The 57,671-nt window shown below is 36.0% G+C and carries 40 protein-coding genes (2 of these 40 running past the window's edge); 5 read left to right on the top strand and 35 right to left on the bottom strand.

The features are described from left to right. The 3 genes in view from rhaD to rhaB are tightly spaced (at most 2 nt apart) and all read right to left on the bottom strand, a layout consistent with a single transcriptional unit that may run on beyond the window. Positions 1-272, bottom strand: the start of a protein-coding gene (gene rhaD / locus BQ5341_RS02570; RefSeq protein WP_071130511.1) for a rhamnulose-1-phosphate aldolase. The gene continues 559 nt to the left of window position 1, outside the view; the window shows 272 of its 831 coding nt (coding positions 1-272); the start codon lies at positions 270-272; its stop codon lies beyond the left edge, outside the window. 2 nt (positions 273-274) lie between these two features. Then, on the bottom strand, positions 275-1,531 hold the full coding sequence (gene rhaA, locus BQ5341_RS02565) for an L-rhamnose isomerase (RefSeq protein WP_071130510.1): 1,257 nt from the start codon (positions 1,529-1,531) through the stop codon (positions 275-277). Then, positions 1,528-2,934, bottom strand: coding sequence for a rhamnulokinase (rhaB, locus tag BQ5341_RS02560; protein WP_071130844.1), 1,407 nt, complete (start codon positions 2,932-2,934; stop codon positions 1,528-1,530). Before rhaB ends, rhaA begins: the two co-directional genes overlap by 4 nt. A 238-nt stretch (positions 2,935-3,172) precedes the next feature. On the opposite strand from rhaB, the gene BQ5341_RS02555 reads away from it, so the two are divergent. Next, positions 3,173-4,045, top strand: coding sequence for an AraC family transcriptional regulator (locus tag BQ5341_RS02555; protein ID WP_071130843.1), 873 nt, complete (start codon positions 3,173-3,175; stop codon positions 4,043-4,045). A 70-nt stretch (positions 4,046-4,115) separates the two neighbouring features. Here BQ5341_RS02555 and BQ5341_RS02550 read toward each other — a convergent pair whose 3' ends face one another. The 27 genes from BQ5341_RS02550 to BQ5341_RS02425 form a co-directional block, all read right to left on the bottom strand. Next, positions 4,116-7,382, bottom strand: a complete 3,267-nt coding sequence (locus BQ5341_RS02550) for a glycoside hydrolase family 2 (protein WP_071130509.1) — start codon at positions 7,380-7,382, stop codon at positions 4,116-4,118. 11 nt (positions 7,383-7,393) lie between these two features. Further along, positions 7,394-8,230 (bottom strand): polysaccharide deacetylase family protein, encoded by an 837-nt coding sequence (locus tag BQ5341_RS02545; protein ID WP_235836360.1) that lies wholly within the window; start codon positions 8,228-8,230, stop codon positions 7,394-7,396. A gap of 66 nt (positions 8,231-8,296) precedes the next feature. Continuing rightward, entirely contained in the window at positions 8,297-9,181 is an 885-nt protein-coding gene (locus BQ5341_RS02540; RefSeq protein WP_071130507.1) for a carbohydrate ABC transporter permease, read from the bottom strand. Between the two features lie 11 nt (positions 9,182-9,192). Next, positions 9,193-10,176 carry an ABC transporter permease gene (locus tag BQ5341_RS02535; protein WP_106396161.1) on the bottom strand — a complete coding sequence of 328 codons (984 nt, stop codon included), beginning with the start codon at positions 10,174-10,176 and terminating at the stop codon, positions 9,193-9,195. 70 nt (positions 10,177-10,246) lie between these two features. Continuing rightward, entirely contained in the window at positions 10,247-11,782 is a 1,536-nt protein-coding gene (locus BQ5341_RS02530; RefSeq protein ID WP_071130506.1) for an extracellular solute-binding protein, read from the bottom strand. Continuing rightward, on the bottom strand, positions 11,779-14,310 hold the full coding sequence (locus BQ5341_RS02525; RefSeq protein ID WP_071130505.1) for an exo-rhamnogalacturonan lyase family protein: 2,532 nt from the start codon (positions 14,308-14,310) through the stop codon (positions 11,779-11,781). The genes BQ5341_RS02530 and BQ5341_RS02525 overlap by 4 nt, the downstream gene beginning before the upstream one ends. Beyond that, positions 14,273-14,944 carry a YesL family protein gene (locus BQ5341_RS02520; RefSeq protein WP_071130504.1) on the bottom strand — a complete coding sequence of 224 codons (672 nt, stop codon included), beginning with the start codon at positions 14,942-14,944 and terminating at the stop codon, positions 14,273-14,275. The genes BQ5341_RS02525 and BQ5341_RS02520 overlap by 38 nt, the downstream gene beginning before the upstream one ends. 4 nt (positions 14,945-14,948) lie before the next feature. After that, positions 14,949-15,614: a DUF1961 family protein gene (locus BQ5341_RS02515; RefSeq protein WP_071130503.1), complete on the bottom strand. Its 666-nt coding sequence runs from the start codon at positions 15,612-15,614 to the stop codon at positions 14,949-14,951. A gap of 160 nt (positions 15,615-15,774) precedes the next feature. Next, complete coding sequence (locus BQ5341_RS02510; protein WP_071130502.1) at positions 15,775-17,985, bottom strand: AraC family transcriptional regulator; 2,211 nt, start codon at positions 17,983-17,985, stop codon at positions 15,775-15,777. A 118-nt stretch (positions 17,986-18,103) separates the two neighbouring features. Beyond that, complete coding sequence (locus tag BQ5341_RS02505; protein WP_071130501.1) at positions 18,104-19,312, bottom strand: rhamnogalacturonan acetylesterase; 1,209 nt, start codon at positions 19,310-19,312, stop codon at positions 18,104-18,106. Between the two features lie 9 nt (positions 19,313-19,321). Next, positions 19,322-20,335 carry a glycoside hydrolase family 88/105 protein gene (locus BQ5341_RS02500; RefSeq protein WP_083378567.1) on the bottom strand — a complete coding sequence of 338 codons (1,014 nt, stop codon included), beginning with the start codon at positions 20,333-20,335 and terminating at the stop codon, positions 19,322-19,324. A gap of 76 nt (positions 20,336-20,411) precedes the next feature. Continuing rightward, on the bottom strand, positions 20,412-20,666 hold the full coding sequence (locus BQ5341_RS02495) for a DUF6171 family protein (protein WP_071130499.1): 255 nt from the start codon (positions 20,664-20,666) through the stop codon (positions 20,412-20,414). Positions 20,667-20,672: 6 nt separating this feature from the next. After that, on the bottom strand, positions 20,673-22,115 hold the full coding sequence (locus BQ5341_RS02490) for an alpha-N-arabinofuranosidase (RefSeq protein ID WP_071130498.1): 1,443 nt from the start codon (positions 22,113-22,115) through the stop codon (positions 20,673-20,675). Between the two features lie 12 nt (positions 22,116-22,127). Further along, positions 22,128-23,540 (bottom strand): L-arabinose isomerase, encoded by a 1,413-nt coding sequence (gene araA / locus BQ5341_RS02485; RefSeq protein ID WP_071130497.1) that lies wholly within the window; start codon positions 23,538-23,540, stop codon positions 22,128-22,130. Between the two features lie 21 nt (positions 23,541-23,561). After that, positions 23,562-24,257 carry an L-ribulose-5-phosphate 4-epimerase gene (locus BQ5341_RS02480; RefSeq protein WP_071130496.1) on the bottom strand — a complete coding sequence of 232 codons (696 nt, stop codon included), beginning with the start codon at positions 24,255-24,257 and terminating at the stop codon, positions 23,562-23,564. Positions 24,258-24,272: 15 nt separating this feature from the next. After that, on the bottom strand, positions 24,273-25,859 hold the full coding sequence (locus tag BQ5341_RS02475) for a xylulokinase (RefSeq protein ID WP_071130495.1): 1,587 nt from the start codon (positions 25,857-25,859) through the stop codon (positions 24,273-24,275). A gap of 130 nt (positions 25,860-25,989) precedes the next feature. Further along, complete coding sequence (locus BQ5341_RS02470) at positions 25,990-29,577, bottom strand: glycosyl hydrolase 115 family protein (RefSeq protein WP_071130494.1); 3,588 nt, start codon at positions 29,575-29,577, stop codon at positions 25,990-25,992. A gap of 103 nt (positions 29,578-29,680) precedes the next feature. Next, the gene (locus tag BQ5341_RS02465; RefSeq protein ID WP_083378566.1) at positions 29,681-32,326 is read right to left on the bottom strand and encodes a glycosyl hydrolase; all 2,646 of its coding nucleotides are present in this window, start codon (positions 32,324-32,326) and stop codon (positions 29,681-29,683) included. A gap of 6 nt (positions 32,327-32,332) precedes the next feature. After that, the gene (locus BQ5341_RS10280) at positions 32,333-32,869 is read right to left on the bottom strand and encodes a hypothetical protein (protein ID WP_083378565.1); all 537 of its coding nucleotides are present in this window, start codon (positions 32,867-32,869) and stop codon (positions 32,333-32,335) included. Positions 32,870-32,968: 99 nt separating this feature from the next. Continuing rightward, the gene (locus BQ5341_RS02460) at positions 32,969-36,046 is read right to left on the bottom strand and encodes a rhamnogalacturonan lyase family protein (RefSeq protein ID WP_071130493.1); all 3,078 of its coding nucleotides are present in this window, start codon (positions 36,044-36,046) and stop codon (positions 32,969-32,971) included. Positions 36,047-36,065: 19 nt separating this feature from the next. Then, positions 36,066-38,699: a beta-galactosidase gene (locus BQ5341_RS02455; RefSeq protein ID WP_071130492.1), complete on the bottom strand. Its 2,634-nt coding sequence runs from the start codon at positions 38,697-38,699 to the stop codon at positions 36,066-36,068. Positions 38,700-38,711: 12 nt separating this feature from the next. Beyond that, entirely contained in the window at positions 38,712-39,824 is a 1,113-nt protein-coding gene (gene bglB, locus BQ5341_RS02450) for a beta-galactosidase BglB (RefSeq protein ID WP_071130491.1), read from the bottom strand. Positions 39,825-39,953: 129 nt separating this feature from the next. After that, positions 39,954-41,528 carry a glycosyl hydrolase family 28 protein gene (locus BQ5341_RS02445; protein WP_071130490.1) on the bottom strand — a complete coding sequence of 525 codons (1,575 nt, stop codon included), beginning with the start codon at positions 41,526-41,528 and terminating at the stop codon, positions 39,954-39,956. A gap of 9 nt (positions 41,529-41,537) precedes the next feature. After that, on the bottom strand, positions 41,538-42,797 hold the full coding sequence (locus BQ5341_RS02440; protein WP_071130489.1) for a family 43 glycosylhydrolase: 1,260 nt from the start codon (positions 42,795-42,797) through the stop codon (positions 41,538-41,540). A 295-nt stretch (positions 42,798-43,092) separates the two neighbouring features. Next, entirely contained in the window at positions 43,093-43,932 is an 840-nt protein-coding gene (locus BQ5341_RS02435; protein ID WP_071130488.1) for a carbohydrate ABC transporter permease, read from the bottom strand. Between the two features lie 2 nt (positions 43,933-43,934). Next, positions 43,935-44,723, bottom strand: coding sequence for a carbohydrate ABC transporter permease (locus tag BQ5341_RS02430; protein ID WP_235836359.1), 789 nt, complete (start codon positions 44,721-44,723; stop codon positions 43,935-43,937). 142 nt (positions 44,724-44,865) lie between these two features. Next, entirely contained in the window at positions 44,866-46,182 is a 1,317-nt protein-coding gene (locus BQ5341_RS02425) for an ABC transporter substrate-binding protein (RefSeq protein ID WP_071130486.1), read from the bottom strand. Positions 46,183-46,367: 185 nt separating this feature from the next. Between BQ5341_RS02425 and BQ5341_RS02420 the strand changes: the two genes are divergently transcribed. Genes BQ5341_RS02420 through BQ5341_RS02410 form a run of 3 tightly spaced genes read left to right on the top strand, consistent with a single transcriptional unit; the run spans position 46,368 to position 50,213 of the window. After that, positions 46,368-46,988 carry a DUF624 domain-containing protein gene (locus tag BQ5341_RS02420; protein ID WP_071130485.1) on the top strand — a complete coding sequence of 207 codons (621 nt, stop codon included), beginning with the start codon at positions 46,368-46,370 and terminating at the stop codon, positions 46,986-46,988. Between the two features lie 5 nt (positions 46,989-46,993). Then, a complete protein-coding gene (locus BQ5341_RS02415) occupies positions 46,994-48,772 on the top strand; it encodes a sensor histidine kinase (RefSeq protein WP_071130484.1) in 1,779 nt (592 codons plus the stop codon). Continuing rightward, the gene (locus BQ5341_RS02410; RefSeq protein ID WP_071130483.1) at positions 48,765-50,213 is read left to right on the top strand and encodes a response regulator transcription factor; all 1,449 of its coding nucleotides are present in this window, start codon (positions 48,765-48,767) and stop codon (positions 50,211-50,213) included. The genes BQ5341_RS02415 and BQ5341_RS02410 overlap by 8 nt, the downstream gene beginning before the upstream one ends. A 47-nt stretch (positions 50,214-50,260) precedes the next feature. On the opposite strand, the gene BQ5341_RS02405 is transcribed toward BQ5341_RS02410, so the two are convergent. The 4 genes from BQ5341_RS02405 to BQ5341_RS02390 form a co-directional block, all read right to left on the bottom strand. Then, positions 50,261-51,103, bottom strand: a complete 843-nt coding sequence (locus tag BQ5341_RS02405; protein WP_071130482.1) for a sugar phosphate isomerase/epimerase family protein — start codon at positions 51,101-51,103, stop codon at positions 50,261-50,263. 112 nt (positions 51,104-51,215) lie between these two features. Further along, a complete protein-coding gene (locus BQ5341_RS02400) occupies positions 51,216-53,456 on the bottom strand; it encodes a hypothetical protein (protein WP_071130481.1) in 2,241 nt (746 codons plus the stop codon). A 37-nt stretch (positions 53,457-53,493) separates the two neighbouring features. Continuing rightward, positions 53,494-54,753, bottom strand: a complete 1,260-nt coding sequence (locus tag BQ5341_RS02395; RefSeq protein ID WP_071130480.1) for a glycoside hydrolase family 28 protein — start codon at positions 54,751-54,753, stop codon at positions 53,494-53,496. Next, on the bottom strand, positions 54,743-56,032 hold the full coding sequence (locus BQ5341_RS02390) for a Gfo/Idh/MocA family oxidoreductase (protein ID WP_071130479.1): 1,290 nt from the start codon (positions 56,030-56,032) through the stop codon (positions 54,743-54,745). The genes BQ5341_RS02395 and BQ5341_RS02390 overlap by 11 nt, the downstream gene beginning before the upstream one ends. Before the next feature lie 73 nt (positions 56,033-56,105). Here BQ5341_RS02390 and BQ5341_RS02385 point away from each other — a divergent pair, with 73 nt between their 5' ends. Beyond that, entirely contained in the window at positions 56,106-56,933 is an 828-nt protein-coding gene (locus BQ5341_RS02385; RefSeq protein WP_071130478.1) for an AraC family transcriptional regulator, read from the top strand. Positions 56,934-57,048: 115 nt separating this feature from the next. Here the strand turns inward: BQ5341_RS02385 and BQ5341_RS02380 are convergent, their stop codons facing one another. After that, positions 57,049-57,671, bottom strand: the 3' portion of a protein-coding gene (locus BQ5341_RS02380; protein WP_083378564.1) for an aminoglycoside 6-adenylyltransferase. It continues 256 nt past the right edge of the window; 623 of the gene's 879 nt are visible here — the last part of the coding sequence; the start codon falls outside the window, past its right edge; its stop codon occupies positions 57,049-57,051.

Below are 57,671 nucleotides of genomic sequence, written 5' to 3'. Positions count from 1 at the left end.
ATATTTTCACTTGGTGCTTTTTGAACATTTTTAAAATATTTCCCTGAACCAGTGACAATAAAGTAACGACCTTTAAGACCACTAGCATCAAAAATCATCGGAATTTTCCGTTGAACATCATTTAAATCTAAAAATGGCTCAACTTCTTTTTCATCTAATAAATAAGAAACATTCCCGCCATTCCGTTCATCCCAACCAAGACGATATAAATTGCTAGTCACTTCAATCATTTCTTCTACATATGGTGCACTTAATATATCTAATTTTTTCAAAATTATTCTCCTCTTTTTGCTAAAACTTCTTTTTCATAAGTTAAAACTTCTTGATACCAATCTAGGCCAACTGGTACGTTATGTTGTTGGCAATAATAATTCCAAACATCTGCGAATGGAAAATCTTTTAACTCTTCAGTCCAAACTAAGCGCGCGGTAAAATCGCCGGCCAATTCTTTTTCTTTTAAAAAGTCAGTTGGTTCTAATAATGCTTTTAGCAACGCTTTTTGCGTATTGCGCGTTCCTACTACCCAAGCGGCCACCCGATTAATTGTGGCATCAAAAAAGTCTAAGCCGATATGAGCTTGATCTAATAACTGATTACGAACCAATTCTTTGGCAATTTCTTGCAATTCATCGTCCATAATTACTACATGATCACTGTCCCAACGCACGGGGCGCGAAACGTGTAAGAACACACCTTTACTAAATAAAGCTAGTGAAGATAATTTATTAGAAATAACTTCTGTTGGATGAAAATGTCCAGCATCTAAACAAATTAATTTATCTCGCGTTAAGCCATAGCCCATGTAAAATTCATGAGATCCTACTGTATAAGCTTCCGCACCTAATCCGAATAATTTACTTTCCACTGCATCTAACGTGTAATTTTCGTCTAGTTTTTCAGCAAAAATTTCATCGAGGGATTCAGCTAAACGTTTCCGTGGAGTTAAGCGATCAATGGGATTGTCTTTATAACCATCTGGCACCCAAAAATTATTAACACAAACTTCGCCCAATTCCCGACCAAAATATTCGGCAATTTTCCGTGAACGTTTACCATGTTCAATCCAGAAATCTCGTACCTCTTTATCAGGAGAGGCTAAAGTAAAACCATCTTTAAACATTGGATGAGAAAAGAAAGTCGGATTGAAATCTAAACCTAAACCTTCTTTTTTGGCCCAATCAACCCATGAAGCAAAGTGGCGAGGTTCAATTTCATTTAAATCTACTTTTTCATCAGTATCTAAATAAATAGCATGTAGATTTAATTTATGATGCCCTGGAATAAGAGAGTAAGCTTCATGTAAATCTTGACGGAGTTGTTCCGGGTTGGTGGCTTTACCAGGATAGTTCCCCGTAACTGAGATCCCTCCAGATAATGCTTCGTCACTTAAAAACCCTTGAACGTCATCCCCTTGCCAAACGTGCATGGAAATTTTAATTTGATCAAGAGCTTGTAGGACTGCTTCGGTATCGACACCAATTTTAGCGTATTTTTCTTGGGCCAGTTGGTAGGCTTTTGTAATATCGGTCATTTGATCTGCTCCTTTAAAAAATTTTTATATTGAACAAGTGGCACTTTCGTTTCACTTGGAGTGAACACTTTGCTTGGAAAAGATTGTTGAATAATATTTCGTGCTTCTTGTAAATTTTTAAATATTTTTTTGGCTAACATTTGCATCACAACATTGCCAATTGCTGTGGCTTCAATCGGTCCAGCTGAAATTTTAATTTGACTACAATCAGCCGTTAATTGATTTAAAAATTCATTTTGGCTGCCGCCACCAACAATATACAAAATATCTATCGGCATATTAGTTAAATGCTGAAGTTGCTCTAATTCATGGGCATAACATAGCGCCAAATTATCATAGATGGCCCGAGCCAATTGACCGGGTGTTGCGGGAATTTTTTGTTGAGTCATTACAGTATAGTTTTTCAAGGCCTCTATCATATTATCCGGATGTAAAAATACTAAGTCATTGACATCGATAAATTGGGCAAAGGCCGGCTCTTGTTGTGCTAAAGTCACAAACTCTGCAAAAGAATATTGCTGGTTGAAGTTGCGGGCCACTTCTTGAATTAACCACATGCCCATAATGTTTTTTAAAAAGCGCGTTGTATCATTAATTCCCGCTTCATTCGTATAATTTTGGGCAAAGGCTTGGGGACTTGCTAGCGGATTTGACTTTTCTAATCCTAATAGCGACCAAGTTCCACTAGATAAATAGGCCCAGTTTTCTGTTGATTTCCCCGGAGTTGCTAAAACCGCTGAAGCCGTATCATGACTAGCAACAGCTACTACTTCTACTTCTGGCAAATCAAAATCAGAAAATTTTTCTATCTGTATCGATCCGACTGAAGTTCCCGGTTCAATTAAGGGGGCAAAAATATCTTTTGTTAGACCAAGAATCTGTAAAATTTCTTCATCCCAAGTTTTCGTTTCTAGATTAAGGAGCTGGGAGGTGGAGGCAATCGTTCGTTCGGTAAATTTCTGGCCGGTCAAACAATAATTTAAGTAATCCGGCATAAATAATAAAGTTGCTGCTTGGTCTACACGTTCAGGCTCTTCCACCAATAATTGAAAAATTGTATTAAAAGGTTGAATTTGAATCCCTGTTTTGGCATAAAGTTTTGTTAAAGGCATTTTTGTAGCAAAAAGTGCAGGTGCTTGTTCTGTCCGCGAGTCACGATAAGCAATGGCATCCCCTACTCTTTGTCCTTCTTGATTTAAAAAACAATAATCTACACCCCATGTATCAATACCTAATGAACATTTAGTAATTCCGGCGCGCTTTGCTTTTTGCAAACCAATTAGAATTTCTGCTAATAGTTGATCCACATCCCAACAGTAATATTTTCCTTGTTTCGTGGCGCCATTTTTAAACCGATGAATTTCATTTAATGTAATTTTTTCATTAATCAATGTGCTAGCCATGATGCGTCCGCTGGAAGCACCAATGTCGACGGCCAAATAATGCAAAATCTTCACCTCTTTTATTGAATCCGCTTAATGTATTGAGTATAAACTTAAAAAAACACTTTTACCGTCAACAATTTTGCGGTATAATTGCACTATCTTGGTAATGATTTTGGAAAGAACTTTAGCCTTCCATTTTTTTGCCGAATCAAACGATATTTACTTAGCCAAAATCACCTCGAAAGAAGGATTTCTGATGAATTATTTTGAAAATGCCGATTATTCTTGGTCAAAAGATTCAACTCGTTTTATTCATACTCCTAGCCAAAAAACACAAAAATTATTTTACTTCGTCCAAGAAATTGGCCACTTTAAAGCTAGCCGTCCTTACTTCACGGAGCGCGCCGGTCTGCCTAGTTTTTTAATGAAATTTACGTTAGGTGGCACCGGTGAATTGCGTTATCAAGACGAAACTTTTTCCTTAAACAATGGTTCAGTTTTTTTTATTGACTGCAAAAATTATCAATATTACAAAACCGTCAGTCAAAATGAACCTTGGGAAATGGACTGGCTTCATTTTTATGGCGCCAATAGTGCTGCTTTTTATGAAGAATTTATGCGTTCGGGCAAAAATGTTTTTCAAACGTTAGGCGCTCCATTGGAAAATCCAATTCATCTCATGATGAAACAATTATTAAAACTCCAAGAACAACCCAATGCCAAATCCGATTACCAAGCCTCAGTCCTCATTCACCAACTATTAAACGAACTTTTATTACAAAAATTTCAACAAGATTTTAAAGAAGAAGATATTCCCCATTATGTTTTAGCTATGAAAGATTATTTGGATACTCATTTTCAAGAAGTAGTTACTTTAGATGGTTTGGAAAAGATTTTTCATTTTAATAAATTCCAACTCAACAAAGAATTCTCGTTGTATATGGGTGTTCCCCCCATTGACTATGTGATTTCCAAGAAGATTTCCTATGCCAAAGACCTATTGCGCTACACTAATGAAAGTGTCCAAGTCATCGCCTTAGAATGTGGGATTGAAAATGCCGCCTATTTTTCTCGTTTGTTTAAGAAAAAAAGCGGCTTGAACCCGACTGAGTATCGGAAGATGAATTGAAAGCAAGCGAGTTAATTAATTTAATGCCAAAAAACCGGATGAAATGATTCTTTCATCCGGTTTTTTATTTTTAATCAGTTTCAATTCTGAGTACATTTACTTTTTCATCATATTGTACACTGCAACCTTGAATAAATGGAATCAAGGCGGTAACTTCCATTACTAATTGACCTGTTTTTGACAGATATGGCTGACCATCCATCAAATTTTCCTCTCCATTTACAAGTAAGTGGGTTCTGCCAACCTGAGCTGTAATTGTTATATTACCCGAGAGAACTGTCAATTCCCCACTTTCTATTTGCCAAGAATAAGTGAATTTTGGTTTCACAACTGGTTGAAGTCTGTCTAAGATGCATAAAACTGCTCCCCAAATCCGACCATTTTCATTCACAGTCCGGACGCCGCGGGTATCGGGCTCTTGTCCATCAATTAAAATTTTACTGTAATTTTCTTTTTCCGGAATATATTTAAGCGCGTCTGCGGCTGGAATCGGTGTAAATTCTTTTTTTGCTATTGGCGCTACCGACAAATAATTTTCGTAATTAACTGCAGCATATCTTTTGTCTAAACTTAGTAGTGGTTTGCTTTCCATCATCAAAGTCAGTTCTGCTACTGGCAAACCAGCCATTTCAGCCGTCAGTTTTACATTTCCACCTTTTTTGCCACTTCGCAAAAAGACTCGGTTAACTCCACACTCCGCATAAACATGATTTTGATGAATCACTGAATCATTATGATCAAATCCATCAAAGCGACCACTATTATATCCGCCTAAAAAATTAGCTGCCCCAGTTGTGGAAAATTCAATTTTATCACTAGATAAAACGCAAACTCGTCCCTGATCATCTAAGACTTCTACATCGACTAAGGCTAAATCATAGCCATCTGCTGTCCAGCCAATTGGACTAGTTTTTGGTGTTAAACGGAGTCGACTTGGTTTACCGGTCGTTTCAATTATATCTTCAGCTACTAGTTGGTCAGAAAAATCATAGGCTAATGCTTCAATTTTCCCATTACGAGTTACGTCAATATTTTCAAACGGAAAAATAAAAGTTGAGATAGGTTTCTGACATTGGCCAACAAGTTCCCCGTTAATTAATAATTCTACTTTTTTAATATTGTAACTAGCAACGACGTATAAAGTTTTTTTATGCGGATCCCGTTGTTTTAATTCTCCGGTACCTTCATAAAAGGAGCCATTAAATCTCTTTTCTTCGTACCAATAAGTTTTATCAGTTAAAGGTGGATAATTCCAATGGCCAACAATTTTCACGGCGGACTGATCACTTTGCATTGTTTGAAAGACATAAAAATTTTGTTTTTTCAAACGAATAGGATCTACCCGTCCACTCATCCGGGCATTTTCACTAAAAGATTGGCGCCCATGTTGCGCCGAATCAGTCCAACAAAGAGCTGCACATCCAGCATATAAATCTTTGTTTGAAGCCCCGGTAATTCGATCATTAAAAAATTCACTATATCCTCTAGCTGTGGCAATTGTTAAATCTTCACTCGTTAGATCATAAAAATCCATTCCCGGCTGTTTTTTTCCCCCCTGACCCAAATATTTATTGCGATAATCATAATCTGGTGGAGTAAAATCATCCCAAATCCGTTTTGGAGCTTCCTCACGTGAATATTCAGTTTCCATAATTGGACCATGTTGGGCTAAAAATTTAGCGGCATGTCGATTTAACATCGTCCCTACATATTCAGATTCATTAAGTACTTCTTCAGTGTTGATTGTTCGGCATCCCATGAATCGATCATTATTTGAATCTAATTGTTCTTTTAATAAGCGCATTTCTCGCATATGTTCTTTAGAAATTGAATTATTTCCTGCTTCCCAGAAAAAAATTGCCGGATGGTTACGAAAGGCAATGATTACATCCCGCATTAACTCTACTCTTTGGTCCCATTGTCGACCAAAATTCTCTCTTTCCTTATCACCTGCCGGTTGAGTAACTACCACACCGTGCCGATCATATGCTTGGATATCTTCAACACTTCCTGCCACATGCATAAAGCGGATATGATTAGCATTGCTTTCTTTGATCAACTGTGCATCAAAGTCTCTAAGCCAGGGAGTTCCTTGACCAATAGCTGCCCATTCATTTGTCGCACGTTGTGCATAACCGCGCAACCAGATTGGAGTACCATTTAGTAAAATTCCTTGTTGCGGATCGTAATCAATTTTACGAAATCCCGTTTCAATGATTGCTTCATCATATTTTTCATCATTAACGATTAAACTAATTTTTACTCGGTACAAATATGGATCAACGATTGACCACAAGCGTAAAGGCAAATCACCAGACTGTGCGGTAAGTTCGCTAATTAATTCAGAAGAAATTCTCGTTGGTAATATTTTTGCTTCATCTTCAATGGCTTGATATCCATTTTTTTGTTTGTCCCAAATATAGGCGTCTTCTGGAATAATACTTTTAGAAGCTTTAATTTTACCTACTGGACTAACTTTTTTTGGATGACCAGAAAATGTATATAATACTCGATTATCTAAATCACAAACATCTACTTGTAAATAAGCCGAAACATTTTCTGTTGATTCATTTCGAATTTCAGCTGTTAAAGATAAAGTCGTCAAACCGGTCTGTAAATCGATTTTATCTGGATAAATGTAACAACCTTTTGTTTGCAAATTTGAATATAATGGCAAGGTTAAGTATACATTTGGTTTAAAATGCACTTTAATAGGCTTGCTTAACCCGCCCAACGACGGATTAAAATCATTACAATTCCAGAAATAACCAACTCCTTCTCGACTTTTATCAACTGTTTCTTCCTGACTTTGTAAATATGATCCCGGAACAGCATCTGCATTATTTGGCGTTTCAGCAATACAAAATGGAATTTCTCTGGTAGTCGTATTATCCGTAGCGATGGCAATTAAATTTTTTTGTCCAGCAATAATAAATTCACTAATATCAAAACCAAACGGTGCTACACCCGCTTCATAAAATCCCGCTAATTCGCCGTTTACATAACAATAACAAGTTTGACGCACGCCGAAAAATTCCAACAATACTTTTTGATCTCGACGATTTTCTGGAACTTCTAACCAATTTCGATAAAAAGCCATCGTCCGTTTCTGTGAACTACCCGCGTCACGAATTCGATTTTTAAATAAATCTGCGTCATTAAATGTATGGGGTATAGTAATTTCTTGCCAGTTTTCTTCTTGATAGTTCGCTTGGTAAAAGTAATTTCCAGCAGCATCTTGCCAGCAGTCTAGCGCCTTTTGCAGCGGAAAACAATCTGCTAATAAAAAATGCCAGTCTTGATGAAAATAAAATGATTCTCCAATTTGAGTTTTCACAAATTTCTCCTTTAATCCAGCTTATTTTGACCTGGAGCAATTTTTTGCACTGTTCCGTCGATATTTATCCAAATATCTAAATTGGTTGGATTATATACTTGTTGACCATCAACTGTAAAAACCAATCTAGCACTAGCATCCATATACCGTTTGAATTCAAGATTCGTACAGTACCAGGTGTCTTTTCTTCCACCAACGAGTTGGCCAAATTTTTCCATCAATTCAAAATTGTCATCTCGACCAAATTCAAAACTATGACCCCAAACGTACATTAAATACAAATATTGACTCTTATGCAAATCTACAAATTCTTGTCCATGTTCCAACAAGCGCTGATTATGATGACAAGTCGCTTGCCACTGATACCAATCCTTAGGCAAAGAAAAGTTATGACTACTTCCTACGACCCGCGAATATTCAATTTCTAACTTCGGAAGTATTTCTTTTATTTCTTCGGTATAGGAACCATTTGGGTATGATAAGCCTTGCACTGGATAGCCAACCAAATTTTCTAAAAAACGGCGATCTTCCAGTACTTCTGGAATAACTTTATCAATTGGGCAACGGGCAATCGTTGGGTGTGTATATGTGTGACTAGCTACTTCATGTCCTGCATATAATTGTTTTACCTCACTAGCTGGAATGCGCGCCCCATAGATTTCTTTTTGTCCCTCTGGTAAATTTTCCGGAAATAGTCCACTATTTAAATGGAAAGTTCCTTTTAAACCATAACGATTAAAAATTTCAACCAACCTTCGATCTTCAGTTCGTCCATCATCATAGCTTAAAGTTAATGCTTTGAATTTTCCCTCGGGGTAAGTAATACAAAATTGTTGCACTTGAAACATTCCTTTCTATTTTCATTTCATAGAAAAAAGATCTGAAAAGAAAATATCTTCTCAGATCTAATTTTTTTAACCTTTCACCGATCCAACCATCATTCCTTTAGCAAAATGTTTTTGTAAGAAAGGATAGAAAATTAAGATTGGCAAAGTCGCCACCACAATTACAGCTAATTTCATTCCTTGTTCAGGTGGAATATAGTTTGGATCCATCATGGCAGAATTATTCAATGCACTGGAAGACATAGTAATCTGACGCAACAATAATTGAATTGGCCATTTGGCTGAGTCGTTCATATACAGTAAGGCACTCATAAAGTCATTCCAAATTCCAACTGCATAAAATAAAGTAAAAGTTGCGATAATTGGTTTAGATAACGGCAACATAATTTTCGTTAAAATCGTTAGCTCTGAAGCACCATCCATCCGTGCTGATTCTTCCAATTCCATGGGGATTTCTTGGAAAAAGTTTTTAATAATCATCAGGTTAAAAGGACTAATTGCTCCTGGCAACATTAAAGCCCAGTAAGTATCTAAGAGCCCCAAATTTTTAATAATTAAGAACGTTGGAATCATCCCACCAGAAAATAACATACAAAAGATTACCATATTCAATAAGACATTACGGCCTTTTAAATATTTTCTAGATAAAGGGTAAGCAAATGTAAAAGTAAAAATCAATTGGATCAATGTTCCACCAATGGTCACACCAATGGTTACTAGCAAACTACGGATGAACGCAGGAGTTGATAAGATAAACTTATAAGCCTCCAATGTTACTTGATGCGGCCACAAGAAAAATGGCCGAATAGCAAGTTCTGCTTCAGTAGCAAATGAACCCGCAATTACATAAATAAATGGTAAAAGCATGATGATGGCAGTTGCACCAAGGAAGATAAAGTTGACCACGTCAAAAACTTTACCTGGTTTGGTATTGTGCATTTGATGTAATGACATTCTTTCTCCTCCTAATATAAGCCACTTTCGCCGAGTTTATTTGCAATTTTATTCGTCGAAAGAACCAAGATAATGCCAATTACCGATTTAAATAGCCCAACAGCAGTAGAATAACTGTAGGCGCCTTGCGTGATACCCATCATATATACATAAGTATCAAACACATCAGCAACAGGTCGATTTAAGGCATTGGTCATTAAGTAAATTTGATCAAAACCAGTAGATAAGATGGATCCAACTTTTAAAATTAACATGATAACAACTGTAGAACGAATGGCAGGTAACGTAATATGCCAAACACGTTGGAAACGACCGGCACCATCCATAATAGCAGCTTCGTATTGTTCTTGGTCCACACCAGAAAGCGCAGCGAGATAAATAATCGTACCCCAACCGACACCTTTCCAAATTTCTTGTAAAATAATCATTGGTCGGAACCAATTTGGATCGGCAAGAAAATCAATTTCTCGTCCAGTTAGATGTTGGACCAATTCAGTTACTGCACCACCATTAATTGAGAACAAGACAAAAGTCAAGCTAACAACAATTGTCCAAGATAAAAAGTGAGGTACATAAACCATCGTTTGAACGACCTTTTTATAAATACTACTACGAATTTCGTTCAGTAATAATGCCAAAATGATTGGCGCTGGAAAGGTTAAAACAATATTTAAGAAAGATAAAATTAGGGTATTACCCATAATTCTAAAAAAATCAGGATTAATAAAAAAGTCTCTAAAGTTTTGTAAACCAACCCATTCACTTCCGTTGATTCCTAGAATAGGCACATAATCTTTAAAAGCAATAATAATTCCATACATCGGTGCGTACTTAAATACTAGAAAATAGACTAGCCCTGGAATTGTTAAAATGTACAACCATTTATTGTTTTTAATGTGATTTTTTAGATGGTTATACTTTTCGGATCTGGTTAACTTCTTATTTTGAATCGGCACACTTGGGATAGCTTGTACAGTTTGAACAGGCTGTTTCATTTGGTTCTGTCCTCCTTTAAATATGTATGTAAGTTGTCAAGAAGAATCTTGACAACTTACACAAATTCATTTATTTTTTATCAGCTTTAAACAAATCGTTAGTTTCTTTAATTAAATCAGAACCACCACTCTTTGCCCATAAGTCAATGGCATCTTGCCAACCGTCTTCGTCAATTTGACCAGCAATAAATTTGACACGTGCATCAGTAATAATTTGGTCAAGTTGTGCCCCTTTAGATGTGTAAGTGTCTGTCACATAGGCAGCAGCTGGATTAAAGACTGCGTTTTCTGTGTCACGATCTTCTAAAGATGCCCGTAAATCTGCAAATTCTTGGTCTGCTTCTGTTTCAGGTTTAGCAACATATGGATCTAAATCAATAAGTCCAGTAGCCATTTGAGAATAACTCTTTTGAGCATCAGAAACTGCTTTTACTTCAGGATCATCAGATTCAACTGCTACAGTATATTTATCATCAACAATATTGTAGTTCACGCCTTCGATCCCATGATTTAACAACATTTGCATATCTTTATCGTTCATTTTATCTAAGAACGTTAGAACATCATCTAATTGAGCTTCATTTTTTACAGAAGCTTTGGAGACAGCTAAGAAACCTGAGTATCCAGCAGTTGGTTGAGCATAAATTGTTCCATCATCAGCGGCAATATTTCCGACAATCGCCACCTTAGCGGCACCATTTTCAGGATCGGCTTGTTTCATTTTATTACGGATTGAAGCAGCTCGAGAGTAAGTATCCATAATAATACCACCTTGTCCGGCAACAAATGGATCGTCCCATTTATCAGATGCTAAAGTTGCAAAGTCTTTATTAATTAATCCTTCTTCAACCATCTTTTTAGCGTATTGTATGCCTTCTAAATATTCATCAGTTTCAAAAGCAGGAACAAGTTCACCATCTACTTCTGTCCATGCGTTTCCTGCACCAAAGCCAATTGTCATCATATCAAAAGCAGCGGCAAAGTTTGGAATGATTAGTCCTGTTGTATCATCTTTACCATTACCATCAGGATCTTCTTCAGTAAATGCTTTCGCTACATTATAAAGATCTTCAAAGTTTTCTGGTTCTTCTAAACCAACATTATCCAGCCAGTCTTTTCGGATAATGACTGTGGAACGCATTAGGTCCCGACTACGATAAACTCCATAAACCGTGCCATTTAAGCTAGAAGCTTGAACCACTTCAGGATCAGCTTGACTTAAATTAGGATAATCTTTTAACTTATCAGTTAAATCCCAGAAAGTTCCATTTTGTGCGGATTTTACAAAGCCGGCATCTTTTCCTTGGACAACAATAATTTGCGGAATATCGTCCGATGCTAAAGTGATATTCATTTTATCAATATAAGATGGGTTTGGTACCCAGTTAATATTTATTTCTTTACCAGTATATTTTTCAATTTCCTTTTGCATTGCATTGCCGGCTTCTGGTGGTGTCGTTTCGATAAATGGTACCATCAAGGTAATTTCATCACTCACTGCTTCGTTAGCTGCTTCAGCCTCTTTATCTTTCCCACCACAAGCAGTAAGAATAAATGCTGCAGCTACTCCTACACCTAGTAAACTTAAAATCTTTTTGTTTTTCATCTTTTTTCCTCCATTTTGTTTTTATCATATGCGGGAATACTCCCACCTATAAACCGTAAGCATAAAATGGTGTTTAAACACCATTGGGAAGCCACATTGGTGGATATCCAAGGCAATTCAGTAACTTTTTTAAAAGCTAAAGAATCTTGGAACGTCTCTTCAATGGGCAAAGGTACACCAGATATACTAGGTGTCAGCAAAATTTGCCATGCCTTTTGTGCCAAATTTTCATCATGATCAGTTGACGCAGCATACGCCATTAATCCTGTAGCGAACATCGGCCAAGAAAAATGTTTCTTAGATAATTTCCCTTTTGATTGGGTTATCATTTCTTCATCAGATAAAGCATAAAAACGTCCAAACTCAGCAATCGCTTTTGTCCATTCAGAATCTTGAATATTCTCGGCAATTTCTAACCAAACCTCAGGAGCTCCAAATGAAATAATCATATGATACCCACCAACATTTCCCGTGCCCATATACTCTAGAGATTTTTTCTTCTTATCGAATAGATAGGTTGGCCCGGACAATAAGTGATCAGGTGCATTTTTAATATCCTGAATGCCGGTAAGAATTTTGTTTAAATAAGTAACATCTCCTGTACGTTCCCATTGAGTAAACCAATTACTTGTTAAACTAGCCCAATCTGGACCAACTCGAATCGGATATTTATTTTCAATTTGTGGTGGGTAAAATTCCCGTAACGGTGGCAACTCGTCAAAAATTTGTTGTTCATTATCTTTGACACTTTCCATAATTTCCCCCGTCCGTTCATCGCCGGTTAAATAATAATAATAGCGATGCAGACCGGCCATTGAAATACGCGCTTCTTTACACTGACATCCCCAATGTAAGACATTATGTCGTGAACCTAAACCACGATATTGTCCTTCATGATACTGGTCGACTTCTGATGTATGCCGCGTCATAGCTTCTGCAAGTTCAAAAACTTCTGCTGAACCGGTGCGTAAAAAATCTAACCACAGCCAAATGTTAGGAACAAGCTCGGTATTTTGCCAAGCAAATCCTCCCAAATCATAGCGCCAAGTGTGTCGATCGGCATCATAGGTGTGCATCACATCTCCATAATTCCAAAATCCATACCAATCACGCTGTTTGACCTCGTTAATATAAAAATTTCTAAGCGTAACCATTTGTTTTTCTAAAAAAGAAGCATTAACATTTTTTTCATCAGGGAGTGAATAATAATTGCCAAAAACTTTTGTTTGAAGATAATCTTTTGGATCTAAAACAAGGTGACTAGGGTTAACAACTTCTTGAGCAAAATCTAAAATTTCTTCCTGACTTGGGCTGTCAGTGAAGATTTCTATCCGCAAATTATCTGAATTAGCAATGCCTACTGGTGTTGAACGAATTTCTTCCATCCCTTCATATGCGCTAAACATATGATCTGTATCGGAATAATGGGTAAAATTCATCGTTCCGCCTTTTTCTGACCAAAAATGCATTTTGATTTGCGTATTTTTTTGTGACAATCCAGATACTTCTATTGCGCGAGGTGCTTTTTGCCAAAATTTTTCTAAACCGAATGCTACACCTCCTTTCTCTCCACCCAGATAAACCGTACCTTGCGCATGATCTCCGTAGCCGATATCTATTGGCGTATAACCGGATTTCGTTTGTTTTTCTAACCGAAAGGCGCGGGCATTAGTTTGTGTGAGAAAAAAATTGTCCCAGAGCGCATTATCGTCGGCGCTTTCTAATAATTGTTCATCACTAGTTGTAAATACTACATTTTCTCCTGCTAACTGCTTTTGATATAAATGATTATTTTTCCAAAATCGTCTCGAAAGTAACAAACGTGCTGGTTCAGTGTAGACACCTTCTTCTCCGACAAAAGAAATCCGTCGATTAAAGTCATTACCGACTAAGGGCACTTCACTTTGTAAAAAGATATCAGAAACTGACTCCTCACTTAAAATTGTCACCGTGTGTTGAACATCAAAGTTGGGGGCATTTCTAAAGAATTTAAAGCGCAAACAAAATTTTTGTACCTTAATCCCGTTCAGCCATAATCCACCAGTAATTTTAACTACTGCTTTAATTGACCCATTTTCTTCCAGTTCAACTTGTTCAACCTGTGATATGGTTTGCTTATCAGCCATTTTAGAGGTGATGAATAAACGTTGGAGCTTGATCTCATTTTGGCATTTAAGCCAATCTAAAACGACATTTTTACCTGCATGCTTTGGAAAATACGCTTGAAATAGACCATTATCAATGTAGACGCCGTTATATTTATCTTCGGCAATAATTTTTTTAGCATCTTTTCTTTGGCTAAAAGAAATTTTGGAAATCTTAGTATCTTTTTCAACGACACCGGAAAGAGCCAACCATTTAATTGATTTATCCGGCCAATATGCCATTATTTTCGTCTGTAAAGCAACGGCTCCCATCTGGGCTACAGTTGGAACTTGATCAACGGTCAATTGACCCTGCGTTAACGGATATCCGAACGTCAACCCACGCTTAGTGCTTGGTGATTTCTTGAGCCACTTGATACTCATGTTCTTTCTTTTCTCCTCCCTTTAATTTTTCTTCGTTTACTTCAAAGAGTCGTAAATGAATTCCGACGACCAAATTAATCCAAAAGCCGATAGAAAAAAATGGTATTAACCCAGGAAGTAAAGTCGAGAGATAAAAACAAATACCCGTTATTAACAAGGTTAGAACACTACCTGCTAAATTGTAAAAAGTAAATTGAAAAGATTTTTTCAATGTTTCAAACACTTTTAACTCATAAAATTCTGATAGGCTACAACTATAAGTAATCATCAAAAGTAAGATAACTTGTAAGATACTAAAAAAAATAACGAAAAATTGCTCTTGTTCCAACCCCAAGGATAAAATAATTTTCGTATCCCAAAGAATAAAGAAGATAAGACCAAAAATTGGCCATAACATTTGGTTTGCTTTAAAAAATACTTTCTTATAGTAGTGAAAAAATGTTCTCACTGGATGGATAAGCTCATGGCGATGATTTAGCTTTGCTAGATGAAAGATGCTTCGTAAACTTGGAGCTAAACCAAAGATTCCCAAGCCGAGAATAAAACCAAACCAAAAGAGTAAAGTGAAAATTGCACACATATATGCACTAGACAGACCGCGATACATTTTCGCCGTCCAAGTTCCTGATTCCATTTAATCACTCCTTTAAATGATAAATTTGCAAATTGCGATATTTAGCTTTCATCGGTGCCATTTGACGCAAGCCGATAAAACCTTCTTCTAATACCGGACCAAAAGTTTTTCCATTGTCTTTCCAAGAGAAAATCTCTAGCTCATTGATGAAAAAACGAATTTCTCCGTTGAATTTATAAATTTCCAAATGATAGAAATCATTAGCAAATTCTACCGGTGGCAAAGGATCGCCACCTTGTATAATAAAATTAAAACCCGCACTCTTTCTCAGATTACATGTACGGAAAGCAAGTTCATTGGGCTGCTTGTGTCTAAAATAGGAAATGTGATACGCATTGATGTCGCCAGAATGGTACTGAGGATAATAGCCATCTCTTTTAGCTAAATGGGTATCAAAAATACTTTCGCCATTTTTTCCTAAAGCAGAAAAAAACATCATACAAAGTCCAGGTTCTTCCAATGGTAAAAATTCCCAAGAAATTTTGATGTTAGCTGGAAATTTTTCTGGCAACCAGTAGGTGAAATGAGCATGATCTAATAAACTTAAATCATCCGCACTTTCTAAAACCAATCCATTTTCAAACGTCTTTTTGATATTTCCTTCGGGTATCCATTTTTTTATGTCTTCTTGGTCCCTAAGAAAATTTTGATAGATTAAACGTTCCTCCAAGAAATCATCTCCTCTTTTGCAAGGGCTTCAACGCTCTAAATGTAAACGGTTTTTAAATTTCCGACAATAGTCTTTTTTTGTAAAACAAAAAGGAACGCTGATAAATCAGCGTTCCTTTCAATAAAAACAATAATTTCCCATAAATGTTTCTTTTGGAAATTTACAAGTTCAAATATTTCTTCCGGTACTGTCCGGGAGTTACATCAAATTTTTTCTTAAATAAACGATTAAAGTAACTTGAATTATAGCCAATTTCTTCGGCGATCTCATTGATTTTCAAATTGGACTTAGCTAATAAATCTTTAGACAATTCCAAGCGATAATCCGTCAAGTAATCAATAAAATTAATCTTCATTGCTCTTTTAAACTCCCTAGACAGATAAGACGCCTCTAAGCCGACATAATCCGCCGTCTCTTCTAAAGAAAGAGAAGGGTTTTTATATTCTTGTTGGATAAAACGTACTGCCTTTTGAATAGCCTCTTGCAATGTCCCTTGATTGGTTTCTTGCATCAAGAGCGTCACAGACTCCAAAAAATCCTCGCAAATAACTTCAGAAATTTTTTCTGGAGTATATAGTTTTTCAACTTTTCGAATCAAAATATCTTTACTAACATAGTTAGATTCATTGATGTGGTGAGCCGCTAACAGCAGATGGACTTTATCGTAAAGTTGACGTAGTCCTTCTTTCAAAAATCCTAGTTCATAATGATCTCCTAATAAAATTCGCACAAACTCCAACACTTCAGGCCTTAATTCTTGGATTTCTGACCGTTCAATTTTTCCAATAATTTTATTTTCAACTCGTTCTGGATATAAATATTTCTCATCATTATCTAGAATGGTTGTTTTTATGATCTGATTTTCAGGTAGTACTTTTTGATAATATCGCAGGCGCTCCAATTCACTACCTAAAATCGTTAGCCGACTAATCTCACTTTCCGTTTTAGAAACAATCACAACAGCGAATTTTTTTATCACCCGATTCACAAATTCAAAAGTAGTTTCAACAAATCGCTGTGTACTTTCTTGATTACAATTTGGAACGAAAAGTAATAAGCTATCCAAACGATATTCAATAATACAAGAATCTTCAAAAAGTCGGTTCCCGATGTCATGAATCAAATTTTCTAAGACAAACATATCAGAACTGCTACTGACCTCTATTGCATCCTGCTCCACTTCTCCACCTAGGCGAATTGAAAACAACGTGTATGAGGTTATAACATCTGGCCACCCGTTGCGCTTTAATAAGCGCACCAAATCCTTTTCTTCTAAATAACTATATTTTCCTTCCAAAATTTGCGATAAAACTGATTGCCTCAATTTTTCTTGGGTATTACTCCGTTGATTCTCTAGCTCATCTTTTCGTTTGATAATCAATTTCCACTGCCGGGTTAAATACTCAAACTCATCCCCACCAATTTTCCGATTATCGCCAAATAAGGAATCCATCATTTGCCCAATCGGTTTATACTGGCGCCGGGCAATAATTTGTCCCAAAATAACTGCAAACAGAAAAAGAACGAGGCCAATCAAAAATAGAATATTAGAAAATCTTAAAATTGGTTCAGCAATAGCTGCAATCGGACTTGCCGAGTAAAATAGCCATTTTTGAGAAAGTCGACTCATCTCTGCACGCATAAAGCTGTAAGTTGCGCCATCAACTTGATTTTTCCAAGTATCGCTTCCATTTGGTGAAATCATCTCACGAGAACTATCAAAAAGTTGACCCGTAGACACAATTAATTCCCCATCGATAGTTAAAGCAGTAGCCCCTTCACTTGTAGCACTCACTTTTAGTAAATCTAAAATGCGATTTTTATTTAAAACAGTCGTTAAATAGGCTTTTGAATCACTAGATGACACGCCAGAAATATCTTGAATAAATACCACTTCGCCTTGGTCGTTCATCCGCCACTGAAAATCTTTCCCATTGGAGATTTGATATTGAATATAATCTTCAGTTGTGGTAAATTTCCACGTCCCTGAACTACCAATGACAAATGGCTCATTCTCATCAAAAATAAAAATCCGACATTCTTTAATTAAATTATTGCTATTTTGGAAAAAAAACAGATCTCGAGTAATGTTGGTTAACTGCGTAAATGAACTCAAATCTCGTATCGGCTCTAGCATAAATTGTTTTTGTAAATTTTGTCCCCAGTTGGCCGATAAAACTTCCACTTGTCCTAGCTGTTGATTCAGATAACTAACTTCTTGAGCAACTGATTCATTATGTTTTTTTACATATTGCGCTTGAATGGGCCCACTAAAGTAAATTTTTATGATAATAGCAATTAAGAAGATGGGGATACAAATCAAGAAACTATAAAACTTAATTCTTTGTTTAAAACTATGTTCCTTTTTCATTTTTTGCTCCCTTAGTTTTAGTCACCCACTTATTGTACAAATTTTAGAAAGGCTTTTCAATGCTTTTAGTAAAAATTCTGCTAGAAATTTTTTTATTTTTGAATTTGAAATTTTTTTATTACTGATTTTTTTCTAAACTTTCTTCCAAATGAGTTAAATTAGCTTCCATGTCATGCAAAATTTGATCACTTTGCTGCGTTTCGGTTTTTTCTTGAGCGATTTTTTTAAAATTCTCCCAAGTAAAGTTTTCAGGCGAGAAATTAATCTCCGGTGGTATAAAAGTTAATTCTTCTTCAAAATAAGAAACTAATTGCCGAGCAACGATTTGGGCCATTTCCCACGAACCATATTCATTCGTATGGGTTAAATCTCCAATCGGAAAATACTTAGTTGCTTCTACTTGTCCTAATTTTTGCCAAAAATCTAGTGAAGCTCGATGTAGATCAATCACTGGAACTGATAATTTTTGACCTATCAGTTTTACTTCATTAGCATAATCAACTAAAAGATCTAGATATTCCCGATTTTTCCACGTATTTCGTGCTTGTGGGGTTACTAGAACTGGTCGTCCTCCTTTTTGTCGCACTATATCTATCAACGTCAGTAAATTTTTTCGATACCCAGTGGCGGCTTTTAGCTGGGGTAATTTTTGATCATTGTGACCAAATTGGAATAAACACCAATCGCCCGGTCGAATATATTCTTCTACAATTGACAGATGTCCTTGTTGCATGAAACTTTCGGTTGTTAACCCAGAATGAGCTTGGTTATCAATTGCTAAAGTTCCATTTAAAAAAAGTGGTAAGCTTTGCCCCCAGGAAGTATACGCTAAAGCGGGAATATATGGGAGAGGCGCCACTTGATCAGTTACAGTTGAATCTCCGGCTAAAAAAAGACGTGGGCTATTTTGGACCTCAGCAAAAACTTCAACAAGTAAATTTTCCGGTTTCTGAGTGGCCACACTAACAAAAAGTTGATCCATCACTAACTTTTCATTAGAAAAATCAGGCATAATTGCCGATAAACTCTGAAAAAATTGAAATTGTCGCGTTTTTCCTTTTTTCAAAGCAAATAATGCTCGCAGTTGCTTCCGGCTAGAAAACAAAAAAATTGTTTTGCAATCAGCTAATGCTGTAATTTCAACTGTGATTTGATATGTTTGCCCTGTCTCTCCTTGCGCCCACCAACTAACCGGATCTAAGGGGGCGATAGGTAAAGCAGACTCAGCAAATGAATAAGCCTGACCATTTTTATAATCAAAACCATCTGAAATCTCCGGAGATCTTCCATTAGATTTGCTAGAATTAAACTTAGTAAAAGTTATCATTTTTCTCTCCTATTTTAAAAACTCGGCTAAAAAGGCTAAAGCAAGTCCTTGACCCCACCCTTGCAACCATTTTTTCGTAATCTCTCGGTAACCCAGTTCATCTCTCATCACCGCTGTTCCTGCCGAAACATTTTCCACTCGACCAGTTTCGGAAATATTTCCCAATATTCCTACAAATGCTTTTTCGACAAATTTTTGATGAAGTGGATTGTTATTAATCTTCATAGCCGCAGCAATGCCACAAGAAGCTGAGATTTCTTCGTAAGATGTTGCGTCGTCCAAGACGGTCCGCCACAATCCATTATCTGTTTGTAAAAATTTCAATGCTGCTAATTGCTCATTCAACGATCCTTGAATATTCATAAATTCAGGATACAAATAAGCTTGCGGTAACCGTTGACCAACTTGAGCCATCGTGTACGCGGCCCAAGCATTTGCCCGTCCCCAATAGATACTAGATAAATTATCGTGAGCTAAATTGTTATAGCCGTGATAAAATAGCCCCGTTTGTGGATTTTGAAGATAAGTGATATGCCAATCATATTGATTTAAAGCATCTTTAATTAATGCTTGATCATTATTTATCACCCCAACTCGTAGCATAAAAAATGCTGCCATAAATAAAGTATCGGCCCAAACTTGTTCAGGAAAATCATTATTGCTAGAAACTGTATGTTGCAATACACCATCACCAAATCGTAAGGCGCGGTTTTGTAAATAATCAATTTTACTATCAATCAATTCTTGATATTTTTCATCGCCGAAGACCTCCATTAAAGTCAATAAGCAATGGCCCATCGCACACTTATTAACCGTCCAATCTCCAGAAAAACCAAATTCGATTAGTTCATCTACTCTCACTTTCAAATCTGTTAAATAATTTTTGTCACCGGTAGTTTCGTATAATCGACAAATACCGTAATAAGCAACACCGCAACTCCAATCCCAAGTCAAATCCATTTGTAATGTCTTATCAATGATACTTAAACTCAAATTTTCTAACTCTTCTTTTGTTTTTGGCATCTTCATTCTCCTTTATGAATTACTAAAAAATAAAGCGTGCAACAAAAGAAAGTTATCTTTTGTTGCACGCCATTTTTTACTTTACTGCTGCCCACTTATTTATTGGACAGGCTTTAATTTTTAAAGCAGTTCGGAATTCAGCGTAACATCCACATTTTGTACAAATCTGATTTTGAAAGAATGGACATGTTTCACAAATATCCAGACGCTGATTTCTTTTTTCTTCCGACACTAAATTATCTGGCGTTTCGAAACTTAATTGTTCAGCAATTTCAGCATCTATTGCTGTTTGATTCAAAAAATTATTTTGGTCACAAAATCGACAAGCCATCTAACTTTACTCTAAGACTAAAGTTACGATCGATTTGCTTGGTAAATTAACTTTCAAATTACCTTCTGTCAACATAGCTTTTGAAAAATCAGCTAGCACAACTTCTTCTGGATTTTCAAAAGTATTATGGGCGTCAATTTTTTCAGCTGTTAAAATTTTCCCAGAAACTAGCTTATTTGTTGTTAAACCTGTAAAATTCAGTTCTTGTGCTGTTTTCAAATCATAATTACATAAACTGATGGTAAGTTTATCATCTTTAACACTAGCAGTTGCGCTAACATGTTCTGGTAATTCTCCTAGTAAATTAACCAAAGTTGCTTCTTGATGATTTTTGTACATCTCAAAGACATAATAAGTAGGGGTTTTAATCATTTTTTCACCCTCAGTTAAAATCATCGCCTGTAAGACATTCACCATTTGGGCAATATTCGTCATTTGTACGCGATCGGCATGTTGATGAAAAATATTAAAATTCAAAGCTGCTACCATAGCATCCCGCAAAGAATTTTGTTGATACAAGAATCCTGGTAAAGTGCCCTTTTCTACATTGTACCAAGTGCCCCATTCATCAATAAGCAAACCAACACGTTTTTCGGGATCATATTGATCCATAATTGCTGAATGTTTAGTAATCAATTCTTCCATAAATAGTGTTTTTTCTAAAGTAGTATACCATTCCTCTTCAGAGAAATCGGTAGCGTTGCCCTTATCTTGCCAATCGCCTTTAGGTATTGTGTAATAATGGAGACTTAATCCATCCATTAGCCGACTAGCATTTTTCATCACTACTTCTGTCCAATGATAGTCTTGTGCATTGGCACCACAAGCGATTTTATATATTTTGTCTTCACCATATTGACGAACATAGGTCTGGTACTGACGGTATAAATCACTATAATATTCTGGCCGCATGTTTCCCCCGCAACCCCAAGATTCATTACCGACGCCAAAGAAACCAACTTTCCAAGGCTTTTCTTGACCATTTTTACGACGCAAATTAGCCATCGGAGAAATACCTGGCATCGTCATATATTCTACCCACTCTTGCATTTCTCGGACTGTCCCTGAGCCTACATTTCCATTGATATAAGCCTCGCAATCTAATTGACGAACAAGTTCAAAAAATTCATGGGTTCCAAAATGATTATTTTCAGTTACACCACCCCAGTGGGTATTCACCATTTCTACACGGTCTTCTTTTGGCCCAATACCATCTTTCCAATGATATTCATCAGCAAAACAACCTCCAGGCCATCGCAAAACCGGCACCTGAATTTCTTTTAAGGCAGAAACAACGTCACTACGTAGCCCATTTACATTTGGAATTGGAGAATTTTCTCCCACATATAATCCCTCATAAATACATCGTCCAAGATGTTCTGAAAATTGTCCATAAATGTTTTTGTTAATTTTTGTACTTTTACTTGGAATAAAAACTTGAATTGTCATCTTTTTCCCCCTTTATTTAATAATAATATAATCTAATTGAACTAGTTTGGCCCAACTAGCAACTTGTTGACTAGAAAGATTTAACGAAAGGACAGTATGATGTCCGCCACCATGTTCTAGCCATTGATTGACGCCTGTGCTGAAACTAGGAAGGACTTCCCACATGACCCGAGCTACCGGCAATTTTGGAGCTGATATTGTCGGAGTGAAAGCATTCACTTTATTAATCAGTAATTTAAATCCAGTCCCAAAATCGGCCATAGAAACAACGACACCCGCACCTTCTTTTCCATCAAAGACCAACCGCGCTGGATCAGCGAGATTTCCCATCGACAGAGGATTAACAACAATTTTTGGTTTGGTGGCGCCTAAAGTCGGATCAACTTCCAACATATGCGATCCTAATATGGCTTCATGTCCCTTGGATAATTCATAAGTATAGTCTTCCATAAAACCAGTACTTTCAAAATTAGCCATTACTTTTAATAAACGATCTAACGCCGCTGTTTTCCAATCTCCTTCACCTGCAAATCCATACCCTTGCATCATCAATCGTTGGACAGCTAAGCCTGGAAGTTGTTCTAACCCATATAAATCTTCAAAATTCGTAGTAAAAGCATTGTAATGCCCCGCATCCAAGAAACGTTTTAAACCAATTTCTTGTCGTACTTGAACTTTAACATGATTTAAAAAAGTGACTTCGTTATAGGAACCTAAGTCAAAATCATATAATTTTTGATATTCAAGAAAAAGTTGTTCCACTTCTTCATCGCTTACTTCGTTGATTACTTGAACCAAATCTCCAACACCAAAATAATCAACTTGCCAACCAAATTTTATCTGTGCTTCAACTTTATCTCCTTCTGTCACTGCCACATCACGCATATTATCACCAAATCGTGCAACTTTAATTGAGTAGCTAGCATTGTATGCTACTGCAACTTGCATCCAAGCGGCAATTTTTTCTTGAACGTCAGGATTTTTCCAATACCCGACGACAATTTCATTACTTTTTTTGAGTCGAGCATTGATAAATCCATATTCTCGATCACCATGAGCCGATTGATTTAAATTCATAAAATCCATATCAATCGTTTCCCAAGGGATACTTTCGTTAAATTGGGTAGCTAAATGAAGAAGTGGCTTTTGTAAAAGTTGGGTGCCTCGGATCCACATTTTAGCTGGTGAAAAAGTATGCATCCAAGTAATAATCCCTTGAACCTCGTCTTGAAAGTTAGCTGCCTGCATAATTTCAGTTATTTTTTCTGCTGAAATTGCTAAATCTTGTAGCTCAATTGGATAAATAAATTTGTTACTCTCATTTAAACCAGCGACTAATTTTTCTGCGTCTTCTTTCACTTTTGCTAAAGCGTCTGGACCATATAATTGTTGGGAGCCGACGACTAACCAAAAAACTTTTTTCAATTAAATTCCTCCTAATTTTTTTTACTTTTGACCGTAATAAGCATCTTTTCCATGTTTTCTTTGATAATGTTTATCTAAAATCCGTTGTGGTAAAATTTCCGCATTTGGATTTAATGATTGAGTAATGAAATTCATTTTACAGATTTCTTCTAAAATTGTTGCCTGTTCTACTGCTTGAAAAGCATCTTTCCCCCAAGTAAAAGGTCCGTGTCCTTGTAGTAATACACCAGGTATATCTTGAAAAGAGATTTGTCTTTTTTGAAAGGTTTCAAGAATAACCTTCCCAGTATTTTGTTCATATCCTGCTTGTATTTCGGCTTCCGTTAAGAAGCGAGCACAAGGAACTGCTCCGTAAAAAGTATCTGCATGGGTGGTGCCTCGAGGTAAAAGATCTAAACCGGCCTGAGAAAATCCGACTGCATAAGTAGAATGTGTATGACAGATCCCGCCGATATTTTTGACATGCTGATATAAATAAGCATGCGTTGGCGTATCTGATGAGGGCCGATAATTCCCTTCAACCACTTGACCGGACAAATCACAAACTACCATATCAGAAGCTTGCATTTTATCGTAGGAAACGCCACTAGGTTTAATGACAAAATATTGCTTAGACTCATCAAGTTGAGAAACGTTGCCCCAAGTATATTTAATTAAACCTTGTTTCGGTAATTCTAAATTAGCTTGAAAGACTTTCTCTTTTAATTGCTCTAGCATGAATTTATTTCCTTTCTAAAAAAAGTCTGCTGCCGTTTGTTCAATTGCTAGCCCTTTTTTAAATTTATCCATATATTCTTGAAAACCTACAACATCCATTAAATCAGGGTCTAAAGTTACTTCATCTTCATCATCAAAAACATTCTTTTTAAGAAATTGTTCTAAAGATAAGCCTTTCTCTTTTGTGAAGGCAGCTAACAACGCCATTCCATAAGCACCACCGAGATTGGCTGTAGAGCGTACAGTAATCGGCGCATTAATTGCAGCTGCTAAAAATTTTTGTCCAACTTTTGGTGTCTGAAAAATACCGCCATGACCGTAAATTTTCTCTAATGGTACTTTTTCTACTTTAGTTAATAAATCCATTCCGATTTTCAAAGTGGCAAAAGTAGAAAAAAGTTGTGCTCGCATGAAATTAGCCAAAGTAAATTCACTTTTTTCTTGGCGGATAAATAATGAACGTCCTACTGGAATTTTTGTAATACTCTCTCCAGAAAAATAGCCATAGCTCAATAAATTCCCAGCTGATTTTTCACCAGTCAAAGCCAATTCAAAAAGTTTTCGATAAAGTTCTTCAGTAGAAACCTTTGTGCCAAAAAGTTGTAAATTCTCTTGGAAAAGTTTTAACCAAGCGTTGATTTCTGAAGTGCCGTTATTAGCGTGAACCATTGCGACTTCTTCACCCACTGGCGTCTTTACTAAATCAATTTCTGGATAACGATGTTTCAACTGACTTTCTAAAACTACCATCGCAAAAATTGAAGTCCCAACGGAAACATTCCCCGTATGAACGGCGATGGAATTAGTAGCTACCATGCCTGTTCCTACGTCACCTTCAGGGGGACAAAGGGGAATTCCAGCTACAAGTTGTCCACTTGTATCTAATAATTTTGCTCCATGTTCCGATAAACTCCCCGCCATTTGTCCAGCGCTTAAAATTTCTGGTAATAAATCATCTACTTTAAAAGGATAGGCAAACGAATCCATTTTTTTTTGCAAAATATTCAGCAAATCTTGCCGATAATTTTTAGTATGTGAGTCCACTGGAAACATCCCTGACGCATCGCCAATGCCCAGAACATTTCTTCCCGTGAGTTCCCGATGAACATAGCCAGCCAAAGTGTTAATACTGAATAATTTTTTGAGATGATTCTCTTGATTTAAATGGGCTTTATAAAGATGAGCAATACTCCAACGTTCTGGAATATTAAAGTCAAACAGCTCAGAAAGCTCCTTCGCTGCTTGAGTAGTATTGGTGTTACGCCAAGTCCTAAAAGGTACTAATAATTGCTGTTGCTGATCAAAAGCTAAATAACCGTGCATCATGGCTGAAATCCCAATGGCACCAATTTTTTTTAGTTTTACTTGGTAGTTTGACCAAACGTTTTCTCTTAAATTTTCATAACACGTGGCTAAACCCGACCAAATATCTTCCAAACTATAAGTCCAGAATTGGTCCACAAATTGATTTTCCCACTCAAATTCACCACTGGCTAAAACTTTTTGACTTTGATCTATTAGAACAGCTTTAATGCGGGTTGATCCAAATTCAATACCTAAAAATGTTTGGCCATCGCTAATTGATTTTCTTTGATTTTCCATGTCCTCCTCCTTTTTATGTATCCGTTTTTATGTTAGTGCATTTACTCCCACAAGTAAAGAGCAAAATCGCGTTTTTTACTTCAAAAAATACTCATCTATTCAGGTTTTCACCTGAATGATGAGCAATTTGTTACAACCTAGTTATTTGAAAATCTGCATCAAGAGGTGGTCGTTGCCCATCACTATTTAAAAATAAGCGATCAATTTTCACACCCGCACTACGACCATAAATTGTAAAATCATTAATACCTGCGTGAAGTTCTATTTCACTAACTAAATTCCAATGCCAAATTTGCTGATTTAAATAACTGAAAAATCCTTTTGGTGAGTTTTGTTGAGTCAAACTTTGGACTTGACCATCGAGACCAACTAGCAGGCTATCCCCACCTTTTGCTTCGTATTTAAGTAAAATCCATACAGCATATTTCCCGGGGTTTGTTACTTGTAACGTGTAATGCAACTCTGGCGCCCCAGTTCCTTCTGGCCATCTAGTATCTGAGCCGGGAATATACATTCCAAGGCCCATTCCACGATTAGTAGGTGTTCCCAAATGTTCCCAGCAACCAGTAGGAGTGTTAGGTAAATTTTCTGTCGTGTAATAATTTTCATTTTCTGCTAAAACAAGTTCTGCTTCAAAAGCCAGTGTATTATTTTTTTCACCAATTTTTTGCTGACGAAATTGAGTAATTAAGCTGTTTTTTTCATTTACATTTAATTGTTCCGCTGGATCAGCTAATTTTGTCTGTTTTTCTCGTACTAAATGTGCGCTAAAAAGTGGTTGTTGATAATAATGTTGATCCACATATAAAATTTCCGGCAGAGACACTTCATTAAATGAACTATGGTACATTTGAGTCAACTGCTCAATATAGTCTATTTTATTTGCTGGCTGCAACTCCGGAGTCATTTTTGAAACTTGGCCTATCGTGTGACTAAGTCTTGGTCCTAAATTCGTTGGATAGAACTTGTCTGTATAAATTACTATCTTACTTAAAGCTACGTAACTATCTATCATATATAAAGTTAACGTATGAGAGCCAGCCGTAACAAAAGGTAATCGCGCATAAAGCTTGTCCACATCATTTAAAACAGACTTTTCCCAATTTCCCCGATGCTCATCTGTAACGTCTGAACTAATAATTTGTACTGGGTGATCATCCAGAGCTATCGCAAAACGAATTTTTCCAACTGAGTTTAAGCTAGGCAAGCGATAAAACTCAATCAGATGCGTCCCTGCTGTTTTGAAATTCAAAGAATATTCGATACTAGGATTTTGCTGCACATGTTCTACAGAGAGAGCTGTTTGTTTTTGACTTGTCGCTTGTAAGGCCGCACCTTGATAGCGACCTAGATTAGGCACTATTTCCCATTGATTATTATTTTGCGAACTATTTTTTTGAAAATCGGTGGCTGAAAATGCTAAGTAATTATCTGCTTCAACCACTGTTCCCAAAGTAAGCTGGCGATCAGAAGTTTTCTCTAACAAATGAACCGGAATTTCAACACTACCAGCCGTTGAAGTAGTTACTATAATCGATCCAGATAAACTTTTTTCTGTTGGAAAAACTTTCTCGATAAAAATTCTTTCTTCACTTCTTAACTGTCCGGTATATTTTGATAGAACTAACCAATCTGGACAAGTGATTTGATAAGTAAATTCTCCATAACCTTCATTAAAAATTTCAAACCAAGCCAAGTTAGCAGAATTTTTTTCTAGTTCTAAAGCTTTTTTGGCTGTTTCATGCCATAAAGTGAAGTTTAATTTGGGCTCATTTAAGCTCAGCGCGGGTTTTGTAGTGGGATACATTCTCATATTTGGAGGCGGAGCAAGTTCAGGTGTTAGAATTTGCGCCCATTTTCCGTCCATCATGACGTTATTATAGTAATGGATCATCCACCGCAAATAATTAGTAAACTCTCCTGAACGTCGATGATATTCAGTAGCTGATTGCATTTTTCCTTGCTTAAAAGATAAAGCAGAGCGATCGGCATAATAATATTCTCCACTTTTGTAATAAGCTGCATGAATTTTCATTTGAACTAATTGGAAAAAAGCAGCTTGTTCTTCTGTTGGCAATTGACGAGCTAATTGATTAACAGAAGAAAAAATTTCTTGCAATCGATTCAACCGGTCGAAACCCTCATCGCCATATTTATTCTGGGTAAATGTATCATCGTCCATTTGTTCAATTTTACGTACATTAGTAACTTGAGTAAATTCATTTAACAAAGGTCCGACCTGGCTACCTAAGTGACCCGAAAAATTTTCGTCAATCCATTGATTTAAAAAAGTTTCCACCGATTGTGTGGTTCTCTCTTTTCCAACTTCAAAAGCATAGCGTAAGAAAAATTCAACATCTTGTTCTAAAGGCTTTAAGGCGCCGACATTTAAAACCCACATTTTTTGGATGCCATTTTGCCAAGCTTTTTTCAGTTCATTTTTCATTTTTGCTAACGGAGTGGATGAAATAAATAAATAATGCATAGTGGTTGCCGCCCAGTACGAGCTATGATAATACAAGCCATGGCCACCTAGCCGTTTTTGATCCTCTAGGCTTGGATAACGCCGAACATTTCCATAATTATCATTGGTCCAAATAATCGTAATATCTTCAGGAATTTTTAAACCTTCATCGTAATACTTAAGTACCTCTTTGTATGGAATAAAAGTTTGGAGTACTTCTGAAGGTTTTTTATCCAAAGTTTCTTGGATAATAGTTCGTTGATCATTGATAATTTGTTGGAGCATTTCTTTTTTTTGAAAAATTTTCTCATCTGGTGACAATTTTTCATCTTGGTCAATCATTTTAGTGATAAATCCCGAATCGTGAATTCCCCGCATTCCTACTGTGTAACTGACATCGTAGTCTTTATTTAGCTCGACACTTTCTTGCCAATACTCTTGTAATATTTCGCGGTTCCTACCTGAAATTGAATAATCATATTGAACATCATTAGGGGAATAGTTCTTAGTTTCTAGCCATGGTCCCCATTCATTTTGATTACTACGAAGCAACATATCACAATGACTTGTTCCGATAATAATACCCATTTCATTAGCTAATCGACCATTTTCGGTGTTTTCATTAAAATAATTTACATGCATCGCCGGCCAAAGATAGTTGGCTTTCAGACGTAGTAATAATTCGTAAATTTTTACATAAGTTTCCGGGCCAATCGTCCCATCTTTGGTATGCGCTTTAGCCCAATTATTGAGTTCCTCTTCATCATTGATAAAGATACCCCGATAACTTACAGAGGGATGCTCAGTAAAATAAAAATCTTTAGGCAAAACAAAAGAGTCTTTTTTCTTTAGCGGAACATCTGCAAAAAAATACCACGGCGAAACACCAATTCGTTTTGTAAATTCATAAATACCAAAAATTGACCCTCGAAAATCAGCGCCAACAATAAAAATTTGACCACTTTTTTCGGCAATTAAATAAGCTTCTGAAATTAATTTTTGTTGTTCAAAAAGTGGTGCACAATCAAGATAATTGAGACTTTCATCTGGAAAGTCAGCTAAAGTTCCCACTACCAACTCGGCTGATGTTATATCCGTGACTTCTACTTTTTTAGTGAATATTTTTTCTAAATCATTTCGCAAATTCTGCTGAGCAATTTTAAGTCCTGACTCTAGGCAAGGCGCTAAATAAACTGAAATGACCTCTTTAGAAAAAAACTTCTCATTTTCAGCGTCAAACGTTTTGTGTTTCATCTGTTTCTCCTTTAAATAATCATTTTTTTCTTAGTATTTTATGTTGATTTTTGAAAACTACTAGTATAAGTTGATCATGACCAAAACTCACTTGTAACTTTATTTATAGTTTGTCAACGATATCTTGATGTTTTGTTGAAAAAATCTCCACCGCTGACAGCAGACCCATTGGCATAGTTAAATAAGTATCTGTCCACTGATCACCTACCGTTCTATATGAAGAGTTCCCATACCAAGTGAAGTCTTTATTAGCATTATGCAATGTGCCGAAACCATTAAATCTATTACCATATGAACGAATGATTAATGTATGTTTCCCCTGCGAAATTTGGCCTAATCGTAACAAATGTGGTTGATAGGCAATCACACCTCGATCAACTCCATCTAAGAAAACTCTTAAAATTGGCGAATTAAAATGCGGAATGTGCACAAAATATTCTTCATTTGGATTATTAGTTGAAAATAAAAAGTTATACTCCAAGTTTCCGGTATAAAATGGTAATCCTTGTTGGGTAATATCTCCCACTGTCATTTGGTTACTTCTTTTTTTTATTCGCGTTTCAATTCCCGCTACTTCTACAGAAAAGTCTCCTAAAAGATAAAGATTTTCCAAATTTGTTTTTTGATTATACTCAACTTCTACTTTTAGTAGATTCAATCCTATATTTAGTTTTGGCAAGTCAATAATTGATATAGAACAATCAACATAATAGCCTTTATTTGTTTTATTTACTTCTGTTCCATTAAGATAAATTTTAGAAGCGGCTAGATTCTCTATGCCTAATTGAGCAACCGTCTCTATTTCTGATTGAATTTCATAATATAATGTTACTTTGTGTGACTCTTTCTTTTCCGTTGCCCACGGTTGTCTCATCCGATCTTCTCTTATCAAAAATTTCAACTGTTTTCTAATTAAATTATCCAATCTTAAAATTTCTGTTCTTTCCTTAACCATTCCATCATCCAGCTTATAACTAGCATAATCTAATAACAACATATTTGGTTCTAAAAGTGTATAGCTTTCTGGCGTGTAAAGGTTTTGAACCATTTTTAATGAATTGGGAAAATCACTATTCTCCCTGTAGCTATTGGTGAGAAGAGCTTGCTTGGGACTAGCTAATTGGAGTAACAAACTGTCTTCGCTATATAACTTCCAATGAATAACAGTATTTCTCTTAATGAATTGGACTGGAATTTTTTTAGTTTCTCCACTGAAAGTATCAAAATAGGTCACAGAATGTCTCCCACGAATTGTAAAAGTATAAGCCTCAGATTTTGATACTTTTTTATTACTTTGATTTACATGGCAGACATATAGCCATTGCACGTCCTGATCATTTCGCAATTGATAAAATAAATTATTTGCGCGGGTTCCATCATTTTTTGTTATCATTAAATCTCGTTCATCATTTAGTGCTTTATACAATTCATCTTGACTCTTACTAATATATTGACAAGTTTCTGCCATTTTTTTTGCACGTTTAGACTCTTTTGCATCAACTAGGTGGGGAACTTTTCCTATAAATAAAACTTTCCCACCGTATTCATGGAATTTCTCTAAAATATCTAGTGTAGTGGAACGAATAGTTTCCATATTGGGGACAATTACTGTTGTGTACTCCATTTCTCCCACGAATAATTTATTTGTCGGCTGATTCATAAAGTTCATACATTGCTCAAATAATAGTGATTCAGATAAATAATCAAAATCTAAGGTTCCGTATAATAGCCAATTCGTAAGATTTTCAAAATCATTATCCATCTCTTTACGGATGGTAGCTGTCTGATCGTTTGGTCCAAAATGTAACCAACATGATTCTACAGGATGAACAACTGCTATTTTTGTAACAGCTTGTCCTCTAGTTAAAACGGTATTCAAGCGCGCGAAGTGATCTTCAACACTCGAAAATTCTTCATACCACGGAGACTGATAAAAAATCGATGCTGGCCAATCTCGCTTTGCTTCCCCTGCCATAGACATAAATGACAGATGCGGAACTCGAATCGTGATTCCAAGTGCAACTTGCCAATCACCTTGGAGCTTATACGTTTTGAAATCACAATACCAATGTGTTCCTCCATAAAGCTCACTAACAGTCCCAGATCGACCATATTGTTTAGTAACACTTGTCGCTTGTTTAACGGTAACTAGTTCGCGTCGATCAACTAACATATCGACGCCCGGTATATCCATTTTTTTATAATTTCTCATAGTATCACCTACGCAAACAACTTGTGATGTTAAGGGTGATTCGCTTAAAACATGTCCAGTCAATTTAATATTGTGTAATTTACACCAGTTACCAAGCCGATCCATAAAAGTAGACGCAAAACATTCCGTTAACGTTTTTCTGTACAGATACCGATTAATACTAAAGCCATCTTTTTTTACTTCCCAAATAAATTCTGGAATAATATCTATCGGATCGATATCATATTTTTGATTCATTTGTTTTGCAAAGTTCTCTGTATAAGGAACTGAGATATCTTCATGGGATAGTGCCGTTGTGAGTTGTAATTGCTTGCCAATTCGAGGTTCATCAGTAAAAATTGCCGGAACCGTTTTTCCAAACTCATTACCGATTGCTTGATAATATGCTTCGTGGGTTTCGTTGATAAAACAATCAATAGCTTCGGGATTCATCGTATCTACATAAGTCTGTCCCTGGAACCAATCTTCTTCATCCATCAATTTTACATATGCAAATCGAACGATCTCTTGCTCGTCTATTAATTTTTTTATTTCCAAATCTTCTCAAATATTTGAGTAGTTTTTTAAAATATTATCTTCAAATACTAAGTGATACGCGCCTAGATAGTATCCTTTTGGCTTTTCGCCTGAAGCTATCGCCTTTTCAAAACTAGCCTTATCTTCAGAAAATCCATTTAATAAGTATTTTTTCTTTGTATTATTTGTCTCATATTTTTCTGTAAGTAATAAATCCCTTGCTCTGTAATTGATATTGCGAGTAACTTTTCCACCAGCAGCACCAGAGGGGAATCGATCATCGTCGTAAAGCCAACAAATTAATCCCTTTTCCTTACATTGCTCCACAGTATACTTGACTAGTTGAAAAAATTTCTCTCCCAAATATTCATTATCTAGACCTACTCGCGTATGGATATTTACTCCGCCAAACCCCATTTTTTCAAAAAAATCTAACTGCCAATCAATGAGGTCCTTGGTCACTTTGCAATTCCAAGCCCAAAAAGGGATTCCTCTGTATTCTACAGTTGGATTTTGAAATAATTTTATATCTAACGGTTCCACTTTTTGAATTGTAAGGCTCATAAGTTTAGCTCCTATTCTCGCTTCTCTTCGTGAAATTTCTATAATTTTCAAATCTTTTGTATCTAAAGTAGGAGTGTTCTTGATGAACACTCCTTATTTTTAAATTAACTTTTCGGCAATTAACTGAGCGTACAATTTTGCTCCTTTAGCATTTAAATGAACTAAATCTGGCATATAGTAGCTAGCAACTTGCTCGTCTTTTAAATCAGAAAAATATTCTTGCGCTAGTTGGTGTACATCAATAAAAGGAAAATGATTTTCTTTAGCGAATTTTTGGGCAATCTTGCCATAAGTTAATAATTTTTCTTCAACGTCTTTCAGACTATTATCCGATTGTAGGAAGGCTTTTTTGCAAATAGCAATTGGCGAAAGAATTATCGGAAACGCTTGGTGTGCTGTAGCCGCACTAGCAAATTCGGCCAAGTTTTCAGCAAATTTTTCTTCGCTTACATAACGTTCAGCTTTTTCAGCATTTACATCATTATGGCCAAATTGAATTAATAAGTAATCTCCTGGCAAAATATTTTGCTCAATGGCCGCCAGTCGTCCTTCTTCCATAAATGTTTTAGTGGATCTCCCACCCATACTATAGTTTGCGACTTTCGACAATTGATTTTCATAAATAGTAACTTGTCCAAACTCAAAATCTGTTGCCTTATTACTTACCTGAGCGAAATTAGAATCTTTTTCGTTTAATAAAAATTCTCCCCAGCCAAATTGCGGACGACTTTCTTTTGGGTATGTTTGAACAGTGGAATCTCCTGCCAAATAGTATGTTGGTTTTCGTTTCATAGCTGGTAAAACTTCAGACATTTCCATATCATGAGCCAGATAAAATTTAGGATAAGTTGGTTGATTGTAACAATTATTTTGCCAAGCAATTCCACATCGATATTGCGTATCATGCATTAAAGTAAATAATTTGTGATCGGACAAATCAGTATTCGTATAAATACGTAGTGCTGAATTATCAGCATGACGTAAAATTAATTCTTCTCGATAATCACCAAATAAATCAACAACTAAGCAAGGATTCCCTTTAGTCCCGTTATTTACCGCAGTACCTTCTGGAGTCATAACAATTCCATGAGTAAAGTCATTAATAATACCCGTGCCGTTTTTAGCTAAATAATCTGCGCCATCAATTACTTGGGTGGAAAAATCGGGTAAAAAACGAATGGACATATTGGTCCCTAAAGTTTTTTGATCCAGTAACTGACCACAAACATCAAAAGTGCCAATCGTGTTGACCCATGCTTGTAAACCTCGTTCTTCTCTGACATCGCCGACCATGCAACGACCTAAATCACGAACGGGCTCGTACTCACCAAATATTACCGTGCCATCCTCTGCTTTACGCAAAGCATAACCATAAGGGGCCGAACTAGCGCCTTCAAAAACATTAAAAATTTCATAACCAGGTCGATCAGGATCAATATCTGCTACATGCATGGCATCCCCATGACCTAGCTTTGCTAAAGTTCCATCTGGCAAATAATCTTTAGAACTATAGAGAACTGATCCATCGTGGTCGATGGTTACACCGCCGTAAATAATTTCCATTTTTCCATCAAAATCAACGTCTGCACATGATAATGAATGATCTCCTTGTCCGGCAATTGTCCCATAGATTGGATCGATTCCATCTCGAATATTGCTAGTATTATTGAAAGGATTATTCATAGGAACATGACCACTGTCAGCTTTAAATACGCAATTTAATTTACCGGAAAATAAATCATATGCGGCAATTGCTGCGCGTGTGTAATAGCCACGACAAACAATTAAATAAGGACGTTTACCATCTAAATAGGCCACCCCTGACAAGAAACGATCGACTCGATTGCAAGGTTCTATTCTACGTCCCGCATAATCACCCCAAGCAAGACCATCATCACCGCGTAAAAATGGAAATTCCGTTGTTTCAATTTCAGTTCCATCTCCAGCTAAGACCGTTAAGTATTCAGGTCCTTTGAAAATAAATCCTTCAAATTCAGTTAGAACGTTTTTTTCACTACGACTTGGAGCAAAATCATTAATAAAATAGTCCACCAATTTTTCCGCATCATCTAGACTTAATGGATATTGATATTTTTTTTCTATATCAAAACATTCTTCTAATGTTTGAGGCCAGTTTCCTTGTTGTACTTCTGTTTGATTTGTCCATTGTTGAAACATTTCTACTAGATGATTCCGGTAATCATTAGCCGATGCAACATAATTATCTTGGTGGCTCACTCCATTTACTAAATCAGTTGGTGGTAAAGTAATAAATTTTTCTTTAACCACTTGATTAGCTGAATTAAAAAATTGAACCTTTGTGCCTGGAGCTGTTTTAAAAGCCAATTCTCCTCGTCCATCGCCGTCAAAATCAAAACACATAAATTGCGTATAATGTGCTCCTGAACGAATATTAACTCCTAAATCTACTCGAAAAAGTAATTGTCCATTTTGTTTAAAAGCATCAAGATAAGTATTACCGGTGTATCCTCGTTGTGAAACGTCCTTAGCATTCGTGGGATCCCATTTTAAAATGAATTCATATTCACCGTCACCATCAAGATCAGCAACCGACAAATCATTGGCTACATATTGATAAGTTTGACCGGCTGGAGTCACGCCATCTTTAGGACGTTGCAAAGGAATATCGACATAACTATTTTCAAAAGCCTGAACTTCTTTACAAGCTTCCTCTTCACCAAGTTGTACCGCATAAAAATCTCCAATTGTCCCATCTGAATCCAAATAATTGGTGCTGTCAGTAACTTCAGCTAAAAGTTTTTTATTTTTATAGACTTTAAAGGGCAAGCTAACTAAACGTTGACCCGCATTATCGAAATTGATAACTTCTGGTAACAGTAAACGCCAACTAAGAAAAACTCCATCACTAGTCGGCACCGCAACTAGCCCCCGATTTAACTGCTCTATTTGTTCCTCAAAATGATGAAAAACTGGCGTTTCAAAAATTTCACTCATTTCTTGGCTAGTTTTCACTTTTAAATAATGAGGAAGATGAGTAGATTTTTCTAAAGTAAAAAAATTATCTTCAGTTTCACCAACTTCAATAAATTGCGAGCTAGATAAGTTTTTATCCGACCAAAAAACTTTTGTGTTTCCATCTGTTTTCGGCCATTCGATGGTGACATTTTCTTTAGTGATATTTTTTAAGCGCATCATTTTTTCATATCCTTTATTCTTATTTGTCAATACTCAAAATCAAATAACTATATGGTAAAATTTCGTGTGATTCAGCAGTATAGGTTTTCTGTTGCAAAAGATCAATTGCTGATTTTTTTAAAGTAAAATCACTAGAAGATGACGTCATATTTGCTAAATAAAGTTGGATCGTTTTCGATGTTTCACGACGATACTTCACAACATTTTCTCCTAACACTAATAAATCTTGACTTTGTTCAAATGGTAAAATCTCTGATTGTAAATAATGTTTCAATGTTAAATCATTGGCAAAATCCGCTGGCAAGCCTCCTAAATAAGTTACACTGCCCGCCCCGATATTTTTCTTGGCACAAGTTACTTTGCCGTCAGATGTTTTAAGTGAAATTTTCCACGTATCATCCACTTTAAAAGTTGTAATTAAGCCATTGAGCAACCATTTTTCTTGACCCGAAACTTCATAAGAAGAAAAACGTTCTACAAATTGATTTACTTGCGATATTTCTAACCACTCACCGATTTCATCTAAACCATTTTTTACTGGCCAAGTAAGTTCTTTCGTTCGATCACCAGTCATTGGTCCTAAAATCAATTGACCTCCATTATTTACAAATTGTTTCAGCTTTATCAATACTTGAGGTGAAATGTAGCGAACAAACGGAACCAATAAAACTTTATAGCTAGAAAAATCAGCATTTTCTGGTATAAGTTCAGGACTGATTCCCGCTTTAATTAAACTTGCATGAAAATCACTTGTTAATGCGCGATGATTGTATATTCCACCCGTTTCAATATTATAAAAACGTTTGGCCGTATCAGAATAAATCATAGCAATCGATGAAGGCATAAGTTTACTTTCGTGTAGATATGGACGCATTTTTTCTAAAAGAGCACCGCTTTTTTTAACTTCTTCAAAGCCAAGATCAGGCTCGCCCCAGGTCGTAACCACCGTGCTATGTGTTTGTTCAACACCAAACTGATGGTTTCGATAATGCCAAAAGTTAAATGATTTCAAACCGCCCGCAAACCCGGTAAAGACTTCCGTTTCTAAAAAACCTGCCGGATGAGGTTGGACATAATTTTCCAAATGACCCGTATGTGAAGTGCTCGTTTCTAATAATAAAAGCTCCGTATGATTGCGGCGCGTATTACGGAAAGTATCTAAGTTAAAAAGAAAGGCTGGATAATTATCTGCAGAAGGATACGTATCAAAACCAACAACATCCAATTCAGAGAACAACTCTTCATTTAATAAGTTAAATCCAAATGCCGTGTTATGAGTAATAGGAATTGCTGTGTGCATCCGTAAATAATCACACAACCCCGCCGCAAAATCATTAATTGTTTCAGCGGTAAATTTTCGGAATGCATTTTGTAAAGATGAATTGTGAATAAATGGTGTTCTCAATGGCATCGGCACTTCGGAGAAATCACTATATTCTTCACTCCAAATTTTTGTGCCCCACGCTTGGTTTAAATTGGAAATTTCTCGATACTCAGTTTGTAACCAGAGTTCCCATTCCTTCTGGCAAGTGTCACAAAAACATAAATCTACATGACATTTAAATTCATTATCTAATTGAATAGCAACAATATTTTTGTATTGTTGAGCAAATTCTCCAATTTTTTCAGTCAATTGATAAGCTTTTTTTCGGAAATATTCATTATTAGTACATACGTGTTGACGCGATCCATGAACCATCACCGTTCCATCAGTATTTTTTATCAAGCGCTCTGGATGATTTTTCGTCATCCAAATAGGAGGTGTCGGTGTTGGGATACATAAGCAAACATCAATATCGTTTTCACTAAAGATATCCATTGCCTGTTGTAGTAGAGAAAAATCATACTGTCCTTCAACTGGCTCTAGCGAACTCCAAATAAATTCGCCAATACGAACAAAATTCATCCCTAAAGTTTTCATTTGGACAACATCTTTGCGGATGGTTTCTAAATCCCAAAGTTCTGGATACATACAAGCGCCGTAATAATATTTTTCAAACAATGGATCTTGACTAAGGTATTCTTTAATCCGAATAGCTACATAGCTAGCAATTGCCTTAGCACCAGCTTTTGCAAAATGTGTGTTATCCATTAGTCCAACAGGATAACGTTGACTCTCAGTTTTAGACCAATGTGCGAAAAGAGAACTGGATTTCTTTTCCCCTTCTTGTTGATATAAATGATTTGTATAGCGATTTAAATCAAAATAAGGGACCTCAGCCGATTGTGCAAGTTGGCGGATTACCGGGGTAAATTCTCGCAAGGTGGGGATTTGATTCCCATTAACAAAATTTCTTCGCTCCACTGGTGTACATAAAATTACTTGGCCTTGCTTGTCTTTTATCTGTTCAACCATCGTTTGTAAAAACAAATAATAATCATTTATCGGTACAGCATTCGAACCGGTTTGATCATTATGACCAAATTGTAGAAGTACCAGATCACCGGGGACGATTTTTTCCAATAATTGTTCGAATAATTTTTCTTCAATGAAAGATTTGGTGGAAGCTCCGTTTTTAGCAAAGTTTAAAACTTCTATTTTTGGAAATTGTTCATCAATAACTTCGCGTAAGACTTGGCCCCAACCAATCATGGGCCAATCTTTTTTTTGATAATCCGCAACTGTCGAATCACCTGCTAATAAAATTTTCATTTATACAGCTCCTTAAATATAATCATGCAAAAATTCAGTTAAAGCTAAAACATTCAGTGATGGACCGTATGGCATGGAGGTAATTGCAATATTTCGGTAGTAATCCAAATTATCCTCTAAACCAGTTCCCACGGATACGTCGTGAACGTCTCCATTTTCATCAGTTTTTTCCAACAGCGCTAAAATGGCTTTTTCTCCGACAATTCGATATTTTTCATCTACATACCCTAGCCGAACAGATTTTAAAATTCCATAAGCAAAACCCGCTGTACATGAGGTTTCTTCATAACTTTCCGGTTCTAATAATAAAGTGGACCACAAACCACTTTCATGTTGAATTTTAGCTAAAGTAGCTACTTGCGCCTCCAAAGTTTCCACTAAAAATAAATACAAAGCATCATTTTTTTCTAAGTGTAAAATATCGATAATTTCTGGAATCGCAATAGTAATCCAGCAGTTTCCTCGACCCCATAGCGCTCCAGCATAGTGATGTTTTTCAGAAAAATTCCAGCCGTGGAACCACAAACCTGTTTTTCGATCTGCTAAATATTTCGTATGAAGCATAAATTGTCGTTTGGCTTCTTCTAAATAGTCAGATCGATTTAAAAGTTGACCAATTTTTGCTAATGGCAATACAGTCATCATTAACGTATCGTCCCACATTTGCTGAACATTTTCTTCTCCATATGTTAAATGTTCAAAACCACCTTCATCTGTCCGTGGCAAAGTTTCCATCGCCCATTGGCTCCAACTTTCTAAATAAGGTAAAAAGCGAGAATCGCCAAATTCTTCATATAAAAAAGCCATCGTCAAAAGGGGAGCCATCGTATTAATATTTTTAGGCGGTGCACCAATAGTTAATTGATTTTCAAACCAATCTTGGCAAATTTTCAAAGCTTTAGTATCGCCGGTAAACTGGTAATATTTATAAATACCATACAAGCCTACTCCTTGTGGCCAGTTCCAGACATTCCAACTTTTATCATCTACTACCACGTCACCGAACTGGAGCAAAAATTCTCCGCTATCTTTAATAGTGGTCAAATTATCTAACAGTAATTGAATTTTATTTGTAACAATTTCCTTTTCAACAATATGTTCGACTACATTATGATCTCTTCTCATGATTTTCCTCCGATAATTGCAAATATTTTGTGTACACGCTATCAGTTCTTATCTTACCGATGAATTACCTTAAAATATGTCAACAATTTTGTTGAATCTTAGCACATTCTTGGTAGAGCAAAGAATTTACTAGTTAAAGACTAAATTCCTGTTGTCCTCACCTAAATTTAATAGCAGCTTAGTCCCTTGAATAGTTTTTATATTTTTAAAATAAACATCTTGGCACAAATTAACCGCAACTTCAGGTAATTGATTATTATTTTGCTGCAAAATAATATTTTCTAGCACAATATTTTTTAAATAACTTTTTTGTTCAGTATTTTTATAAAATCCTGTCAGTTCAACTGCCTTTTGTGGAGAGATAATTTCTGAATTTTTGAGGGTGATGTTTTTAAAAATAGGAAGATTTTCAGCTGGGAAACCATCAGAATTGTATTTTACGCTATGAACTAAAAAATGATCGAGCCGACAATCAAGAACAAGTAAATTATCTAAATATCCCCCTCGATCACAATGTGCTTTCACTTCCAGACCGTAGCGAGTATTTTCAATATGACAATCTCGAATATAAATGTTTTTTATCCCGCCTGATTCCTCACTTCCAATAGCCATTCCATTGCCACCTTGCATTTGTAAATCAAAAATACGAATATTTTCAGCCGGAATATTAATTTGATTGCCTTCTGGATTTTTACCGGATTTGATTGCAATACAATCATCACCAGTATCAAAGGTAGTATCAAAAATCAAACAATTTTTCGAGGAATCTGGATCCCAACCGTCACCATTGTCAATACCTTTTGAATGGATAGCAAGGCCATGCGTGGTGACCGTATCACAATATATCAAATGTACCGTCCATCCCGATGGCTTTTCTAAAGTAACTTGAGTAAGATGGACATTTTTACATTGGCTAAAACAAATTAACCTGCCACGAACTCGCCGCCCGCCTAGACCATCGGAAACGTATTTAGGATAAAGTTTTTTATCTTGGTAAATTTTCTTCATTTCGGTAGCTAATTCATTACCGCCGCCAATAATTTTTCCTTGCCCGCAGATACGGATATTTTCACAAGTTATTTGCTGACGATTCTCTGGCATAATGAAGCCCGCGTTTAGTAAGCTTCGATAACAAAACAATTCCCAACCTTCATAGCGGCTTAAAATTAACTGGTCTTCATTTTTCATGCCTTGATTTGAATTTGTCGATATATAGTCAGCTGGATTTAGACTTCCTTGTAATACGCCGTCCACTTGTAGCGTCATATTACTTTTCAGTTGTAATGCCCCACTTAACACGTTAGTTTTAGAAGGAATCCAGACGATACCATCTTTAGGACAATCATCAATTGCTTGTTGCAAATAATTAGTCGCTAACTTTTTCCCCGTACAATCCACTTCATAAGGGTCCTTTGTAACATCAATAACGACGGGTGTCTCTTTTGTGATAATTGTGAGTGTCATTGGTTTTTCTTGAGAGACACCTTGCATTTGGAGGGTGAATTGGTAGCGCGTCTTTGGTTGCAAATTTCTAACTGTGAAATGAGTCTTATTTGTGGGACGAAAAATAATTGGTTGACCATTTTGAAAAAGTTGATAACCTAAAACTTGATGATACTCTGTTGGTTTATCCCAAATCAAAGTCACACTATCATGGGCCAAAGTCCCTGGGGCTACGCTAAGCTTAAAATAATTGGGAAACATTTAGTACTCCTAGTTGTATACGGTATAGCCGTTCAAACAGATTTCGCTGTTTGAACTACCGAAAATTTTTTTTGCTTTATTTGTCCACTGTCCAAATTCACCCGTCACCATAATTTTCACTTGATAGGTTCCTTCTGATAGTGTTGGCGAAATATATCTGAGACCATCTTGTAGATAATAGCTATAAAAATCAATGATTTGTTGATGGACTACCTTTTCTTCGTCGTTGAAAATTAAAACTTCAGCATACCCGCTGTGCTGATTAGTTTCACCGAATAAGGCAACCGATTTTCCAGTAAAATGAAATTGGAATTGTTTTCCTTTTTGACTTTCTCGAAAAATAATTTTCTCCTGAGGGACAATAGAAACTTCTTTTCCTGTTTGGTAATCCCACGCTGAAAAAAACTGTGGGATGGATAAAAAATGCTTTTCACAAATTAATGGCAGCCAAACGTATGTTGCGCCATCTTTTTGTTTAGGAAATGACCACCGATCACCCATAAACATTAAACAATCTTGCCCATTTCTTTTTTCCTTAAATACAAAAGTACTCTGCGAATTATGCGTTAACGTATTTGGCGGACAAAATAGACCACCTTCATGCCAAGGACCGCTTAATTTGTCAGCATAGAAATAATAATTATCATTCCGTTCCCAACTCGTCTTATGAGAAAAAATAAAGAAGTATTCTTCATTCTGCTTAAATAATACTGGCGACTCCCCACCAGGAGCTAAATTTTCCAAAACTTTCTTCTCGCCTGATTTAAAATCTTTGCTTAGCTGATAAATTGTTCCTTCATGCAACACAAGATAGCCCACTCCATCGTCATCCACGAAAACGCCCATATCCCAAGCACGAACCTCTTGATTCTGAAATTTCAATGCCCCTAAAAAGTTATATGGCCCACTAATTTCATCGCTAATTGCTAGTCCAATGACTGGATCATCGTACAAAAGAGAGTCCGTATGCATAAGCATGATAAATTGATTTGTTTCCGGACATTGGATAACTTTTACTCGCTCCCCAATTCGATTGGGGCCTAAGTAACCTGAACTCTGGGGAACGAGCGACATTTCTTCAAAATTCCAATTAACTAGGTCTACAGAAGAGTAACAAGAAAAACCCGTGAAATGATTTTTTTGATTTGTTTTATATTCGCCAAAAAAATAATAATGGTCTCCTTGTTTCAATAAACTCCCTCCATGAGCATTTACGGTATTACCTGTTTGGTCAAACCAAGGAATCCCGTTGGCAATGATTGCTGTCATTTTTTCTCCTTTTATTCTTGCGGTTTTACACCGCCCTATTTTTGTGTAACCACGTCTATTTACCACTCCTCATTTTTAACTATACGGAGAAATGAAATTTCCGCAATAGGAAAAATTTGTCCAAGTTGTTCTCTGTGGCATCCTAAAACGTTAATACAAAAAGCATTTGATTTTCTTTTTCAATTGTAAAAGTACAATCTACTTGAGAAAATCAAATGCTTCTTTTTAATAATTTAATTAAGTTGTTCTTTTTGAACTTTTTAAACAGTTGAGAAACTTTCTTTTCATCCAAAAACTATTTTAATCCAGTTGTGCTTATTCCTTCCACGATGTATTTTTGGAATAGGAAAAAGATAGTAAGTACCGGAATTAAGGAAACAACCGACATTGCGAACATCGCTCCCCAGTTCGAGCTACTAGATGAATCTAAGAATTGTTTTAAAGCAATAGAAACTGTATATTTTTCCGGTTTAGTTAAATAAAGCATTGGACCGATCAACTCGTCCCATTTCCAATAAAAACTAAAAATTGCTGACGTTGCTAAAGCAGGCTTGATTAGTGGTAGGATAACTCTGAAAAAAATACCTACTCGTCCACATCCATCCATTTTCGCTGCTTCATCTAAATCGGTGGGAATACCTTTAATGAATTGGACCATTAAGAAAATAAAGAACGCTTGCCCAAAGTATGAAGGTACTGTCACTGGGAATAATGTGTTCACCCAATTTAATTGATTGAACCAAAGATATTGAGGAACCATGATAATTTCCGCTGGTAACATCATCGTCACCAATACACAGGCAAACCAAAAACCTTTACCTTTAAAGGGGATTCGTGCAAAACCGTATGAAATGACCGCTGATGAAATGACCGCACCAACTGTAGCGATTACAGCAATTCTTAGCGAATTAAAAATATAAGTGACAAATGGAATATCAGCGATTCCTTCGAATCCTTTAAAATAATTTTCAATCGTCCAGTTTTTCGGAAATAGTTGAGTTGCAGTGCTAAAAATATCGCTATTTGGTTTAAAGGAACTAAAAATTAACCAGAACATGGGATAAAGCATTAAAATAGCAATAATTAAAATTAAGACATCAACAACGAGGTTTCTTTTTTTAATTTTTACTTTCATCCCTAAACCTCCTCGTTTTCAGAAAATACCCAGAATTTCGAAGTCGCAAATAAAATCAAAGTAATACCGCCGACTATCAATAATAAAATCCAAGCTAGTGCTGATGCATAACCCATTTTAAAATCTGTGAAAGCTTTTTGATAAACATATAAAGAATATACTAGTGTACCATTTCTTGGCGATCCGGTCCCATTAGAAATAATATACGCTGGTGTGAAGGTCAAGAAAGACTGAATAGTTTGCATAACTAAATTGAAGAAAATAATTGGCGTTAAAGTCGGTAGAGTAATACTAAAAAATTGTTTGATTTTACCAGCGCCATCAATTTGAGCAGCTTCATATAACTCATTTGGAATATTTTTTAAACCTGAAAGAAACACCAGCATTGACGAACCAAATTGCCAACCTGCTAACAGAATTAATGTAAATAATGCTGTTCCCGGATTTTTAAAGAAGTAAATCGGATCCATTCCTAATGAATTCAAAATTCCATTAATCAAACCGGAATCACCAAAAATATTCCGCCACATAATAGAAACAGCTACACTTCCTCCGACAATTGAAGGAATATAAAATAAAACACGATATGCTCCAGACATTTTTGAGGGACGATTGATGAGCATCGCCACCGCTAAGGCGATAATCAACCTCAGCGGAACAGCGAAGACAACGTATCTCAAAGTTACAAGTAATGATTCTCTGAATTTAGGATCATCAGTTAAAATTTTAGTGAAGTTTTGTAACCCAGTAAATTTAGCAGGAGAGAGCATATCATAATTATGAAATGCCATGAAAAGCGAAATTCCCATAGGTACGACAATAAAAAGCGCGAATCCGATAATAAAAGGTGATACAAAAAGGTAGCCTGACAAATTATCCTGTCTAGAAGTTGATAATGATCTAAACTTTCCTTTCATCCCTTTTTGTTTCCCTTTACTCTGCATAATTTTCCTCAAAAATTTCTTTTGCTTTAGCAACATAACTATCATAAGCTTCTTTTGGAGTCATTGTTTCGTAAGTAATTTCAGCATAAACATCTTTAAAGTGACTATTTAATTCAGAATAACCCATTGGTGGAATTGGTGAAGGGTCACCAACAACATCAGCAATATTTTCTAAGTAGTCAGCTGTTGCTTTTTCAATATCAGTCATATCAGGATACAAAGCTGCTTTGATTTCACTATTAGATGGAATACCTCGTTCAGTACCTAAAATTTTGGCTCCTTCTTCATCATTAATCATGTAATTAACAAACTTAGCAGCAGCATCTTTCACTTTAGATGTTTCAGCAATGGAGTAAAAGAAGGTTGGTCGGTAAGATAACGCTCCTGTTCCTGAGTCGTAAGGTAATTCAAGGCTTAAATTTACACCTTCTGCCGCAGAATCAGTAAAGGTCACAAATTGGTTAGTCCAAGTTTGATACAACCCAGCCTTCCCCAAGGAAAGAGGATATTCATCAAAACTTTTAATATTTGTAACTACTTCTGCAGTTGGCATTGCTTTAGCTTTTACCATATCTTGAATACTTTGCATGAAACTTACAAAATTTTCCTCTGAAAATCCAACTTCAGGTTTCCCGTCTTCATTATATTTATAAAGATCTTCACCTTTTGAACGTAAATAATATTGCAAAAGAACGGAATTATCTGAGTTATCAACAAACCCATATTCATCACTATCTTTCTTTAAATCTAGAGCAGCTTTTTCAAAATCTTGGTATGTGTAGGAAGAAAAATCTAATTCTACCGAATCTTTAGCTAAGAAATCTTTATTCACTAACATACCCATAGAGTTCATTGCTGGAGCTGCTCCATAAAGTTTGTCATCTAATTTTCCAGTTTCAATTAAAGATTTATCAATATTGGTTGTATCAATGGTGCCACCGTCTTTCAAAAATTCTGACATGTCGGCCAATTGATTTTTACCGCCATATTGCGCCACATAAGTTAAATCCATCTGCAGTACATCTGGTAGTTCGCCTGCCGCTGCTTTTGTTGCTAATTTTTTCCAATAGTCATCCCAAGCTGAATATTCATATTCAATATCAATATCAGGATTGGCTTTTTCGAATGCTTCAATGGCTTCAATATACGTTTTATGTCTTGTTTCGCTTCCCCACCAAGCAAAAGAAACTTTTGTTTGACCGTCTTCTGCCTTAGATCCTTCATCTTCTTGTTTGCTTGATCCACAAGCCGCCATTAATAAAGTAGCGACCGCTAACGTTCCAACCAGTAATTTTTTGTTCTTCATTTTTATTCCTCCTCTTTTTGAATGCACTTTCATTCTAAAAGAAAACGATTCATAAAAACAGTTAAAAATTCGACTAAAAGTTACGAAAATTCTACTTGTTCATTTTCCTCAAAAAAAATGTTCGTTTTTTTTAGTTTTATGCTATGATATGCTTATAGTAAACGTTTACTAGAAAGAGGTGTCTTATGGTTAACCTAAAAAATTCATTTATGCAATTAATGTCTTTTTTGATGAATCTAATTTTTCTTAACTTACTTTGGATTTTATTTTCATTCCTAGGGCTGGTTTTATTTGGCCTAGCTCCCGCTACTGTTTGTTTATTTCATTTTCTTGATCTATTACGACTGGAAAAAACTATCCCTAGTTTTAAAGAATTTTTTATTGAATACAAAAAAAATTTTTTTTCAGCAAATCGGAATGGCGTGTTATTTTTAATTTTTACTCTTCTTTCGTTGCTTAACTTCAAATTCTCATTGACTTTCTTTAGCCAAGCGGTCTGGCTTCAAGGTGTATATTTAGCATTGGTTTTTATTTTCTTAGTTTCCGAAGTTCTTATCTTAGCTAATCAGGCCAAAATACATTTAACCTTTATTGAAAATATCCGTTTAATTTTGGTGGAGATTTTTCGTTTCCCTGTGCGTGTTCTAGCTATTATTTTTACTATTTTTGTGGTCACTCTTATATTAAGTAGTCACCTATTTATATTCTTGACTTTTGGCATTGCTTTGGCCTTATATTTAGTTAACTTTATCCACTCCGATATGCTAAATGAAGTCGACAAGTTAAAAAATAAACTTCAGAGCTAATTTCCATGAAATTAATGAATTTATTTAAAGAAGTGCATCATCTTTCTTATTCCAAGAAAATTAAATTTTTCATGTTTTTGGTTACCGTGGGCCTATTCCTGATTACTATTTTAATTAATATCATCTTTTGGCACTTACTTTCTGATCGAGATTTTGAAAAAAGCGAAAGTGAGTTGTTTTACATAACTACTGAAATCTCCAATTCATTGGAAAGTCCTAAAAATATGGCTTATAAATTAATTGGTGATGATTATTTTCAGGAATTAATGGTAGCAAGTAACCAAGATAATTTATCCAATACTGATAAATATATGTCCGGTCGTAATCTAAAAGAACTAGTTCGAAACACCTCAATGAGCGAGAGGAACATTGCTTCGGTTTATTTGATCAGTGAAAAAAATGAAAGCTTAGGTAGCGTTCTGACCAATTCAAATCAGATTTTACCTAACTTGTCCTTAGATGATATTCTCCAAAATTTTCCGAACACGCCAAGTCCGGGTAAATGGTTTTTCTCAACAGAAATAAATCAAGCAGTTTTCGCACAAAAAATTTTCAATACACACGATTTATCTTTAAATTACTTAGGGACAATTATTATTTTGTTGGACACGACCTTCATTAAAACAAAACTCCAAAATAGCTTGAATTTTACTGATGATAATATCTTTCTTATGAATTATGATGGTCAATTATATCCAACAACTTTTTCTAATGATGCAGAAATCCAAGATATATCAAGCAGCTTTAGTCAAAAGAATCTTTTACATTTCAACCAGAAAAGAATTGATTCGCAAAAAGGCACTTATTACATTTCCTCTACTGTTTCTAATGATTCAAATTTTAGTTTTGCATACTTAATTCCAGTTAAAGTAATTCTATCTAGTCTCATTCGTATTGAGGTTATTTTTGCTTTTTTAATCCTTCTATTTATTCTTCCGTTACTTCAAGCAATCAACCGTATTTCTAAACGAATAACCGAGCCAATTATCTTACTAGCTAATAATATGAATAACTTGCAAAACGAAACAGATATTATTCAATTAAAAAATGCTTCGGATATTAGCGAAAACAGTAATGACGAGGTTGCTAAATTATATGATGGTTTTAGAAATATGCTCACACGTATTGATCACTTAATTGACGATAATTACAAAATCAAAATTCTCTCTCAAGAAATTGAATTTCAAGCACTACAGGCTCAGTTAGATCCTCATTTTTTATATAATACCTTGGATTCAATTTATTGGTTAGCACTAGAGAATAATGAAAGTAAAATTGCTGAAATGGCACAATCTCTTGCCCTACTTTTTCGAAAAAAAATTGATAATACTTCAGCAATAGTCACACTAGATGATGAGCTAAAGCTGGTCGATGCTTATACTAAAATTCAACTCATCCGTTTTGAACACCGAGTAACTTTTACTAAAAACATTCGCATGGACAATTTAGATATTCAAGTCCCTAAATTTATTATTCAGCCCCTAATTGAGAACTCTTTTAAACATGCTGTTGAAAAATCTAACAATCAAGTAGATATCTCTTTAAATATCTCGGTCAAAAATCAATTTCTCTTTATCTCAGTAACTGATACTGGTCCTGGATTTTCTTCTCCATATTTAGATTTTCAAAAAAATGGAATTGGTCTAAATAATATCAAAGAACGACTCCGTATTTTTTATGGTCCAGAATCTTCCTTAACGATCACATCCGAAAGTAAAATTGAGACGAAAGTCCAGCTGAAAATGCCCATTAAATTTAAGGAAAAAGGTGAGATTAATGATTGATGTTCTAGTTATCGATGATGAGCCTATCATTGCTCGTGGGATTGCAAAAAAAATTTCTTCCTTATCCGAAGATGAAATTAACCAAGTTGATTTTTCTTTCTCGAGTGTACAAGCCTTACAAAAATGTAAAGAACACTCTTATACCTTAGTTTTCACTGATATAAATATGCCCGAAATTAATGGATTGGAACTAGTAGCTAAACTTTTAGAAACTAATCCACAAATGCAAATCATTGTGGTGACTGGTTTTGGTAGTCTTAAATATGCCCAGCAAGCCATGGAACTGGGTATACGACATTTTCTAGAAAAACCTGTCCAAACTGATGTTTTACAAAGAGCCCTAAACGAAACTTTAGAAATAATTTCCAAAAATAAATTAAAAGAACGTCTACATTTGTCAAATTCAATCGAAAAAATGATTTCAGATAAAAACTTTGTCTTTCAGCATTCACTTTTCGAACTGTCCCCCACGCTCATCATGTTTGACTATAGCCATGAAAAAAATTTGATTCCCCCTTTACTAACTAGTTTAGATCCAGATATTTTAGCTTCTGGTCACATTCAAGGAACTAACTATTTCTTAATTGCTCTTTCCCCTAATCAAATAAAACACATTAGGATTAAATTTCCAAAAATGCAAGCAATTATTTTTATGGCCCAAATTGAGAAAGCATCAGATTTATTCGCATATTTCCAAATAGGAAAAACTTTATTAGAAAAAGAATTTTATTTTGATGATGTTCAGTTCCTTTCTAACTTTTCAGAACAGAAGCAATTAGCCTCAGAAAGTTCATCAAATTATGAAGAGTTCAAAAATCAATTGCTCTCTTCAATACTGTTAATGGATTTTCACCAAGCAGAGACTGATATTGAAAAATTTTTAGATAACTGTAAACTTCAATTAAATTCCATTTATCGCTTAAAAGTTCAAATTAATGATTTAATACTTCAACTTATTGATACCTATAGAGTTCCAAAAGATACAATATTAGAAGAAGTTTCTGCCTTAATTTTTTTAACGAAGCGAATAAACGACCTCAACTTCTTACTTCATTACTGTCTCAATAAAATCAAGCAAAAAATTAATCCCCAAGAATCAACAAATATTCCTGCAACGTTAAACTATATCATTGAGAACTACTATGGAAATAGTGAGCTTTCACTTAAATGGATTTCAAAAAATATCTTTTATCTTAATCCGGAGTATCTAGGTCGAAAATATTTTCAAATTACCGGCCAAAAGTTCAATAATCGTCTATTAAATTATCGAATTGATCAAGCAAAGAAATTATTATTTGAAGGAAAATCGGTTTCTGAAGTTGCAGAGTTGGTTGGCTATAAAAATAATCCAGAATACTTTTTTCAAGTCTTTAAAAAAATTGAAGGACTCACACCACATCGCTTTTTGATTTCTATTCTAAAAACCCAATCTGACTATTAAAATAAAGCCCGCTTGACGTGATTTCTACGTCAAACAGGCTTTTTAGTTTACAAATAAAATTGGTCTATTTTTTCTTTTGCTTTACCCAAAGCTTCATCTTTTGTTTCTTCCAAAATAATATTGAGATGTGGTTTATATTGGTCAATAATTTCTAATATTTCTTTGTTTTTTGTCAAACCATCCCCAAAGTTAGTTGGAATTAGTTTTTCATTTTCTATCGTAAAATCTTTTAAGTGAACAGCGACAATTTTTTCACCAAACATCTCAAAAGCAGATTGAACCAATTCTACTTCTTGTTGATAAGTTTGAGCATTCAGCAAGTTTACCGGGTCAAGTATAATTCCTAAATAATCGGAATTGACTTCCGTAATCAACTGTTGAACTTTCTCTAGCGAGTACAGTGGATGATTTAAGCCCGGTTCAATAGCAATCATTACTCCATATTTTTCGCCAGCTGCTACAAGTTGCTTAACTGAGTCGACTACTTTAGCAAATGCTTCAGGGGTGTAATTTTTTTCAGTGAAAATAATTTTTTCTAAAACGCCACCGGTTTCTGAAGCGACCATGCTAGCGCCAAAATAGCGTGCATACTTAACGTAAGAAATAAACTTTTGCAATGCTTCTTCACGGATCTTCAAGTCTGGATGAATCATATTAATGTAACAGCTCAAGATAGCTATTTGAATCCCTTCTTTGGCAAAAATATTTTTAAAATACGTTCCCATACCTGGACTCAAATTTTTAGCTTGTGATGGCATTTTAGGAAATGACATCCCCAATGCTAGTTGAATATTTTCGATATTATTTGCTTTCAGAATTTTGGCGAGTGCTTCGGGTGTATCGGCTGCAGTTATATCATGGCCACGAGCACCTAAATTAAATTGTGACATATAAATTCCTCCTTTTTTGTCTTATTCTAGCACGAAGAAAAATACCCTTCAAATTTTTTTTAGACTATCAAAAATTATATTTTTCTTTTTTCATACAAGTTAATTATTGCTACTAATAATCTCCTAGCATAAATCCTTGTATTGGACCTATTATCCCGCTTAGACGTGGATTATTATCATACGTATTGGTGAGACTGTTTTTGACTATTACTGTTAGGGAAAGTTCTTTTGTCGGTTCTTCAATCGAAATTTTCACTGTATATGGTGGCGCGTATGAAACTTGTCTGCTTTTTTCATAAATTAAAATATCATTGACCTTTCCAAAATCAAAAAGCACTTCGCCAAAAACTTCTTTTTCAAAATGGAAAACAAAATCATACGTGTTGCTACCAGAATAATCTGCTTGAATTTCAGCCCAATTTTGCAATTTTGTTAACGCTAATGGTCTGCTTTTAATTTGATAAGTTAGGCCAACTTCATACCAATCGGGTAATTTTTCTTGAGCCAAACTATCAGAAAAGATTTTCATCTCCGCTGGTTGCAAAGTAATTTCTTCATTGTGATAGGCAAAAATTTCGCCACTATTAGCGGACCAAAGCGATGCTGGAAGATCTTTTTCAAAATGGAAATGAAGCGGATTTTGTCCTTCATTAAAGAATAAATAAAAAGTTTCTTGGTCTTTTTTTATTTTGGAAAAACGCAGCTGGCTAAGATTTTCTCCTGTTATATGTGGTCGATTTTTAGCCGCTTGGGCAATTAAAACTTCTTGCTCTTTTTTTAAATATATTATCTTTAAGCCGTTACTTTCTAGAAAAGTTATTTCACTATCAGAAAGTCCGCAATCTTTCGTCGCCAAAATGGTATCGTAACTTTGTTGTTGTAGTTCATAGCGCCCATCCACAAATTTTCCTTTTGAAAAAAGCAATTCTTTTTCTAAATAATTAAATTCAATTTGTTGTTGATACAAAGATTGAACCTCTTCATAAGGAAGAAACGTTTTGCTCGTTAAAACGGCGATATTTGTCTGGTTGACACAATCCGTCAATAAATAACTTAACCGATTAGAATATTGGGCGAATTTTCCATATTCATTCCACCATAAATTATGGGGTCCAACATCAGGTGGACGTTCATCGCGCCGCTTGCCATCAATGGAATAAAAAAACGCATGAGGAAAAATGAGATTCACGCCGCGAACAAATAACCAATTGAGATACCATTGCATCTCTTGCATCGTTAAATCCCACGGCGCATGAGGACTACCGCAAGCGCCAAAAACTTCATTACTATTTTTTCGTTTTCCTTGATGACGAGCGGAATCAGCAGAACATTTTCCAGCCGTACTTTCACGACCGACAATGCCCGTTTGATCTGCAAAAGAAACAAAGCGCCAAACCATATCTTGTCCCGGTACACCAAAATAATCTAAAACACCGATATCCATTCCACTAGCCGGGTGCCCCATTAAGGCAATACCATGATTTTGGCACCACTGAGCCAGCGGCCGATAATAATTTTCAGTTAAATCTTTTTCAACACTTTCAGCATAGCTTTTATATAAGTCAGAATTTTTTTCGGCTGTAAAAAGTGTCGCTAGTTTTTCACTGCCAATTTTATTTTGGAGAATTTCTGCGGTTTCTTTTTTAAAAGGGAGCATCGTTTTCCGATGATTTCGCCCTAAAATACTAGGTTCATCAGTAAAAAATCCAATAATTGTCGAACCAAAAAAATTTGCCAAATGTTTAAAATAACGATCATGAGTTAAATGAATAAAACTAGCTACAGCTTGAGAATCTAGCAAATTTGCTGCTTTAGGGGCATTTTCTTGACCATCATCCTCGCTGTCATAAAGACCGCGAACAGTTCCTTTTGAATAGGCATAAACGAGATACCATTTTTTTGAATATTTATTTTCAACCATCGAAAATGATTGCTCTTTTTTAAATACTTGCCAAATTTCAATTATTTCATCGGAGTAGTTCGTAAATTCTTCTTGAGTATATAAAGCCAGTCCTTGAGCGGCAAATTCAGGATTTTTTCGGACGACTTCGCCATGAGCCGACCCCGATGGATACATTCCTTCATCGTACAAAATAACTTTCATTTCCAGTTGCGCTGCCACTTGCACGGCATAAGTCACCAACGAAAAAAAAGTTTCACTTAAATAAGGAATATTTTCTGACAAGCCCATTCGCGGATGAATAACAAATCCATAAATATGGCGCTGATAAAATTCATGAATACTTTCATAAATTCCCTCCTTGGTGATTTCTCCGTTCCAAAACCAAAAAGGAAACTGGCTATATTCATGAGGGGGATTTTGAAAGTTTTTAACTAGGTTATTACTGTTCATATGCAGCCTCGCTTTTCCCCAAAATTAATTTTTTTTATTACCGTGCATACTTTCCTCGTGCGCTATCGGTCTTCTCTTCCACATTCAAAACTACGTGATCCAGCACTAAATTTTTTACGGCGTGGATTTCGCCGAATTCGGTGGCGGTGATTTTGATATTTTTTAAGGTCAAGTTTTCGATAGGTTGTTCTTTCAGTCCGCCAAAATATAAAGCTCGGGAAAATTGTTGGGGATCTTTGGTGGCGTTAATTGTGTCGATTTCGATATTTTTGACACGGGTTAAGCCAGCGAGTCCTTTAACGTCATCGATTATTTTTTGCCAGTGAATTGGCAACTGGGCCACGTCTTCGGTATCACCGCTATAGCTGTAGGCGGGGAACCAATTTAAATCAAATTTCACGGCAAAATGAACATTGTGCATGGTGAGATTTTTAACGCGGATATTTTCAATAAAGCCCCCGCGATTTTTCGAGGATTTAATTCGAAAACCAACGCCGGTATCAAAAAATTCATTGTCCGAAATTTCAATATCGCGAATGCCGCCGGAAACTTCGCTACCTAATGTAATGCCTGAGCCGACGCCTAGTTTACAATTAGAAATTTTGACGCGTTCGGTTGTTTTTTGTTGGAGGAATGCTTCTTGTCCGCGGCCGGATTTGACGCAAATATTATCATCGTTACAAGCCACGTGACATTGATCAATCAAAACATCTTGCGACGAATCGATATCAATGCCGTCTGTTGAAGGACCGGGGCCATTTTTGATGGTGAGTTTTTTGACGGTGATAAATTGTGAGTACAAAATTTGGACATTCCAAAAGCCAGAGTCTAGCGAGTGGATTTGTTCAAGCTGAATATTTTGGCTATTTTGAATTAAAATATTTCTTGGGCGCTGGCAATCATAATCAACGATCCAGCGCAAGCCGCGTTTTTCGTAGTCGGCCATCATGCCACTTTTATGATCGGTGCCCCAATATTTTTCCCACCAAATTTTGCCTTGGCCGTTAATTGTTCCGGTGCCAAAAATTTTCACCTCAGAACAATCAACAATATTGATGAGTGCAGCCGGCCAAGTCATTTCGATGCCGGCGATGCGACTTTTTATTTGCGGATAATCAGCTAAATCTTGGCTGCCTAAAATTTCGCAGCCTTCTGCTAGTTCCAAGGTCAGTTTACTTTTTAAAAATAGCGAACCAATTTCGTAACGGCCAGCAGGGAGGACGAGCTTTCCATTTTCTGGGGCGTCGTTAATCATTTTTTGTAATTTTTTTGTTGTCTCAGTAATTTTATTCTTCATGAAAATCTACCAAATCAGAAATTTTTACTGGGAGTCCTGAAGCGATGGCTTTATTGGCCGCAACGCCGGTTAAAATGGACATCGCCCCATCTTTTAAGCCAGCTGCCCGGTGCAATGGATCTTCTTCGGGTACGCCGAAAATATCATTTAATAAGACTGGATCGCCACCGCCGTGTCCGCCATTTTTTTCTTCGATTTCTACTTCATAAGGCGCGCCAAACATTGGGAAAACTTTAATTGATTTTATTTTTGCGGCGCCCTCATTTTCTTGTTTGCCCCCAGCATTAACATAAGAACTTTCTACAACTTTCATTTCAATCCGTCCGCGGCTGCCATTAAAAACAACATTGTACCCTTCCCACGGTTGATAAGCGTTCAAAGAATAACTCATTTGCGCGCCATTATTATATTTCACCAATACACTCATAGTATCTTCTATGGAAATATCATCAGAAAAAACGGATCGGTCCCGCAAATAGCCGGAATCTTTTTCAGCGTCTAAATATAACGCTTTAAGATCAGGTGAAGAATTTAAATCTAGCGCAAAGGGATCATCTTGAGCCACGGGATTGCCGGTGGCGCGATAATAAAAATTGTGCATACCACGCTTTTCAGCATTTTTCATGCCATAAAAATTCAAATCGCCAAATGCAAAGACTGTTTGCGGCGTTGTGCCCAACCAAAAATTTACCAAGTCAAAATGATGAGTCGATTTATGAACGAGCAAACCGCCAGAATTATATTTATTCCGGTGCCAGCGGCGGAAATAATCGGCGCCGTGTTTTGTATTTAAAAGCCATTCAAAATGAACCGAAAAAACATCGCCAATTGTGCCGGCTGCAATCAGTTCACGAATTTTAGAATTATGAGGAGCATAACGATAATTAAAAGTTACTCGCAAGTTGCGACCGGTGCGTTTTTGGCAATCGATAATTTCTTGGGCTTTTTTTTCGTCAATAGTCATGGGTTTTTCAGTAATAACATCGTACCCTTTTTCCATGGCGGTCGTGATATAATGGTCATGCGTCCGGTCGACACTGGTGACAATAACAAAATCAGGTTTCGTTTCGTCCAGCATTTTTTCAAAATCAGTGTAAATGTAAGTCGGCACAGCTGGATGACCATTTTCTTCTAGGCGGCGATTGGCATAATCCATTCGCGTTTGCGATAAATCGCAAAATCCGACAATTTCTGAAGTTTCCTTAAAGGTGGTGGCAATCGCGTCATAATAAAAACGCGCCCGTCCGCCAGTTCCCACTTGTACATATCTTTTTTTCATCATTTTCCCTCATTTCTTAAATTTAAATTTTCTTTTAAAATAATTACCAAAATAATTTTAAGCAGGTGTTTTTTTGTTTCCCCAATTTGTAATTGAAAAAAGAATTCGCAAAACGCCATTTGCCATGCGGGTGGATCATCATCATCCAGAGTATGAAATTTATTATTTGGCTGAACTGACTGGCACGGCGCAAATTGAAATTGCTGATCATTTTTATCCGCTGCAAAAAGGCAGTCTGGTGATTATTAATGCCGGTCTTCCTCATCGGACGGATTTTTCGCAAGCTTCGGCCCATACGCGTTTTTTAATTGAGCTGCAACCAGATACTTTTGCCAAAAATTCGATTCCTTTTTTGACCAATACGCCGGCCTTTTTCTTCGCCCAACAAACCGGAGTCTATGATTTATCAGCCAATCAGCAAAAACAAGTTTCCGAAATTTTTGAAACACTCTATAACGAGTCTTTGTTTCGGGAAAGTTTTTTTGAATCCCGACAATTTTTAAAAATCGTCGAGCTCCTCCTCCTCTTAACCAGGTTTACTAAACAACAAGCCCAAGATGTGGAGCTAGGGTTGAAGCAGCAAGAAACGATTCAGCCGGTGGTGCGTTTTGTGGCCGATCACTTCGAAGATGATTTGCATTTGGCTAGTGTGGCGGAGCGTTTTTATTTAAATAAATCTTATTTGGCCCGAATTTTTAAAGCTTATACCGGACAAACGTTGCAAGATTTTTTGAACACAAAGCGCGTCAGCCAAAGTCAGCGTTATTTATTGCTTTATCCTGATTTGCCTCTAGACGAAATTGCCAAAAGTTGTGGATTTTCTTCAGAGGCTCATTTTTCTAAAACATTTAAGCGTTATACCGGCACCACCCCGCGTCGTTTTTTAAAAAACGAATCTTAAGACACCCTTATCTTAGCAGAAATTCCGCCAAAAAAATCGTTTACAGACTATCTCCCCACTTTTTAGAATTTTAATGGCATTTTTGCTCGAAATTGACCTAAAAAAGCCGACCTGATTACAAGTCGGCTTTTTTTAATATCGTTTTCGTATAACTTAGAACGTCTTGGGCTGTTTTTTCATCAAATGAAAAATGAAAATCGACAGCTAGTTGACGGCTAACTTTTAAAAATAATTTTTCAGTGGCGATTAAATGGTCACTGATTTTTTGTAAACTAGAAAAATCATGCAGAGCCGCTAACTGATCCATTGTTTCTTTGGGCAAATAATTTTTGAAATATTTATCATTTTTACCAACGCTTAACGAAAAATCTGTTAAAAGACCAATTTGCCAGCGGAATAAACGCCGTAATTCGCCTAAAACATTTTGGCTAAAGTGATCGACAGCGTAAAAATATTCATCCCGCGCTAAACCTTTCACCACATAAGTTGCCACCCACCAAAATTCGGTGCAACAGTCGTGAAACATTTGCTCAGTGGGAGCAGTCACCCAATATTGTTCGTCGCTTGCTTCAGGTATTTCGCCTAATAAATGATTAGGATCACTTAAAACTTTTAACAGTCGGTCTTCTTGTAGCCAAGTTTTGACAACAGACAACGGTGTTAGCATCAAATCAATGCGCCAGCCATCAGTAAATTGCATTAAAAATGTATAGCGCGGGGCCAACTCCGCTGGAAATA

It is taken from the genome of Enterococcus timonensis, assembly GCF_900104595.1.
Lineage (GTDB): Bacteria > Bacillota > Bacilli > Lactobacillales > Enterococcaceae > Enterococcus_J > Enterococcus_J timonensis.
The sequence above is the reverse complement of the archived record's forward strand: the minus strand, read 5'-3'. Positions and strand labels throughout refer to the sequence as shown.

Bases quoted from the DNA above. Each gene is read 5' to 3' on its own strand.
- rhaA (WP_071130510.1), bottom strand. From the start codon at position 1,531: ATGACCGATATTACAAAAGCCTACCAACTGGCCCAAGAAAAATACGCT.
- rhaB (WP_071130844.1), bottom strand. From the start codon at position 2,934: ATGGCTAGCACATTGATTAATGAAAAAATTACATTAAATGAAATTCAT.
- BQ5341_RS02555 (WP_071130843.1), top strand. From the start codon at position 3,173: ATGAATTATTTTGAAAATGCCGATTATTCTTGGTCAAAAGATTCAACT.
- BQ5341_RS02545 (WP_235836360.1), bottom strand. From the start codon at position 8,230: ATGTTTCAAGTGCAACAATTTTGTATTACTTACCCCGAGGGAAAATTC.
- BQ5341_RS02540 (WP_071130507.1), bottom strand. From the start codon at position 9,181: ATGTCATTACATCAAATGCACAATACCAAACCAGGTAAAGTTTTTGAC.
- BQ5341_RS02535 (WP_106396161.1), bottom strand. From the start codon at position 10,176: ATGAAACAGCCTGTTCAAACTGTACAAGCTATCCCAAGTGTGCCGATT.
- BQ5341_RS02530 (WP_071130506.1), bottom strand. From the start codon at position 11,782: ATGAAAAACAAAAAGATTTTAAGTTTACTAGGTGTAGGAGTAGCTGCA.
- BQ5341_RS02525 (WP_071130505.1), bottom strand. From the start codon at position 14,310: ATGAGTATCAAGTGGCTCAAGAAATCACCAAGCACTAAGCGTGGGTTG.
- BQ5341_RS02520 (WP_071130504.1), bottom strand. From the start codon at position 14,944: ATGGAATCAGGAACTTGGACGGCGAAAATGTATCGCGGTCTGTCTAGT.
- BQ5341_RS02510 (WP_071130502.1), bottom strand. From the start codon at position 17,985: ATGAAAAAGGAACATAGTTTTAAACAAAGAATTAAGTTTTATAGTTTC.
- BQ5341_RS02505 (WP_071130501.1), bottom strand. From the start codon at position 19,312: ATGATAACTTTTACTAAGTTTAATTCTAGCAAATCTAATGGAAGATCT.
- BQ5341_RS02500 (WP_083378567.1), bottom strand. From the start codon at position 20,335: ATGCCAAAAACAAAAGAAGAGTTAGAAAATTTGAGTTTAAGTATCATT.
- BQ5341_RS02495 (WP_071130499.1), bottom strand. From the start codon at position 20,666: ATGGCTTGTCGATTTTGTGACCAAAATAATTTTTTGAATCAAACAGCA.
- BQ5341_RS02490 (WP_071130498.1), bottom strand. From the start codon at position 22,115: ATGACAATTCAAGTTTTTATTCCAAGTAAAAGTACAAAAATTAACAAA.
- BQ5341_RS02480 (WP_071130496.1), bottom strand. From the start codon at position 24,257: ATGCTAGAGCAATTAAAAGAGAAAGTCTTTCAAGCTAATTTAGAATTA.
- BQ5341_RS02475 (WP_071130495.1), bottom strand. From the start codon at position 25,859: ATGGAAAATCAAAGAAAATCAATTAGCGATGGCCAAACATTTTTAGGT.
- BQ5341_RS02470 (WP_071130494.1), bottom strand. From the start codon at position 29,577: ATGAAACACAAAACGTTTGACGCTGAAAATGAGAAGTTTTTTTCTAAA.
- BQ5341_RS10280 (WP_083378565.1), bottom strand. From the start codon at position 32,869: ATGAGCCTTACAATTCAAAAAGTGGAACCGTTAGATATAAAATTATTT.
- BQ5341_RS02460 (WP_071130493.1), bottom strand. From the start codon at position 36,046: ATGATGCGCTTAAAAAATATCACTAAAGAAAATGTCACCATCGAATGG.
- BQ5341_RS02455 (WP_071130492.1), bottom strand. From the start codon at position 38,699: ATGAAAATTTTATTAGCAGGTGATTCGACAGTTGCGGATTATCAAAAA.
- bglB (WP_071130491.1), bottom strand. From the start codon at position 39,824: ATGAGAAGAGATCATAATGTAGTCGAACATATTGTTGAAAAGGAAATT.
- BQ5341_RS02445 (WP_071130490.1), bottom strand. From the start codon at position 41,528: ATGTTTCCCAATTATTTTAAGCTTAGCGTAGCCCCAGGGACTTTGGCC.
- BQ5341_RS02440 (WP_071130489.1), bottom strand. From the start codon at position 42,797: ATGACAGCAATCATTGCCAACGGGATTCCTTGGTTTGACCAAACAGGT.
- BQ5341_RS02435 (WP_071130488.1), bottom strand. From the start codon at position 43,932: ATGAAAGTAAAAATTAAAAAAAGAAACCTCGTTGTTGATGTCTTAATT.
- BQ5341_RS02430 (WP_235836359.1), bottom strand. From the start codon at position 44,723: ATGGCATTTCATAATTATGATATGCTCTCTCCTGCTAAATTTACTGGG.
- BQ5341_RS02425 (WP_071130486.1), bottom strand. From the start codon at position 46,182: ATGAAGAACAAAAAATTACTGGTTGGAACGTTAGCGGTCGCTACTTTA.
- BQ5341_RS02420 (WP_071130485.1), top strand. From the start codon at position 46,368: ATGGTTAACCTAAAAAATTCATTTATGCAATTAATGTCTTTTTTGATG.
- BQ5341_RS02415 (WP_071130484.1), top strand. From the start codon at position 46,994: ATGAAATTAATGAATTTATTTAAAGAAGTGCATCATCTTTCTTATTCC.
- BQ5341_RS02410 (WP_071130483.1), top strand. From the start codon at position 48,765: ATGATTGATGTTCTAGTTATCGATGATGAGCCTATCATTGCTCGTGGG.
- BQ5341_RS02405 (WP_071130482.1), bottom strand. From the start codon at position 51,103: ATGTCACAATTTAATTTAGGTGCTCGTGGCCATGATATAACTGCAGCC.
- BQ5341_RS02400 (WP_071130481.1), bottom strand. From the start codon at position 53,456: ATGAACAGTAATAACCTAGTTAAAAACTTTCAAAATCCCCCTCATGAA.
- BQ5341_RS02395 (WP_071130480.1), bottom strand. From the start codon at position 54,753: ATGAAGAATAAAATTACTGAGACAACAAAAAAATTACAAAAAATGATT.
- BQ5341_RS02390 (WP_071130479.1), bottom strand. From the start codon at position 56,032: ATGAAAAAAAGATATGTACAAGTGGGAACTGGCGGACGGGCGCGTTTT.